At 61.9% G+C, this 55,724-nt stretch carries 52 protein-coding genes, 3 tRNA genes and 2 pseudogenes; 29 read left to right on the forward strand and 28 right to left on the reverse strand.

Translation table 11 applies throughout. The annotated features are described in order from the left end of the window. The first annotated feature begins 801 nt into the window (after nt 1–801). The gene (locus BLW25_RS05015) at nt 802–1,740 is read left to right on the forward strand and encodes a CehA/McbA family metallohydrolase (protein WP_092896936.1); all 939 of its coding nucleotides are present in this window, start codon (nt 802–804) and stop codon (nt 1,738–1,740) included. Nucleotides 1,741–1,774: 34 nt separating this feature from the next. Here the strand turns inward: BLW25_RS05015 and BLW25_RS05020 are convergent, their stop codons facing one another. After that, complete coding sequence (locus BLW25_RS05020; RefSeq protein WP_092901542.1) at nt 1,775–2,653, reverse strand: LysR family transcriptional regulator; 879 nt, start codon at nt 2,651–2,653, stop codon at nt 1,775–1,777. Nucleotides 2,654–2,875: 222 nt separating this feature from the next. Here BLW25_RS05020 and BLW25_RS05025 point away from each other — a divergent pair, with 222 nt between their 5' ends. The 3 genes from BLW25_RS05025 (at nt 2,876) to BLW25_RS05035 (ending at nt 8,732) form a co-directional block, all read left to right on the forward strand. Beyond that, complete coding sequence (locus tag BLW25_RS05025; RefSeq protein ID WP_394328423.1) at nt 2,876–5,269, forward strand: GcvT family protein; 2,394 nt, start codon at nt 2,876–2,878, stop codon at nt 5,267–5,269. Between the two features lie 108 nt (nt 5,270–5,377). Further along, on the forward strand, nt 5,378–7,837 hold the full coding sequence (locus tag BLW25_RS05030; RefSeq protein WP_171909480.1) for a GcvT family protein: 2,460 nt from the start codon (nt 5,378–5,380) through the stop codon (nt 7,835–7,837). A gap of 61 nt (nt 7,838–7,898) precedes the next feature. Next, nucleotides 7,899–8,732: an isocitrate lyase/PEP mutase family protein gene (locus BLW25_RS05035; RefSeq protein ID WP_092896940.1), complete on the forward strand. Its 834-nt coding sequence runs from the start codon at nt 7,899–7,901 to the stop codon at nt 8,730–8,732. Nucleotides 8,733–9,114: 382 nt separating this feature from the next. On the opposite strand, the gene BLW25_RS23885 is transcribed toward BLW25_RS05035, so the two are convergent. After that, nucleotides 9,115–9,399 (reverse strand): hypothetical protein, encoded by a 285-nt coding sequence (locus tag BLW25_RS23885; RefSeq protein ID WP_143040444.1) that lies wholly within the window; start codon nt 9,397–9,399, stop codon nt 9,115–9,117. A 424-nt stretch (nt 9,400–9,823) separates the two neighbouring features. Here BLW25_RS23885 and BLW25_RS05045 point away from each other — a divergent pair, with 424 nt between their 5' ends. The 5 genes from BLW25_RS05045 to pgi all read left to right on the forward strand — a co-directional run bounded on the left by BLW25_RS05045 (nt 9,824) and on the right by pgi (nt 16,220). Further along, nucleotides 9,824–11,260 carry an aldehyde dehydrogenase family protein gene (locus tag BLW25_RS05045; RefSeq protein ID WP_092896944.1) on the forward strand — a complete coding sequence of 479 codons (1,437 nt, stop codon included), beginning with the start codon at nt 9,824–9,826 and terminating at the stop codon, nt 11,258–11,260. Nucleotides 11,261–11,412: 152 nt separating this feature from the next. Then, on the forward strand, nt 11,413–12,312 hold the full coding sequence (locus BLW25_RS05050) for an NAD(P)-dependent oxidoreductase (RefSeq protein WP_092896946.1): 900 nt from the start codon (nt 11,413–11,415) through the stop codon (nt 12,310–12,312). Between the two features lie 157 nt (nt 12,313–12,469). Then, entirely contained in the window at nt 12,470–13,924 is a 1,455-nt protein-coding gene (gene zwf / locus BLW25_RS05055; protein ID WP_092896948.1) for a glucose-6-phosphate dehydrogenase, read from the forward strand. Beyond that, on the forward strand, nt 13,921–14,592 hold the full coding sequence (gene pgl / locus BLW25_RS05060) for a 6-phosphogluconolactonase (protein WP_092896951.1): 672 nt from the start codon (nt 13,921–13,923) through the stop codon (nt 14,590–14,592). Before zwf ends, pgl begins: the two co-directional genes overlap by 4 nt. 23 nt (nt 14,593–14,615) lie before the next feature. Beyond that, the gene (pgi, locus tag BLW25_RS05065) at nt 14,616–16,220 is read left to right on the forward strand and encodes a glucose-6-phosphate isomerase (RefSeq protein WP_092896954.1); all 1,605 of its coding nucleotides are present in this window, start codon (nt 14,616–14,618) and stop codon (nt 16,218–16,220) included. Between the two features lie 70 nt (nt 16,221–16,290). Here the strand turns inward: pgi and BLW25_RS05070 are convergent, their stop codons facing one another. The 3 genes from BLW25_RS05070 to BLW25_RS05080 all read right to left on the reverse strand — a co-directional run bounded on the left by BLW25_RS05070 (nt 16,291) and on the right by BLW25_RS05080 (nt 18,182). Continuing rightward, nucleotides 16,291–16,644 carry a RidA family protein gene (locus tag BLW25_RS05070; protein WP_092896957.1) on the reverse strand — a complete coding sequence of 118 codons (354 nt, stop codon included), beginning with the start codon at nt 16,642–16,644 and terminating at the stop codon, nt 16,291–16,293. Between the two features lie 120 nt (nt 16,645–16,764). Beyond that, the gene (locus tag BLW25_RS05075) at nt 16,765–17,091 is read right to left on the reverse strand and encodes a hypothetical protein (RefSeq protein WP_092896960.1); all 327 of its coding nucleotides are present in this window, start codon (nt 17,089–17,091) and stop codon (nt 16,765–16,767) included. A 215-nt stretch (nt 17,092–17,306) separates the two neighbouring features. After that, nucleotides 17,307–18,182: a hypothetical protein gene (locus BLW25_RS05080; RefSeq protein ID WP_092896962.1), complete on the reverse strand. Its 876-nt coding sequence runs from the start codon at nt 18,180–18,182 to the stop codon at nt 17,307–17,309. 488 nt (nt 18,183–18,670) lie between these two features. Here BLW25_RS05080 and BLW25_RS05085 point away from each other — a divergent pair. Beyond that, nucleotides 18,671–18,745 (forward strand) — tRNA-Thr (locus BLW25_RS05085). Nucleotides 18,746–19,083: 338 nt separating this feature from the next. Here the strand turns inward: BLW25_RS05085 and rsgA are convergent. After that, entirely contained in the window at nt 19,084–20,175 is a 1,092-nt protein-coding gene (gene rsgA / locus BLW25_RS05090) for a ribosome small subunit-dependent GTPase A (RefSeq protein ID WP_092896965.1), read from the reverse strand. 220 nt (nt 20,176–20,395) lie between these two features. Between rsgA and BLW25_RS05095 the strand changes: the two genes are divergently transcribed. Beyond that, nucleotides 20,396–21,007 (forward strand): hypothetical protein, encoded by a 612-nt coding sequence (locus tag BLW25_RS05095; protein ID WP_143040445.1) that lies wholly within the window; start codon nt 20,396–20,398, stop codon nt 21,005–21,007. A gap of 105 nt (nt 21,008–21,112) precedes the next feature. Here the strand turns inward: BLW25_RS05095 and BLW25_RS05100 are convergent. From BLW25_RS05100 to BLW25_RS05145, 10 genes and pseudogenes are all read right to left on the reverse strand, one after another. Continuing rightward, a pseudogene (locus BLW25_RS05100) lies at nt 21,113–21,517 on the reverse strand (Arm DNA-binding domain-containing protein); the annotation flags it as partial. 292 nt (nt 21,518–21,809) lie between these two features. Next, the gene (gene guaA, locus BLW25_RS05105; RefSeq protein WP_092896974.1) at nt 21,810–23,366 is read right to left on the reverse strand and encodes a glutamine-hydrolyzing GMP synthase; all 1,557 of its coding nucleotides are present in this window, start codon (nt 23,364–23,366) and stop codon (nt 21,810–21,812) included. 62 nt (nt 23,367–23,428) lie between these two features. Then, the gene (locus BLW25_RS05110; protein ID WP_092896977.1) at nt 23,429–24,505 is read right to left on the reverse strand and encodes a 2'-deoxycytidine 5'-triphosphate deaminase; all 1,077 of its coding nucleotides are present in this window, start codon (nt 24,503–24,505) and stop codon (nt 23,429–23,431) included. Between the two features lie 116 nt (nt 24,506–24,621). Beyond that, nucleotides 24,622–24,700 (reverse strand) — tRNA-Pro (locus BLW25_RS05115). Nucleotides 24,701–24,812: 112 nt separating this feature from the next. Further along, nucleotides 24,813–25,955, reverse strand: coding sequence for a MerR family transcriptional regulator (locus BLW25_RS24890; RefSeq protein ID WP_253188213.1), 1,143 nt, complete (start codon nt 25,953–25,955; stop codon nt 24,813–24,815). Nucleotides 25,956–26,091: 136 nt separating this feature from the next. Then, complete coding sequence (gene ihfA, locus BLW25_RS05125; RefSeq protein WP_092896980.1) at nt 26,092–26,394, reverse strand: integration host factor subunit alpha; 303 nt, start codon at nt 26,392–26,394, stop codon at nt 26,092–26,094. 119 nt (nt 26,395–26,513) lie between these two features. Beyond that, nucleotides 26,514–27,485 (reverse strand): beta-ketoacyl-ACP synthase III, encoded by a 972-nt coding sequence (locus tag BLW25_RS05130; RefSeq protein ID WP_092896982.1) that lies wholly within the window; start codon nt 27,483–27,485, stop codon nt 26,514–26,516. Then, the gene (plsX, locus tag BLW25_RS05135; protein ID WP_092896984.1) at nt 27,482–28,648 is read right to left on the reverse strand and encodes a phosphate acyltransferase PlsX; all 1,167 of its coding nucleotides are present in this window, start codon (nt 28,646–28,648) and stop codon (nt 27,482–27,484) included. The genes BLW25_RS05130 and plsX overlap by 4 nt, the downstream gene beginning before the upstream one ends. A 27-nt stretch (nt 28,649–28,675) precedes the next feature. Next, a complete protein-coding gene (gene rpmF / locus BLW25_RS05140; protein ID WP_092896987.1) occupies nt 28,676–28,882 on the reverse strand; it encodes a 50S ribosomal protein L32 in 207 nt (68 codons plus the stop codon). Between the two features lie 286 nt (nt 28,883–29,168). Continuing rightward, complete coding sequence (locus BLW25_RS05145; protein WP_092896990.1) at nt 29,169–29,771, reverse strand: YceD family protein; 603 nt, start codon at nt 29,769–29,771, stop codon at nt 29,169–29,171. 271 nt (nt 29,772–30,042) lie between these two features. Between BLW25_RS05145 and BLW25_RS05150 the strand changes: the two genes are divergently transcribed. Beyond that, nucleotides 30,043–30,501 (forward strand): outer membrane protein assembly factor BamE, encoded by a 459-nt coding sequence (locus BLW25_RS05150; RefSeq protein ID WP_249495334.1) that lies wholly within the window; start codon nt 30,043–30,045, stop codon nt 30,499–30,501. 56 nt (nt 30,502–30,557) lie between these two features. On the opposite strand, the gene msrB is transcribed toward BLW25_RS05150, so the two are convergent. Further along, nucleotides 30,558–30,968 (reverse strand): peptide-methionine (R)-S-oxide reductase MsrB, encoded by a 411-nt coding sequence (msrB, locus tag BLW25_RS05155; protein ID WP_092896992.1) that lies wholly within the window; start codon nt 30,966–30,968, stop codon nt 30,558–30,560. A gap of 92 nt (nt 30,969–31,060) precedes the next feature. Between msrB and BLW25_RS05160 the strand changes: the two genes are divergently transcribed. Next, a complete protein-coding gene (locus BLW25_RS05160; protein WP_092896995.1) occupies nt 31,061–31,777 on the forward strand; it encodes a hypothetical protein in 717 nt (238 codons plus the stop codon). A gap of 12 nt (nt 31,778–31,789) precedes the next feature. Here the strand turns inward: BLW25_RS05160 and BLW25_RS05165 are convergent, their stop codons facing one another. Genes BLW25_RS05165 through BLW25_RS05175 form a run of 3 tightly spaced genes read right to left on the reverse strand, consistent with a single transcriptional unit; the run spans nt 31,790 to nt 34,062 of the window. Then, complete coding sequence (locus BLW25_RS05165; RefSeq protein WP_092896998.1) at nt 31,790–32,773, reverse strand: methyltetrahydrofolate cobalamin methyltransferase; 984 nt, start codon at nt 32,771–32,773, stop codon at nt 31,790–31,792. Between the two features lie 25 nt (nt 32,774–32,798). Next, nucleotides 32,799–33,713, reverse strand: a complete 915-nt coding sequence (locus BLW25_RS05170) for a methylenetetrahydrofolate reductase (protein ID WP_092897002.1) — start codon at nt 33,711–33,713, stop codon at nt 32,799–32,801. A 34-nt stretch (nt 33,714–33,747) separates the two neighbouring features. Beyond that, nucleotides 33,748–34,062, reverse strand: coding sequence for a virulence factor (locus tag BLW25_RS05175; protein WP_092897005.1), 315 nt, complete (start codon nt 34,060–34,062; stop codon nt 33,748–33,750). Nucleotides 34,063–34,311: 249 nt separating this feature from the next. On the opposite strand from BLW25_RS05175, the gene BLW25_RS05180 reads away from it, so the two are divergent. From BLW25_RS05180 to BLW25_RS05190, 3 genes are all read left to right on the forward strand, one after another. Then, nucleotides 34,312–35,445, forward strand: coding sequence for a Ppx/GppA phosphatase family protein (locus BLW25_RS05180; RefSeq protein WP_092901548.1), 1,134 nt, complete (start codon nt 34,312–34,314; stop codon nt 35,443–35,445). 15 nt (nt 35,446–35,460) lie between these two features. Then, nucleotides 35,461–36,207: an RlmE family RNA methyltransferase gene (locus BLW25_RS05185; RefSeq protein ID WP_092897008.1), complete on the forward strand. Its 747-nt coding sequence runs from the start codon at nt 35,461–35,463 to the stop codon at nt 36,205–36,207. A 430-nt stretch (nt 36,208–36,637) separates the two neighbouring features. Then, a tRNA-Leu gene (locus BLW25_RS05190) sits at nt 36,638–36,721 on the forward strand. 694 nt (nt 36,722–37,415) lie between these two features. Here BLW25_RS05190 and BLW25_RS05195 read toward each other — a convergent pair. Beyond that, nucleotides 37,416–37,802, reverse strand: a complete 387-nt coding sequence (locus BLW25_RS05195; RefSeq protein WP_092897011.1) for a hypothetical protein — start codon at nt 37,800–37,802, stop codon at nt 37,416–37,418. 205 nt (nt 37,803–38,007) lie between these two features. Here BLW25_RS05195 and BLW25_RS05200 point away from each other — a divergent pair, with 205 nt between their 5' ends. Then, nucleotides 38,008–38,550: an RNA 2'-phosphotransferase gene (locus BLW25_RS05200; RefSeq protein ID WP_092897014.1), complete on the forward strand. Its 543-nt coding sequence runs from the start codon at nt 38,008–38,010 to the stop codon at nt 38,548–38,550. Between the two features lie 833 nt (nt 38,551–39,383). Then, nucleotides 39,384–39,746, forward strand: a complete 363-nt coding sequence (locus BLW25_RS05210; protein WP_092897019.1) for a hypothetical protein — start codon at nt 39,384–39,386, stop codon at nt 39,744–39,746. A 65-nt stretch (nt 39,747–39,811) separates the two neighbouring features. On the opposite strand, the gene BLW25_RS05215 is transcribed toward BLW25_RS05210, so the two are convergent. Beyond that, nucleotides 39,812–40,612, reverse strand: coding sequence for an AraC family transcriptional regulator (locus BLW25_RS05215; protein WP_249498630.1), 801 nt, complete (start codon nt 40,610–40,612; stop codon nt 39,812–39,814). A 35-nt stretch (nt 40,613–40,647) separates the two neighbouring features. Here BLW25_RS05215 and BLW25_RS05220 point away from each other — a divergent pair, with 35 nt between their 5' ends. After that, entirely contained in the window at nt 40,648–41,565 is a 918-nt protein-coding gene (locus tag BLW25_RS05220; protein WP_092897021.1) for an NADP-dependent oxidoreductase, read from the forward strand. A gap of 386 nt (nt 41,566–41,951) precedes the next feature. Here the strand turns inward: BLW25_RS05220 and BLW25_RS05225 are convergent, their stop codons facing one another. After that, the gene (locus tag BLW25_RS05225) at nt 41,952–42,296 is read right to left on the reverse strand and encodes a hypothetical protein (protein WP_092897023.1); all 345 of its coding nucleotides are present in this window, start codon (nt 42,294–42,296) and stop codon (nt 41,952–41,954) included. 56 nt (nt 42,297–42,352) lie between these two features. Here BLW25_RS05225 and BLW25_RS05230 point away from each other — a divergent pair, with 56 nt between their 5' ends. From BLW25_RS05230 to BLW25_RS05250, 5 genes are all read left to right on the forward strand, one after another. Beyond that, a complete protein-coding gene (locus BLW25_RS05230; protein ID WP_092897026.1) occupies nt 42,353–42,583 on the forward strand; it encodes a hypothetical protein in 231 nt (76 codons plus the stop codon). After that, nucleotides 42,564–43,040 carry an HNH endonuclease gene (locus BLW25_RS24635; protein ID WP_216279332.1) on the forward strand — a complete coding sequence of 159 codons (477 nt, stop codon included), beginning with the start codon at nt 42,564–42,566 and terminating at the stop codon, nt 43,038–43,040. The genes BLW25_RS05230 and BLW25_RS24635 overlap by 20 nt, the downstream gene beginning before the upstream one ends. Before the next feature lie 18 nt (nt 43,041–43,058). Beyond that, nucleotides 43,059–43,391, forward strand: coding sequence for a hypothetical protein (locus BLW25_RS05240; protein WP_092897029.1), 333 nt, complete (start codon nt 43,059–43,061; stop codon nt 43,389–43,391). A gap of 9 nt (nt 43,392–43,400) precedes the next feature. Further along, nucleotides 43,401–43,613, forward strand: coding sequence for a hypothetical protein (locus tag BLW25_RS05245; RefSeq protein WP_092897032.1), 213 nt, complete (start codon nt 43,401–43,403; stop codon nt 43,611–43,613). A gap of 636 nt (nt 43,614–44,249) precedes the next feature. Next, on the forward strand, nt 44,250–44,600 hold the full coding sequence (locus tag BLW25_RS05250; protein ID WP_092897034.1) for a hypothetical protein: 351 nt from the start codon (nt 44,250–44,252) through the stop codon (nt 44,598–44,600). A gap of 119 nt (nt 44,601–44,719) precedes the next feature. On the opposite strand, the gene BLW25_RS05255 is transcribed toward BLW25_RS05250, so the two are convergent. After that, nucleotides 44,720–45,055 carry a hypothetical protein gene (locus tag BLW25_RS05255; RefSeq protein ID WP_092897037.1) on the reverse strand — a complete coding sequence of 112 codons (336 nt, stop codon included), beginning with the start codon at nt 45,053–45,055 and terminating at the stop codon, nt 44,720–44,722. Nucleotides 45,056–45,356: 301 nt separating this feature from the next. After that, complete coding sequence (locus BLW25_RS05260) at nt 45,357–45,737, reverse strand: hypothetical protein (RefSeq protein WP_092897040.1); 381 nt, start codon at nt 45,735–45,737, stop codon at nt 45,357–45,359. A gap of 123 nt (nt 45,738–45,860) precedes the next feature. Between BLW25_RS05260 and BLW25_RS05265 the strand changes: the two genes are divergently transcribed. Both BLW25_RS05265 and BLW25_RS05270 read left to right on the forward strand, forming a co-directional pair. After that, nucleotides 45,861–46,400, forward strand: coding sequence for an N-acetylmuramoyl-L-alanine amidase (locus BLW25_RS05265; RefSeq protein WP_171909481.1), 540 nt, complete (start codon nt 45,861–45,863; stop codon nt 46,398–46,400). A 3-nt stretch (nt 46,401–46,403) separates the two neighbouring features. Then, on the forward strand, nt 46,404–46,739 hold the full coding sequence (locus BLW25_RS05270; RefSeq protein ID WP_092897045.1) for a hypothetical protein: 336 nt from the start codon (nt 46,404–46,406) through the stop codon (nt 46,737–46,739). Nucleotides 46,740–46,835: 96 nt separating this feature from the next. Here the strand turns inward: BLW25_RS05270 and BLW25_RS05275 are convergent. The 3 genes and pseudogenes from BLW25_RS05275 to BLW25_RS05285 all read right to left on the reverse strand — a co-directional run bounded on the left by BLW25_RS05275 (nt 46,836) and on the right by BLW25_RS05285 (nt 52,839). Further along, nucleotides 46,836–47,983, reverse strand: a pseudogene (locus tag BLW25_RS05275) (IS3 family transposase). 934 nt (nt 47,984–48,917) lie between these two features. After that, nucleotides 48,918–51,977 (reverse strand): DEAD/DEAH box helicase, encoded by a 3,060-nt coding sequence (locus tag BLW25_RS05280; protein WP_171909482.1) that lies wholly within the window; start codon nt 51,975–51,977, stop codon nt 48,918–48,920. A gap of 46 nt (nt 51,978–52,023) precedes the next feature. Further along, nucleotides 52,024–52,839, reverse strand: a complete 816-nt coding sequence (locus BLW25_RS05285; RefSeq protein ID WP_092897049.1) for a Hachiman antiphage defense system protein HamA — start codon at nt 52,837–52,839, stop codon at nt 52,024–52,026. 920 nt (nt 52,840–53,759) lie between these two features. Between BLW25_RS05285 and BLW25_RS05300 the strand changes: the two genes are divergently transcribed. The 3 genes from BLW25_RS05300 to tnpB all read left to right on the forward strand — a co-directional run bounded on the left by BLW25_RS05300 (nt 53,760) and on the right by tnpB (nt 55,509). Next, nucleotides 53,760–54,011, forward strand: coding sequence for a hypothetical protein (locus tag BLW25_RS05300; RefSeq protein ID WP_253188215.1), 252 nt, complete (start codon nt 53,760–53,762; stop codon nt 54,009–54,011). A 222-nt stretch (nt 54,012–54,233) separates the two neighbouring features. Beyond that, entirely contained in the window at nt 54,234–54,746 is a 513-nt protein-coding gene (locus BLW25_RS05305; RefSeq protein ID WP_253188216.1) for an acetyltransferase, read from the forward strand. 412 nt (nt 54,747–55,158) lie between these two features. Further along, nucleotides 55,159–55,509: an IS66 family insertion sequence element accessory protein TnpB gene (gene tnpB / locus BLW25_RS05310; RefSeq protein WP_092897054.1), complete on the forward strand. Its 351-nt coding sequence runs from the start codon at nt 55,159–55,161 to the stop codon at nt 55,507–55,509. Nucleotides 55,510–55,724 lie beyond the last annotated feature (215 nt).

Here is a 55,724-nt window from a genome sequence, read left to right on the forward strand (position 1 = left end):
ATGGACCGATCGCGCCTCACATCCCGCCCTCTGGCGGCTCCCGTTGCCCGGCAGTGGGTACGGCTCCCGCTTCCCTTGCGCAGAGATCACGATCTGACCCCTCCCGAGGCCCCGCATTGCGCCGTGACGAGCTGGGGGGTGACAAATGGCTCAGGCTCGTCACCGCAGTGGTCATCAGATACGGCGCAGCCCGGGGGCCGGTCCCGGTAAAGCGGCCTGCCAGATCCATCCCGCGATGGGTGCGACCGCTATTCCGGCTGTCGGGCATGGTGGGGCCTGAAGCCTGATCACGCGTTCCGCCCGCCAGCGGCATGAGGCGATGGCTTTGCACAGATCCCAAGGGTGACATGTTCGGATCCGGAGGGATTTCTGACCAGGCTAAAGGGGTGGGCGATGCCGGGATTTCGCGACAGGCAAGGCCGCCCGCTGCTATTGCGGGGGCGGGCGTGGGGATTGCCTTGCGTCGCGAAACAGGTTGCATATCGCGCCAGGGATCATGCCCGGCCCCGCAAGGTCTGGCCCTGTGGGGCCGGTCGGAACAGCGCCGCGCAGCGCGGCCCCGCTGAGTGTGGTTTGCGCATCGGGATGAGAGCCGCCCATTGCTGCCGGTGAAACCACATGCCGGCCATGCGCCGTATCGAGGTGGGGACTTGCCGCCGCCTCTGTAGCGCGGCAGAGTTGGCCGCGCCGCCCCTGTCGCATCAGCGTTACCGGAGCCGGCGATATGGTCCCTGGCCCCGCCACCCGTGCCGCCCTCGCCGGCGGCCTGGGGTATTAACATGCAATTCAACCGGAGCAGACATGGTCCGCCAATCCGCCTTCACCGCCCCTGGCCGCTTCTGGCGCGGAAATCTCCACAGCCATTCGGATCGTTCCGATGGCGCGCTGCCGCCTCAGGAAGTTTGCCGCCGCTACCAGGCGGAAGGCTATGATTTTCTTGCCCTGACCGATCACTATGTCGGGCATTATGACTATCCGCTGGTTGATACCCGACCGTTCCGGGCCGAAGGTTTCACGACCATTCTGGGGGCAGAGCTGCATTCCGGCGCGATGGAGAACGGCGAGCTCTGGCATATTCTTGCCGTTGGCCTGCCGCTGGACTTTCCGAAAGTGGGCAGCGCTGATTTCCATGCCCATCCGGGCCAGGAAACCGGCCCCGAGATCGCGGCCCGTGCCGCCGCCGCCGGTGCTTTCGTGACCATCGCGCATCCGCACTGGTCGGGGATGACCCTTGACGATGCGCGTTCGATCACCGCCGCCCATGCGGTCGAGATCTATAATCACGGCTCGGCTGTCGGCGCGGATCGCGGCGATGGCGGCACGATTGCCGATCTGCTGATCTCGGAAGGGCGCGACATTACCCTGATCGCGACCGACGATTCCCATCTGGCGGTTCCCGACGCCTTTGGCGGCTGGACCATGGTGAAGGCTGAGGAAAACACCCCGGATGCGCTGCTGGAAGCCCTGAAACGCGGCGATTTCTATTCAAGCCAGGGCCCCGAAATCCATGATTTCCGCGTCGAAGGCGACCGGGTCATCGTCGAATCGAGCGCCGTGGAATGGGTGATCGCCATCGGCCATGGGTCAAGCTCAAACGTCACACACGGATCCTCCATGACCCGCGCCGAAGTGCCGCTGAAATGGCAGGGCGAGACGCCCTGGATCCGGGTTGTGGTTATCGACGCTGCCGGTCGGCGGGCCTGGACCAACCCGATCCGGCGTGACCAGGTTTCCGCCTGAGCTAAATGTTCCCGCCGGAGGCAATCGACAGCCGTCATGCCTCCGGCTGCGTCTGAAACGCACCATGCCCGCCAAGCTTGCGGCTGACGATCCGGCTGAGCTTTCGGTGCAGTGGCGTGATCCGGTGCCTGATATGCATCGCCGCATAGACCGGCTGGCGCAGAACCGGCGCATCCGCCACCGCCATGACCTTGCCGGCGTCGATCATCTCCCGGGCTGTCGCCTCCAGCACATAGCCGGTGCCGCCCATTCCCATCAGAAGCGAGGTGACCGAGCCGCTTTGCCCGACCGAGATCGGTGAATTCACCAGGTCGGGCGTGACCTGGCGGTGCATCTCCTGAAAAGCGGGCGAGAAATGCGAGAAGATGAACCGTTCCGGTCGCACCCCGGAAAGCGCAGTCACTTCGGTCGAGACCATGTGATAGCCGGCATCGCCCAGGCTTTCGAAATGCAGATCCGGATGCGGTTTCGGTGAAAACATCACCGCGAAATCAAGGATCCCCGTGAGCAGATCCGCGCACATCTGATTGGAATAATCGGGCTCGATATGAAGCGCGATATCGGGAAATTGCCGCCGGATCCCGACAACCCATTCGCCGAGATAAATCGCCGAGAGGTCATTCTGGATCCCGAGCCGCAGCAGATGTCCGGCACCGGTCGGCACCTGGATATGGCGGCGCGCCTCGTTCCATTCATGGCGCAGCATGCGGGCATGGGGCTCAAACCGTTTGCCTTCGGTTGTCAGCATGGTGCCGGCGCGGGAACGGTCAAAGAGCCGCGCGCCGAGCGCGGTTTCCAGCACCTGGAGGCGGGCCGAGATGGTCGATTGCGTGACGCCGAGGCGCTCGGCCGTGCGGTGGAAGCTGCGGCTTTCGGCAAGATCGAGGAAGGTCTCGATAAGTTCGATTTGCATGGCTGCGTTCTTTCTGAAGCCGCCGGGGGCAGGCCCCCGGATCCCCGGACTGTTGTTGTCATGAGGATGGCCAGGTGAGCGGTTCTGATCGGATAGGCCGATCAATAGCCGCCTCTGCGCCGAATTGAAAGGGGCGGGAAGCTGGCGGATATTGGAGGCAATCAGGGAGAATAAAATGACGGAACTGGCCAGCGCGCGGGTCGCGATCATCGGGGGGGCGTGGTGGGCGTCTCGGCACTTTACCACCTTGCGAAAGCAGGCAGGAAAGATGTGATCCTGCTGGAGAAAAACGAGTTGACCGCAGGGTCGACATGGCATGCGGCGGGGAATGTGCCGACCTTTTCCGCCTCCTGGTCGATCATGAATATGCAGCGCTATTCAGCGGGGCTTTATCGCGGGCTTGGTGATGAGGTCGGTTATCCGATGAATTACCATGTCACCGGCTCGGTGCGGCTGGGCCATAGCGATGAGCGGCTGCTGGAGTTTAAACGTGTCGCCGGCATGGGCCGTTATCAGGGGATGGATCTGGAAGTGCTGGGGCCGGATGAGATCCGGGGCCGCTATCCTTTCCTCGAGACCCATGATCTGACCGGGGCGCTTTATGACCCCTATGACGGCGATATTGATCCGGCGCAGCTGACCCAGGCGCTGGCCACAGGGGCGCGCCAGATGGGGGCACGCATCGAGCGGTTCTGCCCGGTGACGGCGGCGAAATGGACCGGGTCAGAATGGGTGCTTTCGACGCCGAAGGGCGAGGTCCGGGCGGAATATGTCGTCAACGCCGCAGGTTACTATGCGGCTGAGGTCGGTAAGCTTTTCAATCGCCGGGTGCCGATGATGGTGATGAGCCATCAGTATCTGCTGTTCGACACCATTCCCGAACTTGAAGCCTGGTCGAAAGAAAGCGGCGCCAAGCTGCCGCTTCTGCGCGATGTCGACTCGAGCTATTACCTGCGTCAGGAGAAGATGGGCTTTAACCTTGGCCCTTATGAAAACCCCTGCCGCGCGCATTGGGCGACACCCGATGACCCGATGCCGGAGGATTTCAGCTTTCAGCTCTTCCCCGATGATCTTGAGCGGCTGGAATGGCATATTGCCGATGCGATGGCCCGGGTGCCGCTGCTGGAGAAGGCGGCGCTGCAAAAGGTCATCAACGGGCCGATCCCCTATACGCCGGATGGCAATCCGCTGATCGGGCCGATGCCCGGCGTGCCGAATGCCTTTGAGGCCTGTGTCTTCACCTTTGGCATCTGCCAGGGCGGCGGGGCCGGCAAAGTGCTGGCCGAATGGATCACCGAGGGCGCGACCGAATGGGATATGTGGTCCTGCGATCCGCGCCGGTTTACCGGGTTTGAAGATCACGATTACTGCGTCGCCAAGGGCAAGGAAGTCTATGGCAACGAATATGCGATGCATTTCCCGCATCACGCCTGGGGCGAGGGGCGCGGCAAAAAGCTGTCGCCGGTGCATGACAGGGTCGAGGCGCTTGGCGCGCAATTCGGGCCCTATAATGGCTGGGAGCGCGCGCTCTGGTATGCGCGGCCCGGTGATGACGTCACTGAGGCGGCGCAGCGCACCTGGAAACGCGAAGGGCCGTGGTTCGGGGCGGTGAAGGCCGAATGTGAGGCGGTGCGCGACGCCTGCGGTATCCTCGATCTGCCGGGCTTCTCACGTTACTGGCTGTCGGGTGAGGGCGCGGCGGCCTGGTTGCTGGAGCAGACCACCGGCAAGCTGCCATCGGTCGGGCGGCTGGGCCTGGCCTATTTCGCCGATGACAAGGGCCGGATCGTCACGGAAATGTCGGTCGCGCGCTTTGCGGAAGATGAGATCCTGCTGATCACGGCGGCAACGGCGCAGTCGCATGACCGTGCCTGGCTGGAGCGGCATCTTGCACCGGGGCTGAGCCTGACCGAGGTCACCAATGACTGGTCCTGCCAGATCCTGACCGGGCCTCAGGCGCGGGCGGTGCTGGAGGCGGCGGGGACTGAGGCTGATCTTGCGAAGGGCTGGCTCTCGCATCAGACCGGGCAGATTGCCGGGCGCGAGGTCTGGCTGGCGCGGGTGAGTTTTGCCGGGGAACTCGGCTGGGAGATCCATTCCCGCCTGGCCGATACGCCGGTGGTATATGATGCGATCCTTGCGGCAGGCACGCCTTTGGGGCTGCAACCCTTCGGGATGTTTGCCCTGAATTCGCTGCGGATCGAGAAAGGCTATCGCGGCTGGAAAGGTGATCTTTCAACAGATTACAATGTCTTGCAGGGCGGCCTTGAGAGATTTGTCGATTGGGGGAAACCTGCTTTCCGCGGTCGCGCCGCTTTGGAGGCCGAAAAGCAGGCGGGTGTTGCAAAGCGTTTTGCGACCCTGGTGATCGAGGCAGGCGCCTTTGATCCGCCCTATATGTCGACAATCTGGAAAGGCGATCAGGTCGTGGGTGAACTGACCTCGGGCTATTTCGGGCATCGGGTTGGAAAATGCATTGGTCTCGGGATGTTGCGGGTTGATCTGAATGTGCCGGGTGAGGCGCTGGAAGTTGAGATCTTCGGCGAGCGCTTTGCTGCGGTGGTGCAGGCGGATGAACCGCTCTGGGATGCGAAGAACGCGCGGATCCGCGCCTGACTTGAATGCGGGACCGGGGCGCTGCCCCATGCCACCGGATTGCTTGATCCGGTGGCGCTGATCCGGGGCATACCCGGGATATTTACAGACAGATGAAAGGGTAACATCGTGGTCGATGTTCCGAAAACGGCGCGGGCAGTGGTGATCGGGGGCGGCATTTCGGGCTGCTCGGTGGCCTATCACCTGGCGAAAGCGGGCTGGACGGATGTGGTTCTGCTGGAGCGGCGCAAGCTGACCTCTGGCACCACCTGGCATGCGGCGGGGCTGATCGGGCAGCTGCGCGCCAATCAGAATATGACGCGGCTCGCGAAATATTCGGCGGATCTTTATGGCAGGCTGGAGGAAGAGACCGGCGTTGCGACGGGCCTGAAACGGGTTGGGTCGATGACGGTGGCGCTGACCGCCGACCGGATGCAGGAGATTTTGCGCCAGGCGACAGTAGCGCGGATCTTCGGTGTGGATGTGACCGAGATTTCTCCTTCTGAAATCAAAGCGATGTATCCGCATCTTAACACCGATGGTGTGATCGGCGGCGTGCATCTGCCGGGCGATGGCCAATGTGATCCGGCCAATATCGCGATGGCACTGGCCAAAGGCGCGCGGATGCGGGGCGCGAAGATTGTTGAGGGCGTCAAGGTCACTGGTGTGACAGAGGGGCCGGCAGCGGGCGGCAAGCGCCAGGTCACGGGCGTCGATTACGAGGGGCCGGAGGGCCCGGGCCATATCGCGGCAGATGTGGTGATCAATTGCGGCGGCATGTGGGGGCGTGACCTCGCGGCGCAGTCGGGGGTCACGCTGCCGCTGCATGCCTGTGAGCATTTCTACCTGCTGACGGAGCCGGTGGCGGGGCTCACCGATATGCCGGTTTTGCGGGTGCCGGATGAATGCGCCTATTACAAGACCGATGCCGGCAAGATGATGGTCGGCGCGTTCGAGCCGGTGGCAAAGCCCTGGGGGATGGCGGGGATCCGCGAGGATTTCGAGTTTGATACGCTTCCCGAAGACTGGGATCATTTCGCACCGATCCTTGAGGATGCGGCGAACCGGATGCCGATGTTCCAGACTGCTGGCATCCACACTTTCTTTAATGGTCCTGAAAGCTTTACCCCCGATGACCGCTATTACCTTGGCCCCGCGCCGGAGCTGGGCGGTTATTGGGTGGCGGCAGGCTATAATTCGGTGGGGATCGTGTCTTCGGGCGGCGCTGGCATGGCGCTGGCAGAGTGGATCACCACCGGTGAGGCTCCTTTCGATCTCTGGGATGTCGATATCCGCCGGGCACAGCCGTTCCAGAAGAACCGCCGTTATCTGAAGGATCGGGTGACCGAGACCCTTGGGCTGCTTTATGCCGATCACTATCCCTACCGCCAGGTGGTCACGGCGCGGGGTGTGCGCCGCACGCCCCTGCATGAACACCTGAAGGCGCGCGGTGCCGTTTTTGGGGAGGTTGCGGGCTGGGAGCGGGCGAACTGGTTCGCGAAGGAGGGTCAGGAACGGGAATACCGCTACGCCTGGGGGCGGCAGAACTGGTTTGAGAACCAGAAGGCCGAGCATATGGCGGTGCGCGAGAATATCGGCCTGTTCGATATGTCGTCTTTCGGCAAGATCCGGGTCGAGGGGCGCGATGCGGTGACCTTCCTGAACCGCGTTTGTGCGGGGCAGATGGATGTGGCGGCGGGTCGTATCGTCTATACCCAGATGCTGAACCAGAAGGGCGGCATCGAGAGCGATCTGACCGTGACGCGGCTGTCGGAGCGCGCATTCATGCTGGTGGTGCCGGGGGCCACTTTGCAGCGGGATCTGGCCTGGCTGCGCCGCCATCTCGGCGATGAATTCGTGGTGATCACCGATGTGACCGCAGCGGAATCGGTGCTCTGCGTGATGGGGCCAAAATCGCGTGACCTGATGCAAAAAATCAGTCCGAATGATTTCTCGAACGCGGCGCATCCTTTCGCGACCATGCGCGAGATCGAGGTCGGCTACGGGCTCGCCCGGGCGCATCGGGTGACCTATGTCGGCGAGCTCGGCTGGGAGCTTTATGTGTCAGCTGACCAGACCGCGCATGTCTTCGAGGCGCTTGAGGCCGCGGGGGCGGATCTGGGGCTTAAGCTTTGCGGGCTGCATGCGCTGGATTCCTGTCGGATCGAAAAGGGCTACCGCCACTGGGGCCATGACATCACTGACGAGGATCACGTGCTGGAGGCCGGGCTTGGCTTTGCCGTGCGCACCAAAAAGCCGGAGTTCATCGGGCGTGACGCGGTGCTGCGGGTCGAAGCCGAAGGCGTGGCGCGGCGGATGGTGCAGTTCAGGCTGGAGAATCCGATGGTGTCCCTGTTCCATAATGAGGCGATCGTGCGCGACGGCGAGATTGTCGGCCCGGTGACATCGGCAAATTACGGTCATGCTTTGGGCGGTGCGATCGGCATGGGCTATGTGCCCTGCAAGGGGCAGAGCGAGGCGGATGTGCTGGGCTCGGCCTATGAGATCGAGGTGGCGGGGGTGCGGCATAAGGCCGTCGCGAGCCTTGCGCCGATGTATGACCCGAAATCGGAGCGTATTCGTATGTGACGGGCCGGGACGGGGGGCTTTCTGCCCCCCGAACCCCCCGAGGATATTTAAGGACAGATGAATGAAGCTGGCAGAGCGGCATCAGGATTTTGCGGATTTGCACCTTTCGGGGTGTTTTGTGATTCCCAATCCCTGGGACCGGGGATCGGCGCGGATGATGGCGGCTTTGGGAGCAAAGGCGCTGGCGACGTCGTCGGCGGCGCATGCCTTTACGCTCGGGCGGCCGGATATGGGGGGCGTCAGCCGCGATGAGGCGCTGGCCCATGCGGCGGATCTGATCTCTGCCACCGATCTGCCGGTTTCGGGCGATTTTGAGAACGGTTTCGGCGATGCGCCGGAGGTGGTGGCCGAAACCGTGCGGCTGGCCGCAGAGGTCGGACTTTCGGGAATTTCGGTTGAGGATACCCGGATGGTTGCGGGCAACCCGGCCTGTGAGTTCGGGCTTGCGGTGGAGCGGGTGCGGGCAGGAGTTGCCGCATCCCGCGCCCTTGGCCGGCCTTTCGTGTTCTGCGCGCGCGCCGACGGGGTGATGAACGGGGCCTATGATCTGGGTGAGGGGATCCGCCGTTTGCAGGCCTTTGAACTGGCGGGCGCGGATCTTTTGTATTTGCCGGTGCCACCAGGTCGGGCAGAGCTTGCGCAGGTTCTTGCGGCGGTCAGGGCGCCGGTCAATGCGCTGGCGGCGGGGCCGCTGAAGGCGATGACGGTGGCAGAGCTTGCCGCCATGGGAGTGCGGCGGATCTCGACCGGCAGCCAGATCGCGCGGCTGACCCATGCCGCGATCCGCGACGCAACGGCCGCGATGCTGGGTGAGGGAAGCTTTGCGCCGCTCAGCGCCACGGCCTCGGGGGATGAGATCGACAGGCTGCTTTTGCGAGGCGCGGCGCGGGAATGAAATCGGGCCTGCGCGGATGCCGGTTTCCGCTCAGCACGCTCGAGTTGAAGGTTGTCACCTGGGGGCGGCGCCTTTGCCGGAAGGATATGCGCCCGATCCGGCCCGGGTGAAAGGAGGACCAGCAGAAGCCACATAAAGGTGCCAGGATGGAGATGATCCACCGCGCCGTGCCTCTCGGGCGCTGGTGATGATCGATCTGTCAAATACGCCGTCTTGGGGCGTCACGGTCCTGTTCAGGGCCGCGGAGATCCAGAGCGAAAATGGTGGCATCTGATGCCCGCGCGCGCTGATCGAAGAAATGTTGGCGCAGATGGCACCCCCTTTAACGCTGAAGGCGCGCGTTCCGAAACATGACCATTATCCCTTTGGGACCAACATACATTCAGGGATCGCGGGTTTTGTGGTGCATGGTGTCGATCCGGATACGCTTTGCGCCAGTCGTTCCGGCACGCCGAAACAGGCCGGCACCCCGGTCTTTGATATGGACCATGTCGGCGATGTGTTTGCGATCTGGCCTATGGTTGCGGCGGGCGAAGCTGTTTGTCTCCGGCTTGGCCCGCTTCGCTGTGGCAGTGCCGCAATTCGCGAAAGAAAGCGGCGAGGTGAGGGAGGCGTGCATCTGCTGATACTGAGTGCGGCCAGCGCGCAGATGCAGCGGTTTTACCACCTGCCCGGCGGGGCCGTATCGGTGATCCCGGGAAGCAGGTTCCCCGACAGGCAGAGGGTCTGGAAGACGGCGGTCACCATTTCCCTGGCCGGGCTTTCTTGGCGAGGACTTGCAGCTTGTGAGGGGCATTGATGAGGCGCCGGACAGCGCTTCGAAGGAGGCGATGAAAGAGGTCTTTATGGGCGGGCCGGGACATTATCTGGGGTCAGATCGGAGTTTGCGGCAGATGCCGGCGGGGCGATGGTGAGGACGTAAGAGTTTCCTGCCAAAGCCGGTTGCCGGAATGATCCGCAGATCGACGCCGCCATGCGGGTGCGGTTCAATATGCAGGGTGGCTGAGCTTGCGCCTGGGGGTAATCCACCGCAAGCTGCGCCAAAAGGCGGCGCTGCCAGGGCACCGCGATTGTAATGACTGGAGGATGATATGGCGCTTTCAAAGCATCTGGGGCAATTCTATATCAATGGCGGCTGGGTAGATCCGCTGCCCGGGGGCACGAAAGCCGGGGTCGAAAACCCGGCGACCGAGGAAATCGTCGGGGATATCGCGCTTGGCACCGAGGCGGATGCGGATCGGGCGATTCTGGCAGCGCGGGCGGCCTTTGACGCCTGGACTGTGGTGCCGGTGGAAGAGCGCATCGCGCTCGTGAAGAAGATCCTCGAGGTCTATAATTCCCGCTATGAGGATTTTGCCCAGGCGATGTCGACTGAGATGGGCGCGCCGATTGAATGGGCGCGCGGCGCTCAGGCCTGGGCGGGGCAGGTTCATATCGAATCGACCATCAAAGCCGCGGAAGAGATGGTCTGGGAATATATGCGCGGCGATACCCGGATCGTGATGGAGGGGATCGGTGTCTGTGCCCTGATCACGCCCTGGAACTGGCCGATGAACCAGATCGCCTGCAAGGTGGCGCCGGCGCTGATCGCGGGCTGCACCATGGTGCTGAAGCCCTCGGAAATCGCGCCGCTTTCCGGGCTCTTGTTCGCGGAAGTCTGCCATGAGGCCGGGGTCCCGGCAGGGGTCTTCAACCTCGTGAATGGCGTAGGGCCGGTGGTCGGCGCGCGGATGTCCTCGCATCCCGAAGTGGATATGGTGAGCTTCACCGGATCGACCCGGGCGGGCACCGCGATTGCTGCCGCTGCCGCGCCGACGGTCAAACGTGTCGCGCAGGAACTGGGCGGCAAAAGCCCGAATATCATCCTGCCTTCCGCCGATATCCATGAGGCGGTGAAGGCGGGTGTGGCGGGCTGTTTCGCCAATACCGGGCAAAGCTGCGATGCACCGACGCGGATGTTCGTGCCGCGTGCCGCGACAGCGGCCGCCTATGCCGCCGCGAAAGAGGCCGCTGATGAAGTGGTGATCGGGGCGACAACCGATGCCGCGACCACGATGGGGCCGCTGATCTCGAAACTGCAATATGACAAGGTGCAGCGCCTGATCCAGGCCGGCATCGATGAGGGCGCGACGCTGATCAGCGGTGGTACCGGGCGGCCTCAGGGCGTCAATCGCGGCTGGTATGTGCAGCCGACCATCTTCGGCGATGTCACCAATGAGATGACCATCTCGCGCGAGGAAATCTTCGGGCCGGTGCTGGCGATCCTGCCCTATGACAGTATCGACGATGCGGTCCGGATGGCGAATGACACGCCCTATGGCCTTGCCGCCTATATCGCAGGCCCCGTTGAAGAGGCCAAACCGATTGCGCGGCGGTTGCGGGCCGGGACGGTGAACCTCAACTACCCGGACTGGGACACTTTCGCGCCCTTTGGGGGCTATAAACAATCCGGCAACGGGCGCGAATATGCCGATTGGGGCATCCATGATTTCTGTGAAATCAAGGGCGTGGTCGGCTGGGGTGCCTGAACGAGGCGCCGCGCCTTCCCCCGGACGCAACTCTTCCGGGGGCGCATAGCAGATGTGCAGCGGACAGCCCTTGAATGTCCCGGGGCAGAGGCGTTGACTGTGGTCTGGCGGGGGGCGTTTCCCCCGCCTTTTCATCATCCGGAGGAGCGGCCATGCGCTATGGCTATGTTGGTCTGGGCAATCTCGGCGGTCACCTGGCGGCAAGCCTGCTCAGGGCAGGGTTCGATGTCACGGTCTGGGACCGCGATCCGGCTGCCGTTGACCGGCTTTGCGGCAAAGGCGGCGACCGTGTCGGCTCGCTGGAGGAACTCGCGCAACAGGTTGACCATGTTTTCACCTGTCTGCCCTCGCCCCAGGCTTCGGAAACCGTGCTGGCGCAGATGCTGCCTTTCATGAAACCCGGATCGAGCTGGATCGAGAATTCGACGCTCGGGCGCGATGATGTGCTGCGGCTTGCGGGGCTCGCGCGCAGTGCGGGCGTCCGGATGATGGAGGCGCCGGTGACCGGTGGTGTCCATCTGGCGGCGAAAGGCGAGATCACCGTCCTCGCCGGGGGGGACCGCGATCTTTACGATCTGCATTTCCCGGCGCTCGAGGTTATCGGCGGCAAGATTTTCCATATGGGGCCGCTTGGCTCTGCGGCGGTGATCAAGGTGATCACCAATATGCTGGCCTTCATCCATCTCGTCGCCGATGGCGAGGCATTGATGCTGGCCAAACGCGGCGGGCTTGACCTGAAAACCGCCTGGGAGGCGATTGCGGCCTCATCGGGCAGTTCTTTCGTGCATGAAACCGAGGGCCAGCTGATCCTGAACGGCAGTTACGATGTCGGTTTCTCGATGGATCTGGCGCTGAAGGATCTGGGATTCGCCATCGGCTTTGGCCGCGAATTCGGCGTGCCGCTGGATCTGGCCTCGCAGGTCAACCAGACCTTCCTGCGCGGGCGCGCGGCCTTTGGCGGCCAGGCGCAATCGACCCAGATCGTGAAACTGCTCGAAGAACTGCTTGCCACGGATTTGCGCGCCGAAGGTTTTCCGGACCGGCTGGAATGAGCGGGCGGCAAAGCCGGCATTTGCCAGAGCCCAATCCGGTGCTAGACATGGCATTGTCGGGCCGATAGAAGGCTGGCATCGTATCGTTAGCGCTAACGGTCCTGCGAAGCCGTGATGGCAACCGCACCGGACCGTGATCAGTAAAGACAGGGATTCCATGGCTTCGCGCGTCATTCCGGTCGAGATTTTCGATCTTGTGATCTTCGGTGGTACGGGTGACCTTGCCCGCAGGAAGATCCTTCCTGGCCTTTATCTGCGCTGGCTGGCGGGGCAGATCCTGCCCGAAGCCCGCGTGATCGGTGCTGCGCGCGCCGATCTGACCGAGGCAGAGTTTCGCGATTTCGTCGCCGGTGCCATAGCCGAATTCGTCCCCGAGGCGAAACGCGACGAGGCGGCGATCAGGGGGTTTCTGGACCGGCTTGGCTATGTCGCTATCGATGCGACGGGCGAACGCGGCTGGAAGGACCTCAAGGCGCTGATCCGCCCCGATGTGGTTCAGGCCTTCTATTTCTCGGTGGCGCCCTCGCTCTTTGGCGCGATTGCCGAACGTCTGACCAGCAATGACATCGCGGGCCCAGATGCGCGGATCGTGGTGGAAAAACCCTTCGGCCGCGATCTGGCCTCGGCCAAAGCGCTGAACGCCGCGCTGGCCCGGCATTTCGAGGAACGCCAGATCTACCGGATCGATCATTACCTCGGCAAGGAAACCGTGCAGAATCTGATGGCGGTGCGCTTTGCCAATATTCTGTTCGAGCCCCTGTGGAAGTCGGAATATGTCGACCATGTGCAGATCACGGTGGCGGAAACCGTCAGCGTGGACGGGCGCGGCGCCTATTACGACACATCCGGCGCGATGCGCGATATGGTGCAAAACCATATCATGCAGCTTCTGTGCCTGATCGCGATGGAGCCGCCCTATCATTTTGATCCTGACGCGGTGCGTGATGAAAAGCTCAAGGTGATCCGCGCGCTGGATCCGGTGCTGCCCGAAGATATCGTGCGCGGCCAGTATCTCGCCGGTGGCGGCGAGGCGGGCTATCTGGAACATGCGGAAAACCCGGCAAGCCGCACCGAAAGCTATATCGCGCTCAAGGTGAATATCTCGAACTGGCGCTGGAAGGGGACACCCTTTTACCTGCGCACCGGCAAGCGCCTGCGGGCGCGCGAAAGCGAGATTGCCATCACCTTTAAGGAGCCGCCGCATTCGATCTTCGACGATCACGCCGGCTGGCGCGACAATGTGCTGGTGATCCGGCTGCAGCCCGATGAGGGGATGAACCTCAAGGTGATGATCAAAGAGCCGGGGCCGGGCGGTATGCGCCTGACCCAGGTGCCGCTGGATATGTCCTTTGCCGATGCGCTGAAAGACAGCCTCGAAGACGTGCCTGACGCCTATGAACGGCTGGTCATGGATGTGATCCGTGGCAATCAGACCCTCTTCATGCGCGGCGATGAGGTCGAGGCAGCCTGGGCCTGGACCGATCCGATCATCCAGGGCTGGGAGACGCGCGGCGACCGGCCCCAGACCTATGATCCCGGCACCTCAGGTCCGGAGGATGCGCTGATGCTGATGCATCGGGACGGGCGGCGCTGGCGGGGGATGGGGGCATGAATTTCAACGCCTATCCCGACCGCGATTTCCTGCATCTGCAACTCGCGGACCGTATCGCCTCGCAACTGGGGGAATTCATCCGGCGCGACGGCCGCGCGACATTTTCGGTGCCGGGCGGCACCTCGCCGGGGCCGGTCTTTGATATCCTCTCGGGCGTTGATCTCGACTGGGGGCTGATCTCGGTTGTGCTGAATGACGAACGCTGGGTGCCGGAACATTCCGACCGCTCTAACACCAGGCTTTTGCGCGAACGCCTGCTGCAGGGCCGTGCCGCCAGGGCGAAACTGATCCCGCTTTACACCGCGACCGACACGCCGGAAGAGGGCATTCCAGCGCTGGAGGCCACTCTCGCGCCGGCTCTGCCGATCTCGGTGCTGCTTCTCGGCATGGGGAGCGATATGCATACGGCATCACTTTTCCCGGGTGCCGACCGTCTGGCCGAGGCTCTGGCCCCGGATGCGCCTTTGCTGATGCCGATGCGTTCGGATGCGGCGGTGGAACCCCGCGTCACCCTGACCGCGCCGGTTCTGAGCGCAGCCATGCATATCCATGTGCTGATCACCGGTGAGGCAAAGCGGGAAGCGATTGAAAAGGCGGCAGGCCTGCCTGCAACCGAGGCGCCGGTCCGGGCTGTGCTGGATCACGCCGAGGTGCATTGGGCCGAATGACGCAAAGACCGGAAGGGCAGAAAATGGATAAGTGGCAGGCGCTGAAAGCGCATCATGCGAAAGTGGCAGAGCGCCGGATCCTCTCATTGTTCGATGCGGATCCGGCGCGGGCGGCTGGCTTTTCTGCGGAGGCCGACGGGCTTTTGTTCGACTGGTCAAAGACCAATATCGACGCCGGGGGCCGCGATCTCCTGCTGGCGCTGGCCACGGCTTCGGGCGTCGCCGACAGGCGCGCCGCGATGTTTTCCGGCAAGAAGATCAATGAGACCGAGGGCAGGGCGGTGCTCCACGTCGCGCTGCGCGCCGGCGAGGAACACCGGATCCTGGTCGACGGCCAGGATGTGATCCCCGAAATCACCGCAACCCGCAAACGTATGGCGGCATTCGCCAACGCGCTGCGCTCGGGGGCCTTTCAGGGGCAGGGCGGCAAGATCACCGATGTCGTCAATATCGGCATCGGCGGCTCTGACCTCGGCCCGGCCATGGCCGCGCTGGCGCTGGTCCCCAATGCTGACGGGCCGCGCACGCATTTCGTCTCGAACGTAGATGGCGCGCATATCCATGACACGCTGGCCGGGCTGAACCCGGAAACCACGCTGGTGATCGTCGCCTCCAAGACCTTCACCACCATCGAGACCATGACCAATGCGGATACCGCAAAGGCCTGGATGGGCCGCGTGGTCAAAGACCCGGCCGCGCAATTTGCCGCCGTTTCGACCGCTGGTGACAAAACCGCCGCTTATGGCATCGCGCCCGAACGTGTGTTCGGTTTCGCGGACTGGGTCGGTGGGCGCTATTCGATGTGGGGGCCGATCGGCCTCGCATTGATGCTGGCAATCGGGCCTCAGGATTTCGATCAGTTCCTCGCCGGCGGCCGCGCGATGGACAATCACTTCCTCGAAACCCCCTTCGCCGACAATATCCCGGTGCTGCTGGCGCTGGTGGGCATCTGGCACAACCAGCTCTGCGACTATGCCACCCGCGCTGTGCTGCCCTATGAACAACGCCTCTCGCGGCTGCCCGCCTATCTCCAGCAGCTCGAGATGGAATCAAATGGCAAATCGGTGGCGCTCGATGGCACATCGCTCGGCATCAACTCTGGCCCCGTGGTCTGGGGCGAGCCCGGCACCAATGGCCAGCACGCCTTTTACCAGCTGATCCACCAGGGCACCCGCGTCGTCCCCTGCGAATTCCTCGTCGGCCGCCACGGCCATGAGCCGGACCTCGCGCATCAGCACCTGTTGCTCGTCGCCAATTGCCTCGCGCAATCCGAGGCGCTGCTGCGCGGCCGCTCCCTCGACGAGGCCCGCGCCATCATGGCGAAAAAAGGTCTGACCGGAGAGGAACTGGAACGCCAGGCCCGCCACCGTGTCTTCCCAGGCAACCGCCCAACGACAACGCTCGCCTATGACAGGCTCACCCCTTTCGTCCTCGGCCAGATCATCGCGCTCTATGAACATCGCGTCTTTGTCGAAGGCGTGATCCTCGGGATCAATTCCTATGATCAATGGGGGGTCGAGCTTGGCAAGGAACTCGCCCTCGCGCTGCAACCGGTGCTCGAAGGCAAAGAAACCACCGAGGGCAAAGACGGCTCCACCGCCAGCCTCATGGCCTTCCTGAAAACCTGAGCCTTATTCATCTGTCCCCAAATATCCTCTGGGGGTGAAGGGGGGCAGACAGCCCCCCTTCTTCTTTTGCTTACTTCAGCGCAGCGGTCACGATGACCTCGACGCGGTAATCCGGCGTCGCGAGCTTGGCCTCGCCGGTGGCGCGCGCCGGGGTATTGCCCTGCGGCACCCAGGCATCCCAGACCGCATTCATCTCGGCGAAATCCACCATATCGGCGAGCCAGATCTGGGTCGACAGGATACGGGTCTTGTCAGTGCCTGCAGCCGCAAGGATCCGGTCCACTTCGGCAAGGCAGGTGCGGGTCTGATCCGCAACCGAGTCGCCGGGGTTCCCGACCTGGCCCGCGAGCCAGATGATGCCATTATAAGACACGCCCTCGGACATACGCGCGCCCACGCCGTAGCGTTTGATTTCCGAACTCATCTTGCACTCCCTGCTTTGGTCGGTTCCCTGCAAGGAATAGCGGTGCCGCGCGGGGAAGAAAAGCGCTCCTCCGGCAAATGCGGCGCGGCGCTTCTGTGCCGCAGGATCCGGGAGAGGCGGCTAAGGCGTGCGGCGGCACAGAAAGCTGTCACCACTGACCGGGGAAAACCAAGTCATGGTGCCATCGGGGTTCATCGCCAGCGAGAGCTGGTAATCATCCTCGAAGGTCAGGGTGAATGTATCGCCCTCGGGGGCGATATCGACGATGGGCATCGGCGCTTCACCGCTGTCATAATCGCTGCCAGTAAAGGTGAAGGTCCCCACCTCGCAATCCCAGACCCCTTCGAAAGGCCAAGGCGCGGCGGCAACCGATGGCCCGGCCGTGACCAGGGTGAGCGCCCAGAGAAGTGCCGCCCCGCCCTCGGATCTGGCCCTGGATTGCCTCATTTGCCTCATCGCGCTCCACTATCCCTCTGTCAGGGGGTGCAAATATACGTCCGTCGCTCCCCCGGAGTAAAGGGAGAGCAGTGTCTCGGATCTGGCGCTGCAGGTGTCGCCCCGGTCAAGCCTGCAGCTGGCTTGCGCCATGACACCGGCACGCGATTGCCGACGGTCTGCTTTGATCGGGCAAGAGATGGCCGGGCCTGGTCAGGCGCGTCCGCTCAGGGGCTGATCAGTGTGACGCCGGGCATGTCGCGGATCACTTCGATATCTTCGAGATAGGTCCGGGTGAGCCGGTCGACCGTTTCCTGCGTCCAGCCGGGCATGGCGAATTCCATAGTGATCCGCTCGGACATCGCGAATTTGTCGAGAAAGGCCGAAACCACCCGGCGGCGCTGGCTGACCGAAGCCGGCGGGTGGCTTGCGAGATAATTGCGCAGCCGCGTCAGACCGTCCCCGGCCATGATCAGCGACAAAAGCTCGTCAGTCTCCTCCAGCCGGGTGTCATCGCTGAAGCCGCCCACCGCCTGCAACACTTCCGGCCAGATCAGCGGCGTGTCTTCGTCGCACCAGATCGTCAGCGGCGCCCCGGGGTTTTCGGCGATGATCTGGCTGACCACATCCGACCAGCGCAGCTGGCTGATATCGGTGCCCTCGACGAATTCCTCATAGCTGCGGCTGTTCCTTTGCTTTTCGTAAAGCGCGGGCAGCCAGGTGGCGGGATTGCGGATCGCGAGAAAGAACTCGGCCTCGATATGAGGGAAGATCTGGGTAAAGGCCCGAATGCGTTCCCCGGCAAAACCATAAAGCCGGCCGCGCAGCGCCCATTGCGGAAAGGCAAGGAAACTGTCCCAGCTGAGGATCAGCCGCCCGGCCGTGTCATCATCCATGATCTGTCCGATCACCAGCGCCTGGGTCTCGACACTGGCCGGTGCGCCGCGCAGCTGCACCGCCGTATCGCGCAGGAGCCGCCGGTAGCGCGTCGGCGCCGGCACATGGATCCCCTGTTCCGCCAGAACCGACCGATTCTTCAGCAGGCAACGGATAAGCCGCTCCTCATCGGTGCAATGCGCACCCAAGTGGTAGACAATGCGCATGATTCGGATCGGGGCTCCCGCTGCCATCCTCGCCGCCCGCGCCAGTCGGACGGCCTGCTTTCTTCCCATATACAGCACGACAGCCTGTGGCAAATGCGTTTGTCTTAAGGCGTTTGTGAGGAATTGCCCCAAAATGCGCCGGGCCATGCTTCCCGATCCATCTCTACAGGCCGTGTCGGTCAAAGCGCGAAACCCGACCCGGCCGGCCGGATCCGGCGGCGCAACAGGGGAGGCGGAAGGGGCGCCTCTGCTGCCGCAGGCCGGTCGTTGCGCCGTCAGGACGCCACCGCAGAGCCGGCCACTGCCCGCGCCGGTGGGCGTATCGGTGCTGGCCCGCGCGGCGCTTGCGCAGATCACTGCGACCAGCGGAGGGCGCGTCGCCTCCGGCAAACCTGCACCCATCAACCAGATTCGGCTTAAACCACCGGTTCGCAGACAGCGCTCCGTCTTGCACCGGCGGGCGGGAGTTGCTACATCATCGCCCTGTGGCCCCTATAGCACAGCGGTAGTGCAGCGGTTTTGTAAACCGAAGGTCGGGAGTTCAAATCTCTCTGGGGGCACCATTTCACAATCCCTGTCCGAAATGATCGCGTGAAGCACTGAACTGACGGATTAGGCTCCGGATCAGGGCGGGTCATGCTATTATGACCGGCGCTCAGGTCCCTGCTTTTGCCGGCGCGTGAACCGACAGGCCGGTGGTATGCCCTGCGCTGCCTGTGGCTCCGGGAACAGACCATGCCAATGACCTCTTCCGCCCCTGGCTTTCTTGTCGATGGCCCGTCATTTCCGATGACTGTGCTGGCAGAATCTCTGGCAGATCAGCCTCTCCGTAAGCGGTGCGGTGCTGGTGGGCCAGTCCAGCCTCTTGTGCGCCTGGGATCTGCGCCGGCCGGCGGGGGTTTCAGCGGCGCTTGCCGCCCGGGCGCGCGGTTTTGTTGCCGCGGGGGCCGGTCAGAACCGGGGTATTTGCGAGGTTCTCTTCATGCAGCTTGCGCCAGCGATCCAGGCGGGCGGGGTCGAGCGTTCCGGCCTTGACGGCGGCCAGCACCGCGCAACCCGGCTCATGGCCATGGGTGCAGTCGCGAAAGCGGCATTCGGGGGTAAGCTCTGCGATTTCGGCAAACAGCTGATCCAGTCCGGTGGACAGATCGCTGACATAAAGCGACCGGATGCCTGGCGTGTCGATCACCATCGCCCCGCCGGCAATCGCATGCAGCGAGCGCGAAGTCGTAGTGTGCCGCCCCTTAGCGTCATCCTCGCGGATGCTGCCCGTCAGCTGCGCATCCTCGCCGGTTTTTTCCGCAAGCGTGTTCAGCAGGGATGACTTACCCACCCCGGACGATCCGACCAGGGCCACCGTCTGACCGGTGCCAAGCCATGGCGCAAGCACCCGGGCCGCATCGGGCGATGTTGCATCCAGCCAGACCGCCTGCAATCCGCGCTGCAATGCGACGGCCTGATCGCGAAACGCGCCCGGATCCGCGATCTTATCGGCCTTGGACAACACGATGACCGGTGTGGTTCCGGCCTCATTCGCGACGGCAAGATAGCGTTCCAGCCGCGCCGGGCTGAAATCGTCATTGCAGGAGGTGACGATGAACAGGGTATCGACATTCGCGGCGATCAGCTGCGGCACACCGCCGCCGTCGCTGCGCCGTTGCAGAAGGGTCTGCCGGTCGAGCCTGCGCACCAGCATCCTGCTTTCGCCCTCTGTCAGGATCCAGTCGCCCACCGCATAATCTGCGGTATTGGCGCGGGGCGGTAGGGTAAGCCGGACAGGGCCCGCGACAGATTGCGCCGTCATCCTGGCGCGGTGGACGGTTGCAACCCGCATCGGCACCAGCCCTGCATCCGCCTCGCCGAATTGATCAGAAAAGAAGGCAGACCAGCCGAGAGCAGCCAGTGCCGGATCGCTCAGGCCTGGGCCATTCAGGGCAGGGCCGCTCAGGGCGGGCGGGATCTGATCTGAGACATGTTTCACACCTGCCTGCATGTCTGTCACCCGGGACCAATGCAAGCCTCGCATTGCAGACCCGGCATGTTTTTTCCACCCGACCCGGCGCGGTCAGATACTTGCAGCTTATCGCCCGTTAAGGGCGCCCCTCGGGCTGACGCGCCGTGGTCCGGGTGGACCTGGTCCGACTGAACGCGCTACATAGCAGTCTCGCGATCAAGAAGGGGAACTGACCATGCTTTGGGAAATCCGGGCGCTTATGAAACCTGCCCTTTCGGTGATCGACATGATCCCGAATATCCATCGCACACCGGCACTGGCGATGCTGCGAAGGGCGGTGCTCGACGGGCGGCCCCTGTCAACGCGGCTGCACGCCGATGACAAAGAGCTGGCCTTTCTGGATGCCCATGTTGCGATGACTTCGCCTGTCGGGGCAAAGGTTCTGAAGGCGCTTTATACCGGTGGCCATCTCAGGCTGAAGAAACCTGCGCAGAAATTGCTTCCGGCGCTGGACGCCTATATCGCCACCGAGGGTGCCTTTCGCAGCGAGGTCGCGCGGATCATCGCCAGTGAAAATGCGAAACGCGATCGGCTGGCCGAGATCATCGCCAATCCGGATTGCGCAGATGAAAGCGAGCTGAACCCCTGGCTGATCGACCGGGTCATCTCGGCGCATCTTGGGCATGGTGCGACCGGTACCATGCTGATCGCCGGGCTGACCTGTGAGCGGGCAGAGCGTCTGTCCACCGGGTCCGGAGACGACCCGCACCGCGCCCCGTCCGATATGATGTGCTGGTGGTTCGATCATGCGGGACAGCGTCAGGGCGATGCCGGGCCTGGTCTCGCTGATAAACCCGCATCCACCGGGTGATGCGGGGCGTTACAATCGGCTGGCATCCGGACATGCGAGAGGCGCAATTATCGTTTTTCAGGGCCACCTTCCTGTCTGAGATCACCGCATCGTCGTCAGGGAGCCGAGACGATTGCGCCAGACGGGTAAAAGCTCCCGTTCGAAAATGGAACGCCGCATGGCACGCGTGCTGTCCGCCATCGGCGCTACCGTGAGCCACTTCTCCCCGAACTCTCCAAAACTCTTCGCTTCTTTCAATCGGCGCTTGTCGCGCTGCTTCTCGATCGCAGGCAATCGTCCTTCTGCTACTGCGCGCCTCGCATCGATGCACTTCTCTCGAGCCCGGGCAAGCGAGATACCATCGCGCCCATACCTGCCCAGATAGACAGTCTCCCGACGGCCGTTGAGCCGGTAGTCTAGTCGAAACGAGATCGCGCCGCTTGGCATGACGCGAGCATACATGCCGTCGCGGTCGGCGACTTTGTAAATTTTCTCTTTTTTCAATGCCTTAGTGGCGGCATCTGTCAGCATCTCTACTGCCTCCTGAAAAGTACCGTCAGCACAAATTCGAGGCTTTGCGACACGTTTTCTCCATTAATTTCAATGTGTTAAAGAGAGAAAAGTACCGTCACAAGCCTCATTGCCCGTGACGGTACTTTCAAAAATGCGGCTAAGCAATATGCCCGAGGTCCGTCAGGCGGACCGATAACGCCAAACTCTACCCACCGATAGCTGCCGATCGAAACAGGACGAAATTATTTTAATTTTCAGTGGCTTGCGTCGTACAATAGCGTAGTTTCGGCGGCGTTCGGTTGGGCCTGCATTATTCCAGCTCGATGGTGCCCGGCGGTTTCGAGGTCAGGTCGTAGAACACCCGGTTGACGCCTTTCACCTCGTTGATGATCCGCGTCATCGTTTCGCCCAAGAACTCATGGGTGAAGGGGTATGTGTCGGCGGTCATGCCGTCTACGCTCGTCACCGCGCGGATTGAGACCGCGAAATCATAGGTGCGCCCGTCACCCATCACGCCCACGGTTTTCATCGGCAGGATCGCCGCGAAAGCCTGCCAGATCTCGTCATAGAGCCCGTGTTTGCGGATCTGGTCGATATAGACCGCATCGGCCTCGCGCAGGATGGCGAGTTTCTCGCGGGTGATCTCGCCAGGGCAGCGGATCGCAAGGCCCGGGCCGGGGAAGGGGTGGCGGCCGATGAAGGACGCCGGCAGGCCAAGCTCGCGGCCAAGGGCACGGACCTCGTCCTTGAAGAGCTCGCGCAGCGGCTCCACCAGTTTCAGGCCCATCTTTTCCGGCAGGCCGCCGACATTATGGTGCGATTTGATCGTGACCGAAGGCCCGCCGCTGAAGGAGACCGATTCAATCACATCGGGATAGAGGGTGCCCTGGGCGAGGAACTCGGCGCCTTCGATCTGGTTCGCGTATTTCTGGAACACGTCGATGAAGAGCCTGCCGATTATCTTGCGCTTGGTTTCCGGGTCGGACACGCCTTCAAGCTCGCCGAGGAAGAGGTCGGATTCATCCGCCGCGATCAGCCTGATCTTGTAATTGTCGCGGAACATTTTGACGACTTCCGCCGCCTCGTTTTTCCGCAGGAGGCCGTGATCGACAAAGACGCAGGTCAGCTGGTCGCCGATCGCCTCATGGATCAGGATTGCCGCGACAGAGCTGTCAACGCCGCCCGACAACCCGCAGATCACCTGTTTGTCGCCGACCTGTTCGCGGATCTTCGCGATGGCTTCCTCGCGGTAGCCGGCCATGGTCCAGTCGCCGGTAAAGCCCGCAAGCCGCACGAAATTCTCGTAAAGCTTCGCACCCTTGGGGGTGTGATGCACTTCGGGATGGAACTGCACGGCAAAGAAGCGGCGCGAGGGATCGGCGGTGATCGCAAAAGGCGCATTGGGCGAGGTGCCATAGACCTCAAAGCCCGGAGCGATCTGCGACACATGGTCGCCATGGCTCATCCAGACCTGTTCGTCACCAGCCTGGAACCAGCCGTCGAGGATCTCGAGATCGGCGCCTTTGCGGGTCACAAAGGCGCGGCCGAATTCAGCGGTGCCATGACCCGATTCCACCAGCCCGCCCAGCTGTTGCATCATGGTCTGCTGGCCGTAACAGATGCCCAGGACCGGCACGCCGGCAGTCCACAGGCTTTCCGGTGCGCGGGGGCTGCCCTCACGGGTCACCGAATCCGGCCCGCCCGACAGGATCACCGCCTGGGGCGCGAATTCTGTCAGAAAGGCGTCAGAGACGCGCTGATAGGGGTGGATTTCGCAATAGACATTCAGCTCGCGCAGGCGCCGCGCGATCAGCTGGGTGACTTGCGAACCGAAATCGATGATGAGGAGGCGTTGGGGCTGGGTCATGGCTTTGCCATAGGTCCGACGCCGGAGAATCGCAAGCGGGGAATGGGGGCAGGGTGGCCCCGTCAGCGGAACTGTTTCGCCAGTTTCAGGCCCTGACCCTGGTAGTTCGATTTCAGATCGGCACCGTAGATCCGACCGGGCGGCGACGACATCCGCTCATAAACCAGCCGCCCCACCACCTGGCCATGTTCCAGCACGAAGGGGGCTTCGTGGCAGCGGACTTCCAGCACGCCACGCGAGCCATGGCCGCCAGCGGCATCATGGCCGAAACCGGGGTCGAAAAAGCCCGCATAATGTACGCGGAACTCGCCCACCATCGCCAGGTAGGGCGCCATTTCGGCGGCATGATCGGGCGGGATCGTCACGGCCTCGCGCGAGACGAGGATATAAAACGCGCCGGGGTCGAGGATAATGCTGCCGTCTTCGCTATGGACCTCTTCCCAGAAATCGCGCGCCGGGTAATGGGCGATGCGGTCGAGGTCGATCACCCCGGTATGGGGCTTGGCGCGGTAACCGGCCAGGGTGCCCTCGGTCGGGCGCAGATCGACGGAAAAGCCGAGGCCTTCGGAAATCACAGGTGTGCCATCGACCAGCGGCACCTCATGATGCAGCTTCACAAGATCGGCATCCGAGAGGCGGGCTTCGCCCGCACGAAACCGGATCTGGTTCAGGCGCTGGCCCTCGCGCACGAGGACCGAGAAGGAGCGTGGGCAGACCTCGGCATAAAGCGGGCCGCTGTAAGCTTCGGGGATCCGGTCAAATTCGGTGCCGCCATCGGTGATGGTGCGGGTCAGCAGATCCAGCCGCCCGGTCGAGCTTTTGGCATTGGCGACCGCAGTGATTCCTTTGGGCAAAGCGAGGCTTTCGGCCAGTTCGATCAGATAGACGCAGCCCTTTTCCAGCACGGCGCCTTCGCTGAGGTCGATGCGATGCATCGCAAATTCCTCAAGCCGCGCGCTGACGCGGCGGCCTCGGCCGGCGAGGAACGAAGCCCGCACCCGCCAGGCATACCGCCCGAGCCGCAGGTCGAGGCTCGCTGGCTGCACCTGGGCATCAAGGATCGGGCTGGTTGCTGCAATGGCCCCGTCAGCCATCAATACGCGGATTGCGTGATCGGGCAGGACGCCGCTCTTTGCCATGCTGTGCTTCCTTTCGTCCGATCCGTTGCCGTCCGGCTATTTATCCGAAACTCCCGCCCCGGTATGCCGCAAATGAAAACCGCCCGCGCTGCAAAAGCAGGCGGGCGGTTTTTCGATGGTCGGGCCGGTGAGATTCGAACTCACGACCTCCCGCCCCCCAGACGGACGCGCTAAACCAGGCTGCGCTACGGCCCGACACTGGCGCCTGAATAACGATTTCCCACGCAGGTTCAAGCACAAAGCAGCGCCGTCCTCGTCATTTTCTTCCGGGCTCTTTCGCAGGCGCAGGCGCCGCAGAGGGCAAGGCTCAGCCGCCGTGCTTTTGCGCTTCGGAAAGCCTCTGACGGAGCGCGGTGATGCGCCGTGAAAGGGCGCGAAGGGAATCATTGCGCGCAGACAGGCTTCCCGGTGGCAGCGCCCGCAGCCGTGCTGCGAGTGTCTGCGGACGGAAGGCGGGTGTTTCGCTGGGGTTTCCGGTCAGTGTATCTGCTGGCTCTGGTCCGGCAGCGCCGGTGGCATCCGTTTCGCGCGCTGCATCCGCGCTTTGTTCAGCCAGACGATCCGACTCTGCGACTGTCACGCGGTCCGCCTCGGGAATCGGGAAGGCAGTGATGCTTGCCGTTTCTGCGGCGAGGTCATCTTCGGGGCCGATATCAAAGGCGAAAGGCGCCTCTTCATGATCGGCCAGATCCGCATCCGCCCCGGCCCCGGCAGGAAACTGAGCGTCGGGCCGGGCAGACAGATCATCGGGATTGTGGAGCTGCGCCTCTTCCTCTTCTGTCTCTTCCGCTGTGGTCATTACCAGAGATTCGTCCGGATCATGGGGCGGTTCAAAGCCCGGGAACATCGACTGACGCGGATCGAAGGCAGACAAGGCAGGCTCTTTCACGGGCGGCTCTGTGGATTGTGGGCTGGTTTCCGGCAGATCGGAGTCCGGGGGCGCTTCGCGGGACGGCTCGCCGGGGAAGGCGATGACGGTTCCGGTGGTCTCGCCTGCGGAAAGATCACCTGTGTCAGAATCAGGCCCGGCATTGCGCGTCTGTGCGTCATGCGCTTCGCTCTCAAGCGCTTCGATACTGGCCTCATTGGCCTCGCGCGGGGTCAGCCTGGTCACCTCGGCGCCGCGCCGGGTGGTTTTGACCGACATCGCAGAAATCAGCGCCTCTTCCTCGGCGCTGGTCTCATCGGTCAGGCCGGCGACATGGCGCACCCCCTGTTCGCGCAGGATCTTCTGCACGCCACGGATCGTCATGCCCTCTTCATGCAAAAGCCGCCTTATCCCGGCCAGCAATGCCAGATCAGAGGGGCGGTAATAGCGCCGCCCGCCCGCCCGTTTCACCGGACGAATCTGCGGGAACCGCGTTTCCCAGAAGCGCAGCACATGGGCCGGGGTATCCAGCACCTCGGCGACTTCCGAGATGGTCCGGAAGGCGTCGGGAGATTTGTCCATCGGACGCTCCTGCCTCATCATGGCCGCAGCGTCTGAACCGCTCCGGCCGCTTTTGATAGTCTTTGCCCTGCCAGGCGGAACTGCGGCGGGCATGAGCCGGGCCGCAGATCACAGTGCAGCAAGGGCACGCGGGCCTTCAGCTTCCGGAGCCGGCCGCCACGCGATCTTTCATCAGATGCGAGGGACGGAAGGTCAGCACCCGCCGGGGCGAGATCGGAACCTCGTCGCCGGTCTTTGGGTTGCGGCCGACCCGCGCCGTTTTCGCCCGTACCGAGAAGGTGCCGAAAGACGAAATCTTGACGGTCTCGCCGGCAACCAGCGCGTCAGAGACATGCTGCAGCACGGTTTCAACCAGGTCGGCAGATTCGTTGCGGCTCAGCCCGACTTCGCGGAACACCGCTTCGGTCAGATCCATCCGTGTAAGCGTTTTCTCACTCATGTCTCAAGGTCCCCCCCGGGATTGACCTCGCAAGGATGGCGAGTCCGGAATTGCTTTGTCAATATCAAAGACTTGTGCCGCAGGCTTCAGGCCGCGTTTCCGGCGAAAACCGGCTGGAATTACCAGCGCAGAACGACCGAACCCCAGGCAAGACCGCCGCCGATTGCCTCGGCGACCAGCAGGTCACCCTGTTTGATCTGGCCACGCGCATGGCCGACCGACATGGCGAGGGGAATCGATGCGGCCGACGTATTGCCGTGATCCTGCACGGTGACGACCACCCGCTCCATCGGAACCTTCATCCGTTTCGCGGTCGATTCGATGATGCGGATATTGGCCTGATGCGGCACGATCCAGTCGACATCGTCGCCCGTCAGCCCCAGCTTGTCGAGCGAGGCATGTGCGGTCTCGGCCAGTTTCTCGACAGCATGACGGAAGACTTCCTTGCCTTCCATCCGCAGATGCCCGGTGGTGCCGGTCGAGGTGCCGCCATCGACGTAAAGCAGATCGCGGAAGCGACCGTCGGAATTCAGGTCGGTGGCGAGGATGCCGCGATCCGCATTGTCTCCCTGGCCTTCGACGGCCTCAAGAACCAGCGCGCCGGCGCCGTCGCCGAACAGCACACAGGTGCCGCGATCGGTCCAGTCCATCAGCCGCGAGAAGGTCTCGGCCCCGATCACCAGCGCGCGTTTCGCCTGGCCCGACACGATCAGCGCATTGGCATTCGAGAGCGCGAAGACGAAACCGGCGCAGACCGCCTGCACGTCAAAGGCGAATCCCTTTGTCATGCCGAGCCGGCCCTGCACCATGGTCGCAACCGAAGGGAAGGTCAGGTCAGGGGTCGAGGTGGCGACGACTATCGCGTCGATGTCATCGGCGGTCATTCCGGCCTGGGCCAGGGCGGCCTCGGCCGCTTTGCAGGCCAGATCCGAGGTCATCTGACCTTCAGCCGCGAAATGGCGGCGCTCGATCCCCGAGCGCGAGCGAATCCATTCGTCAGAGGTCTCGACCAGTTTTTCGAATTCGGAATTCGGAACTACCCGCTCGGGCAGGTAATGCCCTACGCCCCTGACGACTGCACGCAAAGTCATACGGATGAACCGCCCTCTTTCGCGGGACCGGTTCCGGCTGCACCGGAAGATCCCTCCGGTGACCCCTCTGGCCCCGTTTCCTCAGACGCACCATCCTGACGCGCTGTTTCGATAGATGCAAGCCGGGCCGCGATCCGTTCGGTCAGCCCGCTGAGCGCGAGGCGCCGCGCCAGCCCGATGGCCGCCGAAATGCCGGTCGCATCGGATCCGCCATGCGATTTGACCACGGTGCCTTTCAGCCCGAGGAAGACGCCGCCATTGACGCGGCGCGGGTCGATATTCTTCTGAAACCGTCTGAGCGAGCGCATCGCCAGCAGTGCCGCGATTTTCGCGAAGAAACCGGCGGTAAAGGCTTCGCGCAGGCGTTCGACCACCAGTTTTGCGGTGCCTTCGCCGGTTTTCAGCGCGACATTGCCGGTAAAGCCATCGGTCACGATCACGTCAGCGCGGGCGCCGGGGATTTCATTGCCTTCGACAAAACCGACATGGGTGAAGCCGCCCGAAGCCGCATGGGCGGCAAGGATCTCATTGGCTTCTTTCAGCTCGGCCCGGCCCTTGTGGTCTTCGGTGCCGACATTCAGCAGGCCAACACGCGGGCGCTGGATCGACAGACCAAGCGAGGCATAGGCCGATCCCATCACCGCATATTGCAAAAGATCCGAGGGCTCTGCCTTCACATCGGCGCCGACATCCAGCATCACGTTAAAGCCGCCGGGATTGCGCGAGGGCCAGAGGCAGGCAATCGCAGGGCGATTGATCCCCGGCAGCTTGCGCAGCCGGATCATCGACACCGCCATCAGTGCGCCGGTATTGCCGCAGGAGACCGCGGCCCCCGCCTCGCCATTCCTGACGCAGTCAATCGCCGCCCACATCGAGGTGTTCTGGCCATGGCGCATCACCTGGGCGGGCTTGTCCTCCATCGTCACCACTTCGGTCGCGTGACGCAGTTCAACCCGGCCTGCGAGGACCGGGGTCTTTGCAACCAGGGCAGAGAGCTGCGCCTCGTCGCCATGAAGGATGACGAAGAGATCAGGATTCCGGGCGATGGAATCGGCAAGGCCGGCGACAAAAACCGCCGGGCCCTGGTCACCGCCCATAGCATCCGCAGATATGATAACGCGGGCAGCAGTGCCGGCAGGCGAGGTGTCTTTCACGCTCTTCATGCTGGGATGCCGCTGCCCTGGGCAGGCTTATGCCGCGTCTTCGTCGATATCGACTTCGCGTGCCACAGCCACGACTTCTTTCGAATCGTAGTGGCCGCAGGACGGGCAGACATGGTGCGGGCGCTTCAGCTCGCCGCAGTTGTTGCATTCGTTCGGATTCGCAGCAACCAGCGCGTCATGAGCGCGGCGCATGTTGCGGCGGGATTTGGTAACTCGGTTCTGAGGGACGGCCATGTCACAACCTCGGGGCTTGGCTAGCGGGGACAAGCCCCTGATTTCTATAGGGCCTTCTGTTGCCAGCGGGCCTGGTTTTCCTTGTGACACAGCGCTGGCGAGACCATGCCCTCAGGGTCACAGGGACCGTTTGGACAATAGAAAACCATTGCTGTTTCACAGCTTGAATGAGGCGCGGAAAATACTCGCTTTCGGCGGAGGTTCAACCCCTATTCCGCTGCGATCCTGACCTTAGCCCGATATGTGCTCTCTGGTACCGGTCACGAAGGCCGACAGCGACCTGCGATCACGATTCCTGTGCACCATCGGGCTTGTCGCCTTTTTTCAGAAGACCCGCAAGCCCGGCAAAAGGTTTCAGGGCCTCTTGTGTCAGGGGCGTCTCGCCGGGGGGCGCAAAGACCGTCTCGCCAAGCTCTGCTCCTTCGGAGCGCGGCCAGGGCGGCAGCGCCAGCGCCAGCGCCTCACGGGCGACATCGGCAATGTCGAGCACTTCGGGAAGCGCCTCTTCACTGTCGCCTTCGGGGATCTCGAATTCCTCGGCCTCGGGGGGCGTCCAGTCTGAGAGGAAGCTGCGCCTGACCTCTTCGTCGATCTTCGCGGGGACGGGGGCGAGGGTGACGACACAGGACTGGGTCACATCGGCCTCCATTCTGGCGACCAGACGGAAATCGGCGCGGCCTTCCGGCAGGATCTCGCCGACAAAGGTAAAGCGGTCGATTCGTGGCAGATCGAGGCTCCGGGCGAGTTCGGCCCGCCCCGCCGCGTCCGGGCGCCAGCGAAAGCGCGTGGGCTTGCGATGCGAAAGCGTGGCCGCGCGCAGAACCGGTGCAGTGCTGTCGCGGCCTTCGGCGGCTGCGGGGGCGGGCGGATTGGGGGTCTTGGCTGCCATAGGTGTCACTTTGCCTGAATTTACTGCGGTCTTATGCCCTTCCTCAGGGCGCGGTCTTCGGATCAGATCTTCCCGGACCCTGTCGCGGCACAGATCGCGGGCCGGTACCCCGAACCGGCAATCCCGGGTGGTGTCCCGGTGAGGTCGGAGAGTGCTGCCTTGAACAAAGGGCGATCCTTCTGCTATCTCAGGGCGCAAGAGGGTATTGCCGGCCGGGACGGGCGGTTATCGACCTTATCGCAGAGAATTCGGGCAGAGCAACGGGGCAGGAATGGCAGGCAGGACTGGAATGGCGCTGCGTATGGCGGCCCTGGGGCTTCTGCTCATGGTCGCGGCCTGTGCGAAAGTCTATCGCAATCACGGCTATGTTCCCGATGATACCGAACTGGCGAAGGTCCAGGTGGGCGTCGATACCCGCGACACGGTGGCGACAAAAATCGGTCGCCCCTCGGCCCAGGGTCTGCTGAATGACCTGGGCTGGTTCTATGTGCAGAGCCGGTTCGAACATTACGGCCCTAAAGAACCGACAGAGATCGAACGCCAGGTCGTCGCGATCAACTTCTCGGAAAACGGCACGGTGCAGAATATCGGTCGTTACGGACTTGAAGATGGCCGCGTGATCGAATTGTCGCGCCGAGTGACCGAAACGAATATCAAGGGCGTGAGCCTTATCGGCCAGCTTCTGGGCAATGTGGGCCGTATTCAGGCCAGCGACCTCGTCCGGAACTGATCTGATGCATTGAGGAAACGGCGCCGGTTTGCCCGGCGCCGTTTTTGTTTGCGTATTCAGCCGTCCCGGCCGTCGTCCTGGCGGTCGAAGTCCAGCGCCACACCGTTGATGCAATAGCGCAATCCGCCCCGCTCCGGCGGACCATCGGGGAAGACATGCCCCAGATGCGCGTCACAGCGTGCGCAATGGACCTCGGTACGGACCATGCCATGCGTGGTGTCGCGCGAGCCCTCAATGCTTTCATCGGCAACCGGCGCGGTAAAGGCGGGCCAGCCACAGCCCGAATCGTAGCGCTCTTCCGAGGTGAACAGCGGCGCGCCGCAGCAGATGCAGGTATAGACGCCGTCGCCTTCCGGCGTCTCGTCATGCGAGAAGGGGCGCTCGGTTGCATGGTGGCGGGTGACCTCATAAGCGAGATCCGAGAGCTGTGCGCGCCAGTCCTGATCTGATTTGACGATCTTGCTCATATCGCTCTCCCTGAGATGATGGGTGTCTGAGCACGAATCTAGGGCGTGGGATGGGAATGTCGAGGGGCGGGGCTGCGATCATTGCGCCACAAATGACCACGATCACGCGTGGCGGGATGCGGGCGCGGCTGGCAGGTGATGCCGGCGATATCGACGCGGTGATGGCGCTGAGGCGTCAGGCCTGGCCTTCGGATCGTGTCGATCCGCTGGATGCGGTCGCGGGGCAGCTGATGATCGAGGGCAGGGACGGGCGGCTTCTGGCGACATTGCGGGTAGGGCTGGTGCCGGCTCTGGCGCTGGCGGGCAGCTATTCGGCGCGGTTCTATGACCTTGCGCCACTTGCAGCGGAAGGCGGGCTCTGGCTGGAGCCTGGCCGCTTTGCCGCAGCCCCAGGTGCCGGCTGGGAGGCGCTGCGGCTGTGCTGGGCGGCGCTGGCGCGGATCGCGCTGGAGGCGGGGCTGCGGGGGCTTTTCGGTTGCGCCTCTTTTCCGGGCGCCGACTGGCAGCATCACCGCGAGGCGCTGGCGCTGCTGGCGGCGCAGCCTGTGCCGAGCGGCGCCCTGCGCCCGGGGCCGCTTGCATCAGAGCGGGTGGCATATCCGGCGCTGGCCGGTGCGGTCAGCGATCAGAAGGTGGCACTGGCGGGGATGCCACCCCTGCTGCGCTTTTATCTCTCGCTTGGCGGCCAGGTTTCGGATCATGCGGTCGTGGACCGCCAGCTCGACACGCTGCATGTCTTCACCTGCGTCGAGACCGACAGAATACCAAAGGCGCGCAGAGAGTCCCTGCGCGCCCTGGCTATGGACTGACGAGCCGAAGGGTCAGCCGCGCGCGCGACGCCCGCCACGACGGCCACCGGCCGCGCTTGTCGCGGCTGCAGCCGAAGCTTCTGAAAAGGTCTGGCCGCCTTCAACCGCCTCGATCACTTTCGAGAAGCGGATCCATTCGCCGCCATTCGCATCATGGTTCATCAGGAAATTGGCGGCACGGATCGCTTCCATCTCCTGCTGGCGGACCGGGTTCATGATCGCGCTGGTCATGCCGGCGCAGATTGCCATCGGCAGGAAGGCGCCGTTGATTCCGTGGCGATGCGGCAGGCCGAACGAGATGTTCGAGGCGCCGCAGGTGGTGTTGACACCCAGCTCGTCGCGCAACCGGCGGACCAGCGTGAAGACCTGCTGCCCGGCCGAACCCATGGCGCCAACCGGCATCACCAGCGGGTCAACGACGATATCATGCGCCGGAATGCCGAAATCGGCGGCACGTTCCACGATTTTCTTCGCCACGGCAAAGCGCACATCCGGATCGGGCGAGATGCCGGTATCGTCATTCGAAATCGCCACCACCGGCACATTGTATTTCTTGACCAGCGGCAGCACGAGTTCCAGCCGTTCCTCTTCCCCGGTGACCGAGTTCAGAAGCGGGCGGCCCTCGCAGGCCATCAGCCCGGCCTCAAGCGCGCCCGGGACCGAGCTGTCGATGCACAAAGGCACGTCGACGGTCTGCTGCACGATCTCGATCAGCTGTTTCATCAGGGGCGGCTCGACAAAGTTATTGTCGGCGTAGCGCGGGTCTTTCGCCATCATATTAGTGAAGACGGCGCCCGAATTGATGTCGAGCACGGTTGCGCCGCAGGCGACCTGTTCCAGTGCATCCCGGATAACGGTGTCGAAATTCCCCGCCTCAAGCTCGGCTGCGAGCTTTTTACGCCCGGTCGGGTTGATCCGTTCGCCGATGACACAAAAGGGTTCGTCGAAACCGATGATCACGGTTTTCGTTTTAGATTCAATGACGGTACGGGTCATTCCTGATCCTGTTGATTAAGTATGTTCAGGCAGCGCGTGCGGGTTTTCCGGCGAGGCCGCCATTGGCGGTGACCCATTCCGCATTGGTTTTGATGCCGCCCAGCGGGAAGAAATGCACCTGCTCGATCGCGAATCCGGGATTGGCGGCCTTATGGGCGGCAAGCGCGGCAAGTACATCGGTCGGCTCATAGGGAAGGAGTAGTTTGGTCACATCCAGCGCGCGTTTTTGCAGAACTTTCAAAGACGGGCCAACGCCGCAGGCAATGGCGAATTTGATCAGGGTCTGCAGCTTTGCCGGCCCCGCGATGCCGATATGGACGGGCAGAGACACACCTTCCTGTTGCAGCCGGCTGACCCAGGCAATCACCGGTTCCGCGTCAAAGCAGAACTGGGTCGCCATCGCCATTTTTGCATCCGTCCGCTCGGCAAAAGCCGATTTCCAGCGCGCAGCCTCCATCACCGCGCGATCCGAGCCATCGGCGTCGATATCCTTATTTCCCTCGGGGTGGCCCGCGACATGGAGACGCTCGAACCCGTCAAAGGCGCCCGTTTCCAGCAACTGCATCGAGGAGTGGAAATCGCCATATGGCTTTGCAACCCCACCGGCGAGCATCAGCCCCTGGCGCACGCCGACATCTTTGTAGCGCGAGATCCAGTCGACCAGCGTCGCCTTATCCCTGATGATGCGGGCCGGAAAATGCGGCATCACCGTATAGCCTTCTTCGCCGATCCGTTTTGCGGTGGCGACCATTTCCTCGATCGGCGTGCCCTCGATATGGGCGATATAGACGCGGGTGCCCTCGGGCAGCAGCGCGCGGAAATCCGGGATCTTCTCGGCGGTGCGCGGCATTACCTCGATGGAATAGCCTTTCAGAAAGCTCTCCAGAGAGCCGCCGGATGTCGCGGGAGCGGCGGGTTTGCGGAAGGAAAACAGGGCCATCAGTCGCTCCTTTAACGTCAGTTGCATTCAGAGATCAGCCCGCGGTGGGGGGCGTGGCCCAGCCATCATTGGCAATCAGCGCTTTGATCCGGTCGGTGTCGTACTCAGCCTCAAGGCGGGCGGCGGCATCGCGGGCGATGTCATCGGGATCGCCTTCGGCCTCGCCTTCGACGGCCTTGCGCCATTCTGCGAGATAAGCGTCAGAGTCCCGCGCGCCGATCTTCATCGCACAACGGTCGATTGCCTGTTCAAACCGCTCGGGCAGCTGCACTTTCGACCCGCGCCGGCCCTTGCCGACGATGACCTGGGCGGGAATGTCTCTCCAGCGAACGATGGTGATTTCGGGCATTGCTGCGATTCCCCCCTCAAGCCTCTCTGTCTTTGTGTAGACGTCGCAAACCAGCCGCCATGGTCGGTTTTCGACATGGCGACGCCTTGCAGCGACAGCGGGCACAGGCCTGTCCGGCGCGCCGATCTCTGCGCGCCGCCAGCGCCACACCCTCGCTGCCGCCACCCTGCCATGACGTGCCCCGTGATGAAACCTTGTCATACCAGGGCCACGCTATTACATTCGTCTCAACCACATATGGAGGGCGGTATGACGCCCGAGCGTCCCCAAGGGGCGGACGCGGCACCAGTCAGGGTCGAGCCAGAGCAATCCGGTTCCCTCCCCGGTGTTTCGTCACCCCGCGAAGGCCGGGGATCAGCGCTTTACGCTGCGCTGGATCTTGGCACGAATTCGTGCCGCATGCTGATCGCCCAGCCATCGGGTGCGCAGTTCGCGGTGACGGACAGTTTTTCCAAGACCGTGCAGCTTGGCGCGGGGCTGGAAGCATCGGGACGGCTCAGCCGGACCTCGATGGCGCGCACCATCCAGGCGCTGCGCATCTGTCAGAAAAAGATCGAAAAACATGGCGTGACCCGGATGCGTCTGGTCGCGACCGAAGCCTGCAGGCGGGCGCGGAATGCCCGCGAGTTCATCCGCCAGGTGCGGCGTGAAACCGGCATGAGCCTCGAGATCATCTCGGCCGAGGAAGAGGCGCGGCTGGCCGTGGTCTCCTGCGCGCCGCTGGTCAGTGCAAAGACCGAACAGCTGCTGGTGGTCGATATCGGCGGCGGATCCACGGAACTCGTCTGGATCGACCTTTCCGCTGTTCCGCCCGAGGACCGCGCCAAATCGATCATGCGGCTCAGGACCGGGTTCAACCAGGCCTCAGATCTGCCCCAGGCGCGGGTGGTGGACTGGATTTCGGTCAAGCTCGGTGTGGCGACGCTGAAAGAACAATTCCAGGATGTCGAGGATGACGCCGCGCGTTTCGCACTGATGTCCTGGTTTTTCGAGGAAAACCTCGCCTCCTTCAGCCCTTATCACGCGCAGTCGAAACGCGACGGTTTTCAGATCATCGGCACCTCGGGCACGGTGACCACGGTTGCGGCCTCCTGGCTGGGGCTCAAACGCTATGACCGCGCCAAGGTTGACGGGCTCGAGATGACCTCGACCCAGATCGACGGGGTGATCCGCGACTATCTGGCGCTTGGCCCTGAAGGGCGGCGCTCTGACCCGCGGATCGGGCGCGACCGCCATACGCTGATCATGTCGGGGGCGGCGATTTTGCAGGCCCTGATGCGGATCTGGCCTACCGAACGGCTGTCAGTTGCGGATCGCGGTCTGCGCGAGGGCCTGCTATATGCCCAGATGAGCGCCGATGGCGTACTGGATGAAGCGCCGTAAAAGAAGGGCCGCAGGATGTCGAAACCGCCAGAGGGCAAGAACACGTCGGGCCGTGGTGCGCGCGATCTGCGCGTCAAGGTCAAGACCGCCAAGGGGCGCAAGCTTTCCTCGACGCTCTGGCTGGAGCGGCAGCTGAACGACCCCTATGTCGTTCGCGCCAAACGCGACGGCTTTCGGGGGCGGGCGGCCTATAAAATCATGGAGCTTGATGACCGCTACGGGTTTCTCAAGCCGGGTGCGCGGGTGGTTGACCTTGGCTGTGCGCCGGGCGGCTGGTGCCAGGTCGCAGTGCCGCGCGTCAATTCGCTGGGCGAGAACCTGAAAAAACCGCAGGGCTATGTGCTGGGGGTTGATCTTCAGGAAGTGGAGCCGATCCCGGGGGCCGAGATCCACCAGCTCGATTTCCTCGAAGACGGCGCCGATGACAAGGTCAAGGCCTGGCTGGGCGGGCGCGCCGATGTGGTGATGTCGGATATGGCGGCGGCGGCCTCGGGCCATAAGGGCACCGACCACCTGCGGATCATCGCACTGATCGAGGCAGCGCTGGCTTTCGCCTATGACGTGCTGGATGATGGCGGCACTTTCGTTGCCAAAGTGCTGGCTGGCGGCGCCGAGAATCAGATGCAGGCCGAGCTGAAGCGGAACTTCACCAAAGTCGCCAATGTGAAACCACCCTCAAGCCGCAAGGATTCCTCGGAAAAATTCGTGATCGCCATGGGCTTTCGCGGCCGCAACCGCGAGCAGAGCCCGGACGAGGAATGACCTGCCCGGTCGGCGGGTCATAGAGCGGAACAGAAACCGGTCCGGAAATGCTGCGACCGTGAGGGCAGGTGACGGTCGGCGCGCGGGGGGAAGGGCACTCTGCCGGAACCTGCCCCCGGCTCTCACGGCTGTTTGCTGTCTGTGATGCCCTTTTGACGCGCCCGCTCCGGTAATGCCGCGACCGGGCGGAACTCTGTCCCGTGCGGGGAAGAGGCCGCTGTCCCGTCGCTTTTCAGCCGCGCCCGAGTGGCAACCTTAGCCCGGATCTCAGAGTTGCGACTCCAGGACCCTTGACGCCCGGCCCGCATTGACGCCATAAGCGCGGCAGCGGGCGAAGCGACCCGGGCGTAACGGCCCGGAGACCAGTCCGCGAAACGGTGCCCTCCGGCCGGATCCTGATCCTGTCGCTGCCATGCGGGTTCCGTGCGTTGCGGGTGTGGCGGAATGGTAGACGCGACAGACTCAAACTCTGTTTCCGCAAGGAGTGTCGGTTCGAGTCCGACCATCCGTACCATGACTTTCCCGGGGAGTCTGCTTTCGCAGTAAAGTAAGGGAAATTCCGACCTTTGCTGGATGAAGTTTCCACCCTGGGGATGTCAATCTGACCAGTTTTGCCCTTCATATTGCGCAGGAATTACGCACCTGCGTAGAAGGTGGTCATGGTAACATTCCGTAAGCTCCCCTCGGGCGCATAAGGACGGAGGTCTCTTGCAAAGACAAGCGGTCCTCGAAGTCATTTCCGACCAGGCAGGTTGCGAAAGAGTGGGCGGCGCGGCAGGAGTTCACGATCGCCGAATCTAACGCTGCGCTGGTCGATCACGGCTCCTTTGGTGATATCCTGAAGCGATATGCGAACGGGGTCTAACCATCCAAGCGCGGCGAGCGTTTGGAGGTATTCAAGACCAGAAATTTCCGGAGCGATCCAATCTCGGCGCATCGCATGGCTGATCTCACCACTGAGTTATTCGCTAAGTGGCGAGATAAGCAACTGACCGAGGTTCAACCGGCCACGGTCAGCCGTGGGATGCAGCTTATGTCCGCCGTACTGACTTGTGGCCGGAAGGAATGGGGGAGGCTACCCCGTGACAATCCGTGATCCTCGCCCCGTGGTTCTCTGCCCCGTTCATGCGCTCATCGTGCGCGTGGTCTTTGCGCTGATCGTGGCCGGGCTGATTGCGGGACTGTGAGATGCTTGACGATTTGAGCCCTTAGCGGACAGCCACGAGTTCATGGTGAGCATATCTGCGAGATTTTTTGCGGTCGTCCACAGTCACGAGATAGAAAGGTTCTTGGCGCTTGAAGTGCCAAACGATTTCACGGATGCAGGCGACCGCGCTAGACTCCGTGAGTGCTACCTTTTCTCCAACTTGGAGAACATTCTGCACCGCGAGTTTTATGCAGGCATCCTTTGAAATGCTAAATTCTTCAGTGCCATACTTGATCACTAAGTAATCCCCATCGTGTCCGACGACTTGATAGACGTGGCCACGGAGCCGATTATGTAACAAGAACCTCTCAAAATCTTCAGTTTTGATGTCGTTTGGGTTGGAGCTTCCTTCAAACCAAGAAGTCGTGACGTATTCATTCCTCGCCATTCATCCTCACCTTAATTCTCCTTCCGCTTCGTCCCGCATAGCTGCCACCTGCGCTCCGGTCCAGCACGACTGGCCAGGGCCGCTGCCCGGATCGACGCTTTGAGCCCTTACCGGACGGTCGATCATCATTTTCGGTGCTTCTCAACACAGTCATTCGCGGCTACCTTGTGAACCCTTTCGTCTCATTCGGCTGCAGGACATTCTTATGGCAAAGCCATCCACTACGGGCAGCAAGTTGCTCTCTTTGGTCCTTCGGCACCAGCCTGAGCTAGCACAGGTCATACTGGAGCCTGGGGGCTGGGTAAACGTTGCAGATCTGCTGACCGGCCTGAAAATGGCGGGCCATGCCCTCACCCGAGAAGAGTTGGAAGACATTGTGGCCAACTCTGACAAGAAGAGATTCACGCTGTCCGAAGACCGAAAAATGATCCGCGCAGCGCAGGGCCATTCACAGCCTGTAGACCTCGGCCTCGAGTCAAGCCTGCCGCCGGACGAACTCTGGCACGGCACGGCCGCCAAGAACCTCGAAGCAATCATGGCTGAAGGGCTGAAGCCGGGGGCGCGTCAGCACGTTCATTTGTCCCGAGACCGTGAAACAGCTTTGACTGTCGGAAAGCGGCATGGCGTGCCCGTTGCGCTACTGGTTAACGCAGCAGCTATGAGAGCGGATGGCATTTCGTTTTGGCAGGCAGACAATGGTGTATGGCTGACCCAGCATGTCTCAGCTGATTATATTCGCAAGGTTTAGCGGCTACACTGGCCCGCGCCAGCGACCGGCAGCTCTGTCCCGCATAGCTGCCACCTGCGCTCCGGTCCAGCACGACCGGCCAGGGCCGCAGCCCGGATCGACGCTTTGAGCCCAAAGCTGCCGGTTATGTTCTCCCTGTGCATCTTCTTAATTCGCGGCGCGGATCGTGCCGTTGCATCGATAAAATGCGGTTGGCCTCCAAAGAGCGCCCAAGGTCAGAAATCACACGAAACGAGCAGCTAAGACGGTTGGCATCCTGGGAGAGTCGCGCCAACCGCGTCAGATCAGGACGAGATCCGCATGCGGCGCTCTCAACCTACCTGAACTTCATGAAGGAAACGGAGGATCTTCGGGAGGTTATGGCCGACGCCGCAGGACAGGTTGACGCAAGAATTAACGAAATGATTGATCAGGCGAGAGGGAAGTGATCACCGGATGCGGACGCCCCAAGCGCTGCGGGTGCTGAAAACGCCGACGCCGTCCGTATAACGTGAGAACGGGTGCTGAACAAAAACGTCGATAATCGCCGGCCCGGCGCTCGGCGCGATCCGGTCCACCGGTCGACCGACAGCTCGCGCATCTCCGGATGGCAGGCCATCATTGTCGGACCACAGACCACCGCCAGCGCCGCCTGATCCGGTCGACGGGCTGATCGCGTGATCATACGTTCCGCCCGCGATGTGATGAGGATCTATCTCGGGTGTCGTCGTGCCGAAAAGGGGGTGGGCCGCGCCGTATAGCGTCCTGGATGCCATGAACCGCATGAAAAATCTTGTGTCGCGGTTGAGCTGATCTTGGACGTATGGCCTGATCGTTGTGAAATCGGCGTCCGGGTGACCAACTACATCAACTTCGCCCTCCAGCAGATGCGTCAATGGGCGCAGCAGTTTGACACCCACATCTGCCTGATCGCTCACCCCAAGAAGATGAGCACGCAGGGCAAAACGCAGTGCCCGACCGGCTACGACATCGCCGACAGCGCCGCCTTCTTCAACAAGCCCGCGCTCGGTTTCAGCGTGCATGCCTCTGAAGCGGATGGCGGAGATGAGCTGGAGATTCTGTTCGGCCCTCTATCCGGTTGGCGCGTCGCCTTCACGGCCCTGCGGGGCCAGATGATCGAGGGCGAGCTATCCATGCTCGGGACCGTGCGCAAGGTGCGTGTCCCGGCCTCTGACATTCACATGAGAAAGGGCTGACCCATGCCGAGGGCGCGGGAATTGTGATCATCTATAGCGGTAGGGAAGGAGTGGTCCGACACCGGTCATGGCAGGGACAGGAACTCACTGGGCGTCAATGCCATGACCTGCCGGAAAGCATGCGAAAACGCTGCGGTGCTGGCAAATCCCGCGTCTCGCGCCGCCCGCGCAATCGGTTTTCCACGGCCCAGTTCGGTGAGTGTCCACAGTATCCGCGCGCGCTGGCGCCACGCCTTCAGCGTCATCCCGGTTTCTTCCGGAAACCGTCTGCTGGCCGTCCGTACCGAAGTCGCGGCCTGCGATGCAAGCGTGTCGAGATCCAGCGCGTTACGGTGGTCGGCAAGAGCCAGTTCCGCCACCCGCAGCCCCACCTGGCTGGTAGGCATCGGCAGAAAAGTCGGAGCGTCCTCAACACGCTGCAACTCGTGAAGGATCAGCCTGAGCGCCAGTTCCCTTCGCTCCGACAGCGCATCCATCGCAGCGACGGCTTCTAGCAGGCTGCGCAGGAGGGGCGAGACCCGAGAGATGAAGGCTTGCGACGGCAGCGTTTCCGGTTGCCAAGCGCGGACCGTGGCCGGGTCCCATAACAGGATCCACAGTTCCGCGTTGGTCATGATGTCAAGGCGATGTGGAATGTCCGGCGGGATCCAGGCGGCAAGCTGGGGCGGCAACAGCCAAATGCCGTCTTCGGTGCGCAACTGCACCATGCCCGAGATTGCAAAGGTCAGCTGCGCTTGCCCATGCGCGTGCTCCGGCAACGCCTCGTCACGGCGCTTATGAACGCGATACAGGATGACGTGCGGAATTGAGATTGGCATTTCAGCGATGCCCTTTGGCAAAATATCGATGAAACCGTCTGCTATCACCGGCAAGATCAATCACCAAGATGAAAGACCGAACTATGCGTGCTGCCCTGATCACAACCTATGGATCCAATGACGTCGTAGAACTTGTCGAGATTGAGCGTCCGGTCACGCAGCCGGATGAAGTGCTGGTCAAGGTAAGCGCGGCGGGGATCAACCCGATTGACTGGAAGATCCGCAGTGGCGCCGGTCAGCGGATGGGAATGATGCTCCCCATCCGCTTAGGCAGCGAGTTCGTCGGCGTGATCGAGGAGGTTGGTGCCTCCGTTGCTGCGTTTAAGCACGGGGATGAGGTCTTTGGCATGGTAAAAAGCGGTGGCTTTGCACAATATCTGACGGTTAAGGCGACGGATATCGCCTGCAAGCCGAAGAAGCTGGACACCGTGCGCGCGGCCGCTTTGCCGCTGGCGGGCACCACTGCATGGCAGGCCCTGTTCGGTGAGGCCGGGTTAGTCGAAGGTCAGCGCCTGCTGATCACAGGCGCTTCTGGTGGCGTTGGATCGCTAGCGGTACAATTTGCCAAAGCGAAGGGAGTGCACGTCACCGCCCTGACATCCCCCCGCAACATGGCCTTCGTTCGTTCACTCGGGCCGGACATGGTGATCGACTACACCGCACAGCCCTTCGAGGAAAGTATCCGGGACATAGACGTGGTCTTCGACACGGTCGGGGCCGACACCTTCCAGCGCGCTTTTAAAACGTTGCGGCGGGGCGGGATCATGGTCACCGTGGTAGCTTTCCCAGAAGGTCATGAGGCCGCGCAATATGGGGTCGAGGTCAAACGCTCGTTCACGGTGCCCAATGCAGCGACCCTGGTAGCGATTCAGACGCTGGTCGATGCGGGTCAGGTCACGCCGCACGTTGAGACGATCCTGCCGCTTTCGGAGATCAAACGGGCCCTCGCCCTGTCAGAGGCTGGTCGTGTACGCGGCAAGGTCGTAGTCATTATCACATGACTGCAAGCGAACGAGGTCGGCGGATTTGTCCTGGTCCGGGTAATGCGTGCGAGAGTACGTGGCGGCGATTACATCAACGTTGGCCATCGCCCGGCCTAGCTTTTTGCGAATCCCACGAGCGACCGCATTAAGGAACGAGGATGCACAGTGCTCGCGCACAATGAATGGCGGTCTAGGGCGCAAAGCATCGTTGACCTGGTTCACCAGAGTCAGTAGGTTGTCTGTCAGGTGGGGGCGACCTGAGGCGAGGCGAAAGCTGGACGCCCAGCCCCTCAGCCGCAGGACTGCCCGGATGGGCCACCCTGCGCGCACGTTAGCGAAGCTATGAGAAAACGAGAAACGCCCCCGGATTGCCGAGGGCGTTTTGCTTATCGCGGGGCCGATCATCAGGCCTTCGGGCGCTTGGTCGATATCGGGAAGTTGGGGTTCTCGGCGTTATACCAGTCGCGGATCGCGCCACAGATTGTGGATAATGCGAAGCCCCGGCTCCCCCTGGAATCCAGTTCTAGGAAGTCTTCGGTGATTATCGCAGCATCCGCGCCTTGAGGGATAAACTCGTAGCGACCGTCCTCTTCGCCATATGCGGCATTCGGGTCATAGTCAGCCACCCGCCATCGACCGATCACCTCACCGTCTCTGGTGACCACCTCACCTCCGGCAAGATCCAGATCGTAACCGCTGTCCATCCACTCGTCGTGGCCAATGAAATTTATGGGGAATGTCAGGTCCATTCGCTGCGTGTCGCAGGCGCATCCGATTCCCGCAAGCACAATCACGAGGCGACCACATGGCCGAGAGCATCGGCAAACTGACCCTGTCCACCAAGGAAGTGATGCAGGGCATTACCCTCTCCGTCCGCATGCCTCGCAGCTTCACCATCCGCACCCGCATTGCCTGCTGGCTGCTCGGTCTGGCCGGTCGCGTGATGGATGTGCCGTGTGAGGTCGAGATGCGGGACAAGAGGGAATGCAAGCCGGGCTGCCGGTTCTGCAAGGCCGATGCCACCGACCCCCGGTAAGCACGGCCTGCCGCGCACCACGCGCGCCCCGGCACCGAAACACAAGGCGCCGCGCCGAGAAGGCAGAGGCAGCGCCCGGGAACGCGGATACACCAGAGCATGGGAACGCTTCCGCGATCAGCACCTGCGCCAGCACACCCTGTGCGAATACTGCCTGGCCGATGGCCGCACCACCGCAGCCTCAGTCGTAGACCACGATCTGCCCCACGATCATGACCCCGCGCTCTTCTGGGATAACACATTCACCAGCCTCTGCACCTCTCACCACAGCGGGGAGAAGCAGCGCGCCGAGGCCACACTCACCGGTGACGAACTGCTGGCATGGATCCAGCGCCGCAAGCGCCCCCGCAAAGTCTGGGGTTTCTCCATCCCCCATGGCCTGCAACCCTCGGCCATCCCGGTCACGATCATCTGCGGCCCGCCTGCATCCGGCAAGTCGACATGGGCCAGACAGTAGGCCCGCCCCGGCGATCTGGTGATCGACTTCGACGTGATCCGCCGCGCCGTTGGTGGCAGCAAATGGGATGACCGCCCCGAGATCATTGCCGCCGCTTTCACCCGCCGGGGTGAAATGCTCCACAGCCTTACCACCCGCACAGCTGGCCGCTGCTGGTTTATCGTCATGGCTCCGACACAGGCAGAGCGGGACACATGGCAGGCTGCCCTTGGTCCGCTGTCCTCGGTCATGATGATGGAGACCCCCGCCGCCGTCTGCATCGAGCGGATAGGACGAGACCCCGACCGCGCTCCGGTCGCCGCCCGCCAGATCGAGGCCGTCAGGTCGTGGATCACCGAGGCCATGGATTGAGAGGCAAGCATGACTGCGGATCAGGTAGCAAGCGAACTGAGGGCCGCCATTGAGCAGGTCGAGGCCGGTCGCTCCGGATGGCTTGAGGTCAAGCGATACTGGTGGCGCGACCCGGATCAGATGCTGGATTTTATGATGGCAAAGGGCAGGAGGGGCCTCCCCTTGCTGCAAGCCCGCCTTGCCGAGGTCGAGGCCACCGGGAGCCATGCGCCAGACGCATAGCGAGGGGGGAGGGTCGATCTTCGGGGCATTCTGCCAGGGACCAGCGGGGACCAGTGATTTTTTATGCGTGCATAATGGAGGGGTTTTTTCGGGCCACCCATGACCCTGCCGCATAGCTTGAACGAGGTGCCGCGATGGCTGGCAGAAAGAAGACGCCCGATCACCTCAAACTGGTGAAGGGCACCGCCCAGAAATGCCGGATGAACCCCGAGGCGCCCGCCGCGAATGTTGGCACCGCCACCGCGCCGGCCTGGCTGTCGGAAAGAGCTGCTGAACTGTTCGACCAGATCAGCGCCACGCTGCTTGGGATGGGAATTGCCTCGCCGGATGATCAGCATGTGCTGTCGCTGGCGGCCTCCCGGATCGAAGAGGTCGAGATCCTGACGGCGGTGATCGAGGACGCGGGCCGGACCTATCAGACCGAGGCAGAGCGGCCCGCCGGTCCCCGTGCTGCGCCCTGTCGCCCTGATCAACCCCACGTCTGGAGCTGCCTGGGTCACACCGGACGGCAAGATGTTCGTAATCATGCAGGAGGTAGTCTGATGGCTATCGAAATCCCGAGCGTTCCCGCTTCCATCCTGACTGAGGTTCTCGATCTCACCGCACTGGATGCTTCCATAGCTCAAGCCGCACAGGATGGATTCCAATCTCTGGGCCGAGATCAAGGCCGCAATCCTGGCCGGGTCCGTCATGGCAGCGGTGATCTGGGGCGCGCTCGGAGGCGCGACAAACGCCCTGGTGATCCGGGTGACCGCGCGGGAGGCGCTGCGCCACATCGCCCTTGGCGCAACCATCGCGGCGGGGCTGGGCGGACTGGGTGCGCCGCTGATCGGCCACTGGCTGGGCCTGCCACCCGATGCGCTTGGAGCAGGCGGTGGGGCGGCGGGTGGTTCGGTGGCCTATCTGACCGGCTCTCTCGGTGCCGCCATATTCGAGGTGATTATCCAGCGTATCCGTGCAGGGAGGCTGCCCCGTGACAATCCGTGATCCTCGCCCCGTGGTTCTCTGCCCCGTTCATGCGCTCATCGTGCGCGTGGTCTTCGCGCTGATCGTGGCCGGGCTGATTGCGGGGCTGTGAGATGCTTGACGCTTTGAGCCCTTAGTGGTCATTCGGGCGAGTTGGTGGAATGTGTTCTGAACCGTATCACCAGCGCTTCAGCATGCGCAGGAGCTATGCCCAAATTCTTGCTGATCTTCCGAGCAAGGGAGTAGTCGCTCCGGTTTGGTCCGATTTGCAAAAGCAGTGCAACATGGCCCAACCGCGCTTCCTCAAATCCCTCGAAGAACACAGGAAAATCTTCTATTTTCATCTGAAAATGGCATCGCAAAGCCTTGCGAATAAACATTTCCTCGAAGCCGTCTTTTTGCAAGCGCAGAGCATAGCTCATCCGGTCTTCGTCGGAGTTGGGACGCAGTGCACGATAGTCGTTAGCCAGGTTCATCGAAGTTCCTAGTTCCGCGGCACGCAACGAATATCGCACGTGAAGCCAACGTCAGCAACGTCCCGCATAGCTGATCCTCGCATCAACTGAAGCGCAATCCGCTTTCCACCATGCCCCGTCAGCCAGCGGGGCTTTTTCACATCCAAACATGGAGAGCGATACGCTCCCGTGCCTGACGGGCAATGGCCAGCCTGATCGCGGTGCTGGCCTATCTGGGCCCGCGTGGTGCAGGGGGTGATGGTGGAGCGGTGGGCCAGCCGGAAGGGGTGACGCCCGGCATTTCTTGTGCCGAGCGTCTTGTCTACTTCACCGTGACCGTGACGCAGCCGGCCAACGTCCCCTTCTCACCTTCAGCTGTATTCTTCGTGCAGAACTTATCCTTGCCTTTGAAGCCTGCAGTCGGCGTGTAGATGATGCCCTGCTTGGACAGGGTGATCTTGCCGGACTTCGGGGCGCGGGTAAGTTTGACTTCCGTCGCCGGGACGCGCCTATTTTCCTGTTCGTAAATGAAGCCGGGATAGCTGATCAGGCAGGTCTTATCTGACGCCGACATCTCGAAGGCTCCGTTGCCTTTGCCTTTCCCCCATCCCCGTCCATTGCTGCCGGTGCACTCAGCGAACGCTGCCGAGGCGCTCAGTGCGGCGATTGTGGCGATCATTGTGAATACTGTTCTGCGGATCATTTCTAAATCCTTTTGAGAAGTATCGATCGATGCGGCCCAGCCCGAAAGGGTCGCCGATCTCAGCCTGCCAGAAATCCGACTTCCGGCAAAACGATTCGAAACCTCAGCAGCATGGAGAACATCATGAGCAAGATTGCTCTGGTGATCGGGCATAACGCCCGGTCGCAGGGGGCTGTCCGCGTGACGGATAAGCGCAGCGAATATGACATCAACAGCGACCTCGCGGCAGTGATCCGGGATCTGGATCCGGCGCGCTATGTGATCGTGCGGCGCACGCATGGCACCGGTGAGATCGGCCGCGCCTATGCCGAGGTTGACCGGCTGGGCGTCTCGGCCTCGGTCGAGCTGCATTTCAACAGCGCGGAGGCCGCCAGCGCCACCGGGACCGAAACCCTGACCAGCGGCACCACGAACAGCGCTCGCCTGGCGCGCGGCGTCCAGGCCGGCATGGTCCGGGCCCTCGGGCTGCGGGATCGGGGTGTGAAGGTTATCGCGCGGAACGGCCGGGGCGGGGCCTCGCTCTGGACCGGCAAGCCGCCGGCCATCCTCATCGAGCCGTATTTCGGCAGCAATACGGGCGGCTGCGCCGTAGCGGATCGCAACTTCTCGGCGCTCGCCCGCGCCATCCATGAGGCCTGCACGGCCTATCTCAAAGGAGCCTGAACCATGCTGCAAGACATCATCCAAGCTCTGCAAGCCGCAGGGCTGTTGCTGGCCGACCACCTGATCGCCGTGATCCTCGGGCTGGCAGTCCTCTACATCAAGCGCTGGACCGGCATCCAGATCGAGGACAAGCACATGCGCGCGCTCCACTCGGCTGCGCTGACCGGTGTGCGCCTGGCAATCGAGAGCGGGCTGGACGGCCCGCGCATGCGTGACGCGGCCATCGCCTATATGCGGGAGAGTGTGCCGGATGCGATGCGGGCGCTGGTCGGGTCGGATACCTCGATCCTCCCTAAGTTTGTGCAGAGCAAGATCGGTCAGGCGTTGTCGCCTGGCTGAGTTGTTTAAAAGCGAGGTGCGCTCTTGCTGGCTCGCCTCGTCATAACCTTAAATGGTTGAGCTACTCCCCGATGCTTGGACAGTTTTCGAGGATGTTTAAGCTACTGCCTGTGCCTGCCGGTCGGTTTCGATGCTGTTGAAGTAGACCACGGCGGGGGGCAACCCGCCATGGGCAGTGTGTGGCCGCCGATGGTTATAGAAGCTGACCCAGGATCCGATTGCGGCCTTTGCCTGAGACCCGGTCTCCCAGGCATGCAGATAGACGCATTCGTATTTCAGGGACCGCCACAGGCGCTCGATGAAGACATTGTCGATGCACCGCCCCTTGCCGTCCATCGAGATGCGGGTTCCGACGCGTTTCAGCCGATCTGTCCAAGCGAAGGACGTGAACTGGCTGCCTTGGTCAGTGTTCATGATTGTGGGCGCGCCGAACCGGTGGATGGCCTCGTTCAACGCCTCGACGCAGAAGTCCGCTTCCAGGGTGTTCGATATGCGCCAGGCCAGAACTTTGCGCGTGAACCAGTCCATGATGGCGACCAGATACAGAAACCCCCGCCGCATCGGGAGATAGGTAATGTCGGCGCACCAGACCTGACCGGGGCGATCGACCCGCAGCCCGCCCAGCAGGTAGGGATAGGTCTTGTGGCCCTTTCTCGGCTTGCTGGTGTTGGGCTTCTGGTAAATCGGCATCAAACGCATGAGCCGCATCAGCCGCCGGATGCGCTTCTGGTTCACGCCGTGCCCCTCGTTTTGCAGATGCCAGGTCATCTGCCGGACGCCGTAGAAGGGCGTATCCATGAACTGCCGGTCGATCAGCTGCATCAGGCCGAGGTTCTGATCAGTCTCTCCAGCCGGCTCGTGGCAGAACGACGAGCGCGAGATCGATAGCAGGCGGCACTGCGCCCCGATCGACAGTGCAGGGTGGTCCCGTTCGATCATCCCACGCCTCACTTTCCGCTCCACGGCTTGAGCTTTCGTGACAAAAAATCGTTGGCGACAGCCAGCTCCCCGATCTTGGCGTGCAATGACCGGACCGTCTCTTCATCCACCTCCGTCGCGGGCTTCTTGCCGCCGCGCTCGAAGATGTCCGCAGCCCCGTCGAGCAGCGATTTCTTCCATTGATGGATCATCGTCGGATGCACGCCGTATTCGGCCGCCAACTCCGACACAGTGCGCTCGCCCTTGATGGCCTCAAGTGCCACGCGCGCCTTGAAGCCCGCGTCATGGTTCCTGCGTTTTCGCATGCCTGATCTCCTCGTCCGTGGAGACCAGCAAACGTCAGATCGTAGCTTCCGTCACTGTCCGATTTCCGGGGAGTAGCTCAAACCGCCGATTGCCGCATAATCATGGGTGCCTGAATAATTATCAGATGGTTATGATGATCTGATAGTTCTCATCTTCGTCGGGCGCTGCCTTCCACAAGCATAGTCATCGAAGCGCGTTGGCGATTTCTACGTGCGGCTGCGCCTACCTGACGGATCGAGCGGGATTCGAACTCCGTTCAGAGGCGGGCTATCAAGTAGATGTAATTGTCATCTTCGCCTGCGGCAAAGTGCTGCCCCGAAAGCGAGCGCGCTTCCACACTACGCTGTAAAGAGCCGGAGGGCCGTCAGTGACAATACCCCGGCGCTTAGCGCCGGGTCCGCAGAAACACATGGTCCGGTCTCGGACCTTGATTTATAGGGCTATGGAGTAAACGTAGTTGTCATCTTCACCCGGTGGGGCGCGCCAGATACCGCCGAATGCCCTCTACAACGCGATATCGCCGCCGATCACCGCATACCCACCAACCGGCATGCGAAACCGCCGATTCCACGCTACAGCCCGATAAAACTTGAGGGCCAGCAAACGGCAACTCCCGACGCCATTGCGGCCGTTCGGGGAGTTTTCGTCGGCACACGAAACCGGCCATCCATCCGAGAGACACGAATGGCGGAATTGGGGCCGTTAGCAGCCTGACCGCTAACTGATCGGCAGACCGCAAGACCGAACATTGTTGCAGGCCGATCGAGCAACGGCCGGATTTCGCCTGATGCGGACTTGTCCGCCAGCAGCGTGGTAGCCTTATGAAGCTGTCATTCGTCTGCTGACCCAATCCCGGCCAAGCCTGAATACGTTTTGGCGCATACGGTCCGGCGCATTTGAGATGCAGCTTTACGGGATGGCAGGCCATGAACCCTATGCAGCAATCTCGGCCGCAACCGATGAGAAATACGATGGATACGCCGCCAGTGCCGGAAGCATTGCCTCATGCCGACAGACTGTGCGCACCCCGTCTCGGTCACGCACATTGTTCCACAAAACCGACAGGAAGTTTGCCACCACCCGGTCGGCAAAACCCGACTCCATGAAAGCGATAGCGGCTAGATCGCTGTGCCCGTATTTGATTTGCTTCTGGAGCCTAGAGAAGCCGTTGAAGAGGGTTTCGTCCACCGGCTCGGCGAAGTCGGCGAGGGAGGCGGTGATCATCGCCAAGTCATAGGCAAAGGCCCCCTCGCAGAGGGCGACAGCGTCCTCGACGGTTGCATGATCGCCGCTGACCCGGATGCCCAGCGCCGCCATCTTCGCATGGATATGGTGGAAGGGGCGGCCTGCGACCCAATCCGCCAGTGCCTCGGGTAAAAAGCCATCGTCGGACAACGATCGGATGGAGGGGGCCGAGTTCCAGGATATGATCTTCTCGCCCGCCACTTGCAGTAACTGGTCTGCCTCGATCGCCGCGCGAAGCTCCGCCGCATTCTCGGCAAGCCAAGCCTGTAGCTCGGCGATGATCGCTGGCGGCAGCGGCGACTTCCGGATCACCGCTCGCTGGTCGCCGTCCGTATTCGCGGCGATAGCGTCAGCGATCATTTTGAAGACATCGACAAGGGCAGGGCGAACCTCCTCGGGTGCCAGGTGATAGGCCAGCGTGTGCGAGGCGAGGTCTGAAACCCGATCCTGACCTTCCTCTTCCAGAAATGTCATATTCGCGACGAGAAAAGCCGCGATGGTCTGGATCGCCCGTGCCCGGCGTTCGATAAATTTCCGAAATTCAGCCGCGCTTATGAGCGGCTGTATGTTGAGCGCTTCCTGCACCACCACCTCGATCCGGGCCTGGTCCGCGAAAGCCAGGTCGAGCCATTGGGGTTGAATTGGCAGGACCACCGGCGGCGCGTCTTTCTGCCGCTGCTCGTAATCGTCGAACAGGTTGAGGATGCTGCTTCTCGTCGGTTCTGACTTGGAGGCGTCCAGCAGCTCCTTCGCCTCGTTCCAGCGCCAACGGTTTCTATAGTCGTTGCGCTGATCGAATATCGACGGGGTTGCAAATATCACACTTCCCTCGGTGTGCATTCCGGCGCGGCCCGCGCGACCCATCAGGTTTTGGAAGTCGCGCACCATGATGCTCTCCGCACTTTGGCGTGTGGAGGTGACGATCAGGTACTTCAGAGGGAAATTGACGCCCTGCGCAAGCGTGGAGGTGCAGACCACAAATTTGGCCAGACCCACCTTCATAGCATGCTCGATCGATAGCCGAAGGCCTTGGGGCGTATCCGCGTGATGGGCGAATATCCCGAGGATCGCCGCTTTTGTCGCCACAGCATCGGGTCCAAGATGTGCTTCGGATAGACGTCTGAGTTTCTCGATTTCCGCCGCGTCCGACACATCTACGGGCTTCGGCAAATTTGCGCCGCGATCAAAAATATCGACGGCCCGCCGACAGACGGTCGTCACGCTATCCTTCTTGCCGCAGAAGACCGCGACGCTGCCGTTGCCGACAACATAGAGCCCGAGAAATAAGCCGACTTCGCCGCCCTTCGTTTTGGCAGGAAACCGTTGAACAACCCGTTCGCGCCCGCGAAGGTTCAGGGGAAAGTCGTCAATGATGCGAGGAACCCAGAATTCGCCTTCTTCGGGGTCAGCCGGGCTTACATATTCAAGGCGTCCTCTGGCATCCTGCCAGCTCGCGAAAGCTATGCTTTTCGACGTGGGGAGCAGGCCTGCGCCATCGATGACGGCTTCCAGGTCTCCAACCAGCCATTCCGCAACCGTGTTGGCATTCCCGATCACGGCTGAAATCAAAATGACCTGCGTCGCCTCGGGCAGGGTCAATTTCAGGGACGTAAGGAGAAGCTCATACGTCGGCCCGCGCGTGAGACCATCAAATTGATGGCCTTCGTCGTAGATGACGAGGCCGATGCGATCGACCAGCTCCGGCGCGCGTCGCAGCATGTAAAGCAGCTTCTCCGGCGTCACGATCAGGACCGTATTCACCGCAAGAATTTGCTCTAGCTGGATATCGAATTGAAAAGAGTCCGAAGCCTCGTCCAGACGGATGGGTTCTCCGGCAAATGCTGTCACAAGATCGCCTCTGATGTCGTGACAGAGCGAGCGATAGGGGGCGACGATCACGGCCAACGACGCCCGTTGCGACAAAAAAGCCGAGCGGATGATCAATTCTGTTGCACGGGTTTTACCGGCGCTCGTCGGCATTTGAATGACAGCGGAGCGGCCTTGCAGCAGGCCAGCGGATGCTATTCGTTGCTGAGCAGGCCACAGTTCGATCGGGAAATGAGATTTTCCGAGCGCGGGTTGCCACGCGGCGGCATCGAGACCCGACGCGTCAGGAAGGATCGTGCGCGACGCGTTTCGGAGCTTGGTTGCACAAGCTGCGGCTGCCAAATCCGCGTAGAGCAGCTCGCGGGGCGAGCCGTTTTGATAAGCCACTTCCCGGAGCGCGTCGCAGGCGGCAGACACCTCTGGTACGCCTGATGCGAAGGTCATGAAACCGTTCATGCCGGAGAGGACGGCATTCACCCGATCGGAGCCCGCATCGATCGGCGAAAAGTCGTTGAGCAAAATCTTGTAGACCAGGCGAGCCAACCCAGCGGCAAAGTCCGGCGGTGGTGCATCCATCTTGTTGACGATGACAGTCGCGTTGCCGACGCTGTTGTTGAGATAATAGGCGCTCGCGCAAAGAAGCGAGAATTCGACCGAAATTGTCTCGTCCAGCTTGGCATTCAGGTAGGCGTCGAAGAACGTTGAAGCGAAGCGAAGACCTTCCGATACGGAAAGCTCTTCGCCATCCCAGCTCACCGGCTCGACATCCGGATTGAACCCTTCCACGCCGTCGGCTTCGCGAAACTGATCGGCGGTGACGGCGGCCACGTCACCGAGGATACCCACTGCCAGATCGAATAGCGTCGATGGGTCCCGGTATAGTTCAATGAAATCCTCCGGGGCGACGCGGAACTCGTGCATTTTCGCCCGCGCCCGCGTTGTGGAAAGCACTCTGGTCGCGGTTGCTCTAGGCTTCATTAGCCGCTCTTTCGTAAAGGGCTTGGACAAGTTGCATCAGGGAGGGGCCCTTAATGACGAGCAGCCGCAGGTTTGCCGCGTTCTTGTGCCCGGTCGCGTCGGTCTCCTCCAGCTTCGTTGTCGCGAGGACATCGATGTCCAACACTGCGGCTGCCCCGTTGATGCGACGGAAGGGCCGCTCGGTTTCGTTCTGGAATCGCTGGACGGCCTCAACCTGCGCGGTCTCCCCGCGCACCAGAAGGCGCTGCTTCATCGCATTCAGCGTCATGGCTTCGCGAAGGTGGTCCTTCATCGAGTCCGTGACCGCGTCTTGAAGCCGATTGTTTTTTGTCGCTGACAACCCGGACTTTGACTCGAAGATGTAGAGCTCGTCGTTCGCGTTTTCGCCTTGGTTATTCACAAACTTGAAGCCGACGATATCGCAGCCCTTGGTGGAGTCCTGTCGATTCCAGCGATCCTGATACCGTAGCTCCCGAGGGCACCAATATCCCAATATGAACTCGATAAAGTCGGCGACCAGTATCTCGCTAAAGTCACCTGACCGAAGGCTTGGGCCGGGTGCCACCTTCACATCGGGAAACAATATCGTGTTTAGAAACTCGGCTTTGCTCTTGCCGGTGCCGTCCACGAGAGCCGGAAGATCAGCGTCAGCGCAGTAATGATGTCGGAAATGTGCCGCCCACGCCGACAGAACGGCTTGGTCGTCAACGGGATCGAGTTCCCAGATTTGGATTTCTTTCCCGCATGCCGTCTGTTGACGTTCACCCGTGTCCTTGATCCAACCAATGTGCGGCGGCGCAGCCACTTCCTTCAAACCTCAAATCTAGATGCCGTATCATGGCCAGATATTATACAGCAGCTCCGTGGCTGACTAGGATGGAATAGATAGAACAGACAATAGAATTGCGTCGGAATTTTAGATTTATATCCGGATATACTCACGTTGGCCGAGGCGCTTCAGTCGCGCGCGGCGTTGGTACGGATGTGCGGCCTAATTCGCTGGCATCGCGCCACACCTCGATCAGAGCCTTGTCGGTCGAGCGCCCAACATGCTCCAGGCAGTGGAAAGCGAACTGACGATGGTGCTTGGCGAGGGCGCGGCCGCCCTCATGCTTGAAAATCGCCTGCGGTGCATGGTTCGGGCCGATACGGCCAATGCCGGCGAACGCAGTGAACACCCCGGCAGTTTAAGCGCTCGGGAAATTTCCCTGAACAAGCGTCTGCTTTTGGAAAGCGTATCAGCGATGCTGGCTGTCCGGACTTGGGGTGCATTCCTGCCGAAGTTCGACGGCCAACTGAACGACAGCTTTTCCAGCTTGGGCGGCCAGAAGCGGACTAGCAGCAAGCCACCCCATAGGTGCCATTCGCTCGTTCCTAAATTTAGAGGGCTATAGCGTAGACATAGTTCTCATCATCACCCGGCGCGGCGCGCCATTTCAGAACAGAACTATGAACGCCGAACGCCGCCGTTTCTACGCTTGAAGCGGCGACCAGCGTTCGCAGCAATTCCGACTTCGATCCTATGATGTGAACCTCGTCGTCGGCGACCTCGACGCGCTGCGCTAGGGCATGAGGGTGCCGCTCCCGCCTGTTCGCATTGCCCCGACCAGTCAGGGAACCCCGGGGCAGCGCTTCGGCACCAGGTTGAGCCCTGCCGACATGCACAGTGTGCCCGCTCTGACCTTCTCCCGATATTCGTGAAATCCCGTAGCGCAGGAGGCGCTTTTGACTGATCCATCATCCGGCCTTTGGGCTGTGATCAAAGCTGACTGGGTACAAATCAGCGCCGCAGTGGCCCTCATCGTCTGGCTGGTGCGCGGTGAGGCTCAGACCAAGGCCAATGGCGCAGAGATCCGGCGCCTGTGGCGGCAGCGCGACGAGGACCTGCGCGTCCATAAAGAGGCCAGAGATACCACCAACGGCATGCTTGATGAAGTTCGTCGCGACATCAAGACGCTGCTCTCGAGGCGGGACTGATCGCCGTCCTGTCCTAACTGGGCCCGCGTGGTGCCGGAGCGATGGTGGAGCGGTGGGCCATCCGGAAGGGGTGACGCGAAGAGCCTTAGCGGTCATTCGGTGCTGTTCGGTGAGGGCTCTTCGTACATATTGGTTAGAAGCCACTTGCCGCCGCGATCCAGGCAAGCATCCTGCGCATTCAGAAGATACAAATGCCAGACTCCGACTGCCGCAAGGGTATAGATGACCCTCGCATCACCTGAAGCGCAAGAGCCGTTTGCGGTCAGTCGGAAATACATGGTATCAGACAGCATGCTTATTTTCAGACCTTCAACAGATCAGGACTTGCCGCGCGTCATGGAGATTTGGCGCCGGTCTGTCGACGCCACCCATCACTTTCTTGCGCCCCTAGACAGACGGGCAATTGAGGCCGAAGTTCTGGAGTTATTTCCAAAGTTGAGCCTGGTGCTTGCTGCGGATGCAACGGGGATGCCGCAAGGCTTTATGTTTCTGCATGCGGGGCATCTGGAGGCCCTGTTTGTCGATCCGGATCAACATGGCAATGGGGTTGGCAGAGCTTTGATTTCACGAGCAGTCGCGGCACACTCTGAACTGACGACCGATGTGAACGAGCAAAATACAGAGGCGCTCGGGTTCTACGAGCATATCGGATTCGTCCGCACGGGACGATCTTCCCATGATGGGCAAGGAAGACCTTACCCCCTTATTCACCTGCGATATCAGTCGCACATGTGAGCGTCCGCTCCGTCCCGCATAGCTGCCACCTGCGCTCCGGTCCAGCACGACTGACCAGGGCCGCTGCCCGGATCGACGCTTTGAGCCCATTGCGGTCATTGGCAGTTGAGCGCAGCTTTGACCATCAGCGCTTAGCCGATAGTAGGTGTCGGCAACTTCTGAGGTCATTCTATGTCAAATTTTCTGATGAAATCCACAAGTCCGGGTTCCTCACTATGTTTCTCAAACCTGTCCCAAGACTATTTTGACGTAAGCGAAGCATCGAGTGTCTCTGACGCTCATTGAACATTTGTTGCAGCCTATGATGGTCCACTGAGGAACCACATATGGCCGAAATCCAACCGACCCCCGACGTAAGCGCTTCAGGGCAGCCGCTACCCCATACAACCGTCATTCACGGTGGTGTCGGGGGATGATTAACAGCCTTGGCAACGTCAAAATTTACGTCTCGACGCAGCCCATCGACTTCCGCAAAGGCATCGATGGCCTACAGTCGCTGGTCGTTTCACAGATGCGTCTGAAGCCTTTCAGCGGGGCGATCTTCATTTTCAGATCACGTCGAGCAGACCGTTTAAAGATGGTATTCTGGGATGGCTCAGGTGTTGTTCTAGTCCTCAAGAGGCTGGAGGATCGTGCTTTTACATGGCCCACGGCGACAACGGATGCATTGAGCATTTCGACCAGTCAGTTTCAGGCACTGTTTGAGGGCCTCGACTGGCGCCGCGTTGTTCCGCTCCACACCCATACTCCTTCGGGGTTATGACAATCATGCGCCAAGAGAAACTGACCCGCCCCGCTCCCGAATTTGGGATCATTAGCATTTTTGACCTCCTATACGGTCTCGGCGTTCCTAGAGGTTCCTCTGAATCTGCCGAAGTTTACGCGTTGGAGGATGGATCTGAAATGAAGCCTCCTCCGGAAGGTTCCGGAGTAAGTAATTCAAAAATCTTCAAATATGACGATAAGTCAAACTGCGAC

This window comes from Rhodobacter sp. 24-YEA-8 (genome assembly GCF_900105075.1).
In the GTDB taxonomy this organism is placed as follows: Bacteria; Pseudomonadota; Alphaproteobacteria; order Rhodobacterales; family Rhodobacteraceae; genus Pseudogemmobacter.

Bases quoted from the DNA above. Each gene is read 5' to 3' on its own strand.
- BLW25_RS05150 (WP_249495334.1), top strand. From the start codon at position 30,043: ATGGCAGGCAGGACTGGAATGGCGCTGCGTATGGCGGCCCTGGGGCTT.
- pgl (WP_092896951.1), top strand. From the start codon at position 13,921: ATGAATTTCAACGCCTATCCCGACCGCGATTTCCTGCATCTGCAACTC.
- BLW25_RS05145 (WP_092896990.1), bottom strand. From the start codon at position 29,771: ATGGCAGCCAAGACCCCCAATCCGCCCGCCCCCGCAGCCGCCGAAGGC.
- BLW25_RS05080 (WP_092896962.1), bottom strand. From the start codon at position 18,182: ATGCGCATTGTCTACCACTTGGGTGCGCATTGCACCGATGAGGAGCGG.
- BLW25_RS05305 (WP_253188216.1), top strand. From the start codon at position 54,234: ATGACCCTCGCATCACCTGAAGCGCAAGAGCCGTTTGCGGTCAGTCGG.
- BLW25_RS05180 (WP_092901548.1), top strand. From the start codon at position 34,312: ATGACGCCCGAGCGTCCCCAAGGGGCGGACGCGGCACCAGTCAGGGTC.
- BLW25_RS05035 (WP_092896940.1), top strand. From the start codon at position 7,899: ATGAAGCTGGCAGAGCGGCATCAGGATTTTGCGGATTTGCACCTTTCG.
- zwf (WP_092896948.1), top strand. From the start codon at position 12,470: ATGGCTTCGCGCGTCATTCCGGTCGAGATTTTCGATCTTGTGATCTTC.
- pgi (WP_092896954.1), top strand. From the start codon at position 14,616: ATGGATAAGTGGCAGGCGCTGAAAGCGCATCATGCGAAAGTGGCAGAG.
- BLW25_RS05130 (WP_092896982.1), bottom strand. From the start codon at position 27,485: ATGACTTTGCGTGCAGTCGTCAGGGGCGTAGGGCATTACCTGCCCGAG.
- msrB (WP_092896992.1), bottom strand. From the start codon at position 30,968: ATGAGCAAGATCGTCAAATCAGATCAGGACTGGCGCGCACAGCTCTCG.
- BLW25_RS05070 (WP_092896957.1), bottom strand. From the start codon at position 16,644: ATGAGTTCGGAAATCAAACGCTACGGCGTGGGCGCGCGTATGTCCGAG.
- BLW25_RS05165 (WP_092896998.1), bottom strand. From the start codon at position 32,773: ATGACCCGTACCGTCATTGAATCTAAAACGAAAACCGTGATCATCGGT.
- BLW25_RS05270 (WP_092897045.1), top strand. From the start codon at position 46,404: ATGCTGCAAGACATCATCCAAGCTCTGCAAGCCGCAGGGCTGTTGCTG.
- BLW25_RS05015 (WP_092896936.1), top strand. From the start codon at position 802: ATGGTCCGCCAATCCGCCTTCACCGCCCCTGGCCGCTTCTGGCGCGGA.
- tnpB (WP_092897054.1), top strand. From the start codon at position 55,159: ATGATTAACAGCCTTGGCAACGTCAAAATTTACGTCTCGACGCAGCCC.
- rsgA (WP_092896965.1), bottom strand. From the start codon at position 20,175: ATGCAGGCAGGTGTGAAACATGTCTCAGATCAGATCCCGCCCGCCCTG.
- rpmF (WP_092896987.1), bottom strand. From the start codon at position 28,882: ATGGCCGTCCCTCAGAACCGAGTTACCAAATCCCGCCGCAACATGCGC.
- BLW25_RS05020 (WP_092901542.1), bottom strand. From the start codon at position 2,653: ATGCAAATCGAACTTATCGAGACCTTCCTCGATCTTGCCGAAAGCCGC.
- BLW25_RS05200 (WP_092897014.1), top strand. From the start codon at position 38,008: ATGGCAAAGCCATCCACTACGGGCAGCAAGTTGCTCTCTTTGGTCCTT.
- BLW25_RS05050 (WP_092896946.1), top strand. From the start codon at position 11,413: ATGCGCTATGGCTATGTTGGTCTGGGCAATCTCGGCGGTCACCTGGCG.
- BLW25_RS05075 (WP_092896960.1), bottom strand. From the start codon at position 17,091: ATGAGGCAATCCAGGGCCAGATCCGAGGGCGGGGCGGCACTTCTCTGG.
- BLW25_RS05185 (WP_092897008.1), top strand. From the start codon at position 35,461: ATGTCGAAACCGCCAGAGGGCAAGAACACGTCGGGCCGTGGTGCGCGC.
- plsX (WP_092896984.1), bottom strand. From the start codon at position 28,648: ATGAAGAGCGTGAAAGACACCTCGCCTGCCGGCACTGCTGCCCGCGTT.
- BLW25_RS24890 (WP_253188213.1), bottom strand. From the start codon at position 25,955: ATGGACAAATCTCCCGACGCCTTCCGGACCATCTCGGAAGTCGCCGAG.
- BLW25_RS05175 (WP_092897005.1), bottom strand. From the start codon at position 34,062: ATGCCCGAAATCACCATCGTTCGCTGGAGAGACATTCCCGCCCAGGTC.
- BLW25_RS05230 (WP_092897026.1), top strand. From the start codon at position 42,353: ATGGCCGAGAGCATCGGCAAACTGACCCTGTCCACCAAGGAAGTGATG.
- BLW25_RS05160 (WP_092896995.1), top strand. From the start codon at position 31,061: ATGACCACGATCACGCGTGGCGGGATGCGGGCGCGGCTGGCAGGTGAT.
- BLW25_RS05170 (WP_092897002.1), bottom strand. From the start codon at position 33,713: ATGGCCCTGTTTTCCTTCCGCAAACCCGCCGCTCCCGCGACATCCGGC.
- BLW25_RS05255 (WP_092897037.1), bottom strand. From the start codon at position 45,055: ATGAACCTGGCTAACGACTATCGTGCACTGCGTCCCAACTCCGACGAA.
- BLW25_RS05245 (WP_092897032.1), top strand. From the start codon at position 43,401: ATGACTGCGGATCAGGTAGCAAGCGAACTGAGGGCCGCCATTGAGCAG.
- BLW25_RS05260 (WP_092897040.1), bottom strand. From the start codon at position 45,737: ATGATCCGCAGAACAGTATTCACAATGATCGCCACAATCGCCGCACTG.
- BLW25_RS05265 (WP_171909481.1), top strand. From the start codon at position 45,861: ATGAGCAAGATTGCTCTGGTGATCGGGCATAACGCCCGGTCGCAGGGG.
- BLW25_RS05095 (WP_143040445.1), top strand. From the start codon at position 20,396: ATGAAACCTGCCCTTTCGGTGATCGACATGATCCCGAATATCCATCGC.
- BLW25_RS05250 (WP_092897034.1), top strand. From the start codon at position 44,250: ATGGATTCCAATCTCTGGGCCGAGATCAAGGCCGCAATCCTGGCCGGG.
- BLW25_RS05280 (WP_171909482.1), bottom strand. From the start codon at position 51,977: ATGCACGAGTTCCGCGTCGCCCCGGAGGATTTCATTGAACTATACCGG.
- BLW25_RS24635 (WP_216279332.1), top strand. From the start codon at position 42,564: ATGCCACCGACCCCCGGTAAGCACGGCCTGCCGCGCACCACGCGCGCC.
- BLW25_RS05220 (WP_092897021.1), top strand. From the start codon at position 40,648: ATGCGTGCTGCCCTGATCACAACCTATGGATCCAATGACGTCGTAGAA.
- BLW25_RS05045 (WP_092896944.1), top strand. From the start codon at position 9,824: ATGGCGCTTTCAAAGCATCTGGGGCAATTCTATATCAATGGCGGCTGG.
- ihfA (WP_092896980.1), bottom strand. From the start codon at position 26,394: ATGAGTGAGAAAACGCTTACACGGATGGATCTGACCGAAGCGGTGTTC.
- BLW25_RS05225 (WP_092897023.1), bottom strand. From the start codon at position 42,296: ATGGACCTGACATTCCCCATAAATTTCATTGGCCACGACGAGTGGATG.
- BLW25_RS05110 (WP_092896977.1), bottom strand. From the start codon at position 24,505: ATGGCAAAGAGCGGCGTCCTGCCCGATCACGCAATCCGCGTATTGATG.
- guaA (WP_092896974.1), bottom strand. From the start codon at position 23,366: ATGACCCAGCCCCAACGCCTCCTCATCATCGATTTCGGTTCGCAAGTC.
- BLW25_RS05195 (WP_092897011.1), bottom strand. From the start codon at position 37,802: ATGGCGAGGAATGAATACGTCACGACTTCTTGGTTTGAAGGAAGCTCC.